The sequence below is a fragment of the Blastococcus sp. SYSU D00669 genome, assembly GCF_054050715.1.
In genome coordinates, this window is the sequence record NZ_JBJGZV010000009.1 from 1 (window position 1) to 57195 (window position 57195).

Sequence of the window (57195 nt, forward strand, 5' to 3'; positions counted from 1 at the left end):
CCCCCCCCCCCCCCCCCCCCCCCCCCCCCCCCCCCCCCCCCCCCCCCCCCCCCCCCCCCCCCCCCCCCCCCCCCCCCCCCCCCCCCCCCCCCCCCCCCCCCGCGGAGGGTGGTCACCCGAGCGGCACCGTCGCCGCGACCATCACCAGGTCGGAGCTGTGCTCGCCGGCGGCGTCCACACCCAGCGGCCGCGGGGTGTGGCCGGGCAGCCCGTCGAGCCCGTTGCTGCCGTCGACGACCCGCAGGGAGAGCGGGCCAGCGCCCTCGACGGTGACCGTGACGTCCAGGCCGTCGGCGGGCAGGGCGTGGAAGGTCAGCCACAGCGACGACTCCCCGAGCGACCCCTCGGGCACCGCGCGGCCCTCGGCCCGGGCGGCCACCACGGTGCCGCCGCCGGCGTCGAGGTCCAGGGTCACGAAGCGCACGCCGTCGCGCTGCGGCAGCACCCGCAGGGTGACCTCGCGGCGCGTGCCGTCGGCCCGGTCGCCGACGGTCTCCACGACGGGCGCCGGCAGGTCGGCCACCTCGGCCTCCCCCGACCAGAGGTCCTCCTCCGTGCGCAGGTAGGGGTACTCGGCGGGCAGCGGCTGGCGGACGTCCATGTACAGGTCGGTGTAGGCGCCGGGGTCCGACTCGGGCGAGGCCCACCACGCCTGCCCGGTGTCGGTGTCGAGCACGTAGACCAGCTGGCTGGGCACGGGGTGGCGCTCGTCGAAGCGGTCCACGACCAGCCCGGTCGCGGTGCAGGCCGCCGCGACGACGACGGCGACGAGCGGCACGGCCGCGGTGCGCAGCCGGCGGCCCTCGTCGCCGAGGAGCAGCTCGAACGCCGGGAGCAGGACGAGCGCGCCCATGGTCGTGAACACCGACGGCACCGCGGCCTGCGCCATGCCGAGCGCCGGCAGGAACAGGGCCACGGTCGGCGCGAGGACGAGCACGGCGGCCGCCCCGGCGACCAGCGCGGCGACCGGCCGCAGCGGCGGCGCGGTGACCAGGGCCGCCAGGGCGCCGACGAGCGCGGGCAGCGTGACCAGGTAGGAGCCGCCCGGCGCCAGGGCCGCCAGCACCGCGCCCGCGACGGCGAGCCAGACGAGCCCGCCGCTGACGAGGGCGGCCGCCCCGATCCGGCGGCGCAGCAGGACGTACCAGGTGAGCACCACGGCCAGCACCAGCGCGACCGTCGCGACCCGGTACCAGCCGGGCCGCCAGGGGTCCATCATCGACGAGTAGCCGGGCCGGACGACGGTCAGCAGCGTCCACAGCGCCTGCACGGCGAGCGGCGCCAGCGCCAGCGGCAGCAGGGCGAGCCCGGCTCCGGCGACCGTCCGGCCGAGCGGGCTGATCCCCCGCCGCGCGTTGACCGCCAGCAGCAGCGCGACCGCGGCCAGCGCGGCGACGGCCAGCGGCCAGACCAGCGCTCCCGGGTAGCGCACCAGCTCGCCGAGCACCGGGAAGTAGGTGGCGTCGCCGTCGGCCGGCTCGGCGAGGCTGCCGAGATCGCGGTCGCCGAGGTCGCGCGTAAGCGCGAGGGCGACCTCGCCGAGGCCCTGCAGGCTGGCGGGGTCCTGCCGGTCGGGGGTGTCCTGCGGGCCGTGGTAGGCGGCGGCGCCGTCGATGAAGGCGGTGTTCATCCCGGTGTAGCCGCCGTCGGCCAGGAACGGGCTGAAGTCGGTGTCGTTGGGCAGCGCCCGGTAGACCTCGACGGCGAAGCTGGTGGCCACCGGCTCCGGGACGGCGCCGGCGTACACGTCGGCCAGGTCGGCGTTGCCGACCGAGGTCTCGAACGTGATCGGCGGGCCGCCGGTGCCCCGGGCCTCGAAGTTGAGCACCACCCCGCCGCGGGCCAGCGGGTGCGAGGCGACGAACGCCTCGGCGCCGCACAGGCACGCCTCCTCGGAGTCGGTGAGGACGACGACGACGTCGTTGCGCAGCTGCGGACCGGAGGTCAGCGCGCGCACCGACTCCAGCAGCGCCGAGACGCCGGCGCCGTCGTCGCTGGCGCCGAGGCTGGCCTCGGCGGAGTCGTGGTGGGCGGTGAGGTACAGCGTCCCGGTGGGGGCGCTGCCCGGCAGGACGGCGACCACGTTGCGGACCGTCGCCATCCCGAGCCCGTGGGTGTCGGACTCCCACGCCCCCACGGAGTTCTGCACGCGGGTGTCGAGGCCGAGGCCGGTCAGCGTGTCGACCAGGTACCGGACGACCTCGGCACCGGCGGCGCTGCCGGCCACGTGGTTCTCCGCGCCGAGCCGCTGGACGTGGTCGAACGCGCGCACCGCGCTGAACTGCTCGGCGGGGGCGTCGCGCGGCGCGGGGTCCGGCGGTTGCAGGGAGACGACCGTCCAGGCGGCGAGCCCGAGCAGCAGCGCGACGACGACGAGCCCGGCGAGGGGCCGCCGTCCGGTGGGTGACCCCACGCGTGCCTCCAGGGTTGCCGGGACGCGATCGGCGTCACCCTAGGTGCACGTCGGGTTGCGGTCCGGCGTCAGCGCAGCGTGTCGAGCCAGTTCGTGAGCAGCTGCGCCCCGGCGTCCCCGCTCTTCTCGGGGTGGAACTGGGTGGCCGAGAGGGCGCCGTTCTCGACGCCGGCGACGAACCGGTCGCCGTGCTCGGCCCACGTGACCAGCGGGGGCTTGATCCTGCTCGGCGTCCCGTCGGCGCCCAGCGGGAAGTCGCGGACGCCGTAGGAGTGCACGAAGTAGAAGCGCTGGTCGGCCAGCCCGTCGAACAGGACGGTCCCCGCGGGCGCCTCGACGGTGTTCCAGCCCATGTGCGGCAGCACGGGGGCCTTGAGCTGCTCGACGGTGCCCGGCCACTCGCCGCAGCCGTCGGCGTCGTGGCCGTGCTCGACGCCGCGCTCGAAGAGGATCTGCATGCCGACGCAGATGCCGAGCACCGGGCGCCCGCCGGCCAGCCGGCGGCCGACGATCCGCGGCCCGTCGACGGCGCGCAGCCCGTCCATGCACGCGGCGAAGGCGCCCACACCGGGGACGACGAGACCGTCGGCGTCCAGTGCGGCCTGTGCGTCGGCGGTGACGGTGACGTCGGCGCCCACCCGCGCCAGCGCGCGCTCGGCGCTGCGCAGGTTGCCCGACCCGTAGTCGAGGACGACCACCTTCTTCACGCTGCCCACGGTACGTGCCAGCGGTTCAGCGACCGGCGGGATTCCCGGCGGCGGAGGTGTCGGGCATCGCAGGGGCCGGCGCCGCGAGATCGGCGAACACGCCGTAGTGGTCGCTGGGCTGCACGCCGCCGGCCGGCTCGTGCACGGCCAGGCCGGCGTCGAGGACGCGCAGCGTCGGGCCGTGGTCGCCGCACCGGACGAGGACGTGGTCGATCCGCCGCCCGCGGTCCAGGTGGGGTTCGTCGATCGCGGTCAGCGGGTTGCGGGGGTGGAACGTCCACCCGGGCGCCTCGGCGTGGACGCTCTCCCACGCGTCGCGGTAGGCGGTGGACACCCCGTCCAGCGACGTCCGCCCGGTGAGGAACCGCATGCTGCTGGCGTGCGGCTCGGCGTTGAAGTCGCCGCCGAGGACGACGTGCGCCGGCCCCTCCCCCACCAGTTCGTCGACGGCCCGCACGACGGCCACCGCCTGCAGCTCCCGCTCGCGCTCGGCCCACCACGCCCACGAGGCGCCGTGGCTGCCGACCACCAGCCGGCCGACCGGGCTGTCGACCTCGACCAGCACGGTGCCGCAGCTGTAGTCCCACGTGCGGTCGGTCAGGTGCAGGTCGATCTCGTGGACGGCGCAGACCGGCCAGCGGCTGGCGACCGAGGACCCGCGGTGGGTGCCGTCGCCGACGAGCCCCTGCTGCTGGTGGGCCAGGTGGTAACCGTCGCCGAGCAGCTCGCGGGCCGTGTCGCCGTCGTCGTCGACGACCGCCTCCTGCAGGGCGAGGACGTCGGCGTCGAGCTCGCACAGCGCCGCGGCGAGGGCGGGACGGCGGCGTTCCCAGTCGCCGTGCCGCGCGAAGAGGTTCACCGTCGCCACGCGGATGCTGCCCGGCGCCCGACCCTGGGTCATGCGCGCCACGCTAGCCCCGACGACGATCCGTGGACAACGCGCTGACCTGGGGATTCAGGAGGCGACCCGGGTCGTGCGGCGGCAGATTCCAACGCCTGGTCGAGCAGGCGGGTAGGTGATCGTGGACGGGTTGACGACGGCGCTCGATGCACTGGCCGCCGCCGATCTGCACGCCTTGACCGACTCCGAACTGACCGAGGCCGACGGCGACCTGGCCGGCATCGCGCAGCAGCTGGTGACCTTCGCGGTCGGCCACGGGCACGCCGAGCTCGACGACCTGGTGCACGCTTTCCTCGGCCGGGGCGCTGCCCGCGCCGGCTGAGCTGCTCCGCGGCGGTCGATCACGTCGGCGCGCCGGCGTCGTCCCAGGGCAGCACCGTCAGCTCGGGCCAGCACGCCCGCCAGCGGGCCGCCTTCTGCTCGTACACGTGCCGCGGGGCGAGCCGTGGACTGGGCCGGACGACCAGCTCGGAGAGGTCCGCGTAGCCGAACGGCGCGTAGACCTCGGGCACCCCGCCGTCCACCCTGATGCCGTACGCGCAGCAGACCGCGGCGAACGAGTCGATCGCGTCGGTGCAGCCGGTGAACGGGCGGGCCGGGACCCCGAACCGTTCCTCGTACCAGAGGTGCACCCGCGCCTCGTTGCGGATCTCGACCGGCACCGGTGCGCCGGCGAACAGGTGCGCGCCCCGGCGGATGACGGCGTCCTCGGCATCCCAGGACGTGTCCTCGTCGAAGTAGAAGAGGTCGGCGTCGCGGACGCCGTACCCCGGCGGGCGGCCGGTGAGGTGGTTCCACACCGCCTGGAAGAGCACCCCGGCGGTGAGCCACCAGTCGTCGACGCCGAGGCCCGGCGCCCGGTCGAGCACGGCGCGCACCACCGGGTCGGCCAGCACGATCCCGAGGAAGCGCTCCTCGTTCACACCAGGCGGAGGATGCCCGAGGCGGTCGCCAGCAGGGCCGCGACCAGGACGACCACCGCGAACACGGTCTGCGCCGTGGTGCGGGGGCGCTCGTCCGTGTTCAGCTTCCAGATGCTCCAGGAGGCACCGAGCAGGAAGCCGCCGAGGACGAGCAGGAGGGCGCCGGAATCCACCTGGCTACAGCGCGCCCTTGGTCGACGGGATGCCGCCGACGCGCGGGTCGAGCGCGACCGCGACGCGCAGCGCCCGGGCGAGCGCCTTGAACTGGCCCTCGACGATGTGGTGGGCGTCGCGGCCGGCGTAGAGCACGCGCACGTGCAGGCTGATCCGGGCGTTGAAGGCGAAGGACTCGAGGACGTGCTTGGTGAGCGACGTCGGGTAGTCCGGCCCGATCATCGGCGTCATGTTCTCCGGCTCGGCGTGCACGAAGTACGGCCGGCCGGAGAGGTCGACCGCCGCCTGGACGAGCACCTCGTCCATGGGGATCGTCGCGTCGCCGTAGCGGGTGATGCCCTTCTTGTCGCCGAGCGCCTCGGCGAAGGCCTGGCCGAGCGCGATCGCGACGTCCTCCACGGTGTGGTGGGCGTCGATGTGCAGGTCGCCGCCGGCGCGGACGGTGATGTCGATGCCGCTGTGCCGGGCCAGCGAGTTCAGCATGTGGTCGTAGAAGCCGACCCCCGTGCTGATGTCGCCGGCGCCGGTGCCGTCGAGGTCGATCTCGACGACGAGCTTGGTCTCGCTCGTCGCCCGTTCGATCCGTGCGGTGCGGGTCATGCCGGGGATTCTCCCAGAGAGGTCCGGTGGGCCGGCGCGACCTCACCCAACGCGGTGAGGAAGGCGTCGGTCTCCTCCGGCGTCCCGGCGGTCACCCGCAGCCAGCCGGGCAGGCCGACGTCGCGCACCAGCACGTCGTGGTCGAGCAGGGCCTGCCAGGCGGCGTGCGCGTCGGCGAACCGGCCGAACAGCACGAAGTTCGCGTCGCTCGGCACGCTGGTCAGCCCGAGCCCGGGCAGGGCGGCGACGATCCGGTCGCGCTCCGCCTTGACCGCCTCCACGGTCGCCAGCAGGGCCGGCGTGTGCGCCAGCGCCGTCCGCGCGGCGGCCTGGGTGAGCGAGGACAGGTGGTACGGCAGCCGCACCAGCTGGATCGCGTCGACGACGGCGGGGTCGGCCGCGAGGTAGCCCAGCCGCAGCCCGGCCATGCCGAACGCCTTGCTCATCGTCCGGCTGACCACCAGCCGCGGCCGGCCCGGCAGCAGGGTCAGCGCCGACGGCGTGCCGGCCCGCGCGAACTCGGCGTAGGCCTCGTCGACGATGAGCACGCCGTCGGTCGCCTCGTACAGCTCGGCGATCGTCTCCAGCGCCACCGCGGTGCCGGTCGGGTTGTTCGGGCTGGTCACGAACACGACGTCCGGCCGGACCTCGCGGACCTGCGCGGCGGCGGCCGCGGCGTCGATGGTGAAGTCGGCCCGCCGGTGCCCGTCGACCCACGCCGTCCCGGTGCCGGCCGAGATGATCGGGTGCATCGAGTACGACGGCGTGAAGCCCAGCGCTGTCCGCCCCGCCCCGCCGAAGGCCTGCAGCAGCTGCTGCAGCACCTCGTTCGACCCGTTCGCCGCCCAGACCTGGGCCCGCTCCACCCGCTCCCCCGACGTGCGGGTGAGGTAGGCGGCCAGGTCGGCGCGCAGCCCGACGGCGTCGCGGTCGGGGTAGCGGTTGAGCCCGGCCGACGCCTCGGCCAGGGCCGTCGCCAGGTCGGCGAGCAGCGCCGGCGGCAGCGGGTAGGGGTTCTCGTTCGTGTTGAGCCGGTGCTTCACGGCCAGCTGCGGGGCGCCGTAGGGCGTGCGGCCGCGCAGCTCCGGCCGCAGCGGGAGCTCGCCGAGGGCGCTCATGCGCGGGTGCGGGCCCGGACGGCGGCCGCGTGCGCGGGCAGGTCCTCCGCACCGGCGAGGGCGTCGATGTGCGGCGCGACCTCGGCCAGCGCCTGCTCGTCGTACTCCACCACGTGGATGCCGCGCAGGAACGACTGCACGGAGAGCCCGCTGGAGTGCCGGGCGCACCCGCCGGTGGGCAGCACGTGGTTGGACCCGGCGGCGTAGTCGCCGAGCGACACCGGCGACCACGGGCCGACGAAGATCGCGCCGGCGTTGCGCACCCGCAGGGCCACCTCGCGGGCGTCACGGGTCTGGATCTCCAGGTGCTCGGCCGCGTAGGCGTCGACCACCCGCAGGCCGGCGTCGAGGTCGTCGACGAGGACGATCCCGGACTGGGTGCCGTCGAGGGCGGTGAGGATCCGGTCGGAGTGCTTGGTCGCGGCCACCTGCCCCGGCACCAGCTCGAGGACGGCGTCGGCGAGCTGCTCGCTGGGGGTGACCAGGACCGCGCCGGCCAGCGGGTCGTGCTCGGCCTGGCTGATCAGGTCGGCGGCGACGTGCACCGGGTCGGCGGTCTCGTCGGCGAGGACGGCGACCTCGGTCGGCCCGGCCTCCGAGTCGATGCCGATCAGCCCGCGGAGCAGCCGCTTGGCCGCCGTCGTGTAGACGTTGCCCGGCCCGGTGACCATGTCGACCGGCTCGCAGGAGCCGGCGCCGTAGCCGAAGACCGCGATCGCCTGGGCGCCGCCGACCGCGTAGACCTCCGTGACACCGAGCAGCGCGCAGGCCGCGAGGACGCCCGGGTCGGGCAGGCCGCCGTGGTCGCGCTGCGGCGGCGAGGCCACCGCGATCGACTCGACCCCGGCGATCTGCGCGGGGACGACGTTCATGACGACGCTGGAGAGCAGCGGCGCGAGCCCGCCGGGCACGTAGAGCCCGACGCGGCGGACCGGCAGCCAGCGCTCGGTGACCGTGCCGCCGGGCACGACCTGGGTGGTGACGTCGGTGCGGCGCTGGTCGGCGTGGACCTTGCGGACCCGGGCGATCGCCTCCTCGAGCGCCGCCCGCAGCGTCGGGTCGCACTCGGCCAGCGCGCGGTCCAGCGCCTGCTGCGGGACGGCGAAGTCCTCGAGGTCGACGCCGTCGAGGCGGGCGGTGATCTCGCGGACCGCCTGGGCGCCCCGGATGCGCACGTCCTCGCAGAGCGGGCGGACGGTGGCCAGGACCGAGTCGATGTCGGTGGCCGCGCGCGGCAGCAGGCCGGCGAGCTCGCGGGCCCCTGGCAGCGCGGATCCACGCAGGTCGATGCGGGCGAGCACGGAGCACCTCCGGACGGGCGGACGCGGAACCTCCAGGGTAGCCAGCGCGCGAGGGGCTCCCCTCCCCCGGCCGGGCACCGGCGCCCGTAGGCTCGTGCCGTGGGCGAGCTGATCCCGCTGTTCCCGCTGGGCTCGCCCCTGTTCCCCGGCGTGGTGCTGCCGCTGAACATCTTCGAGCCCCGCTACCGCCGGCTGGTGCAGGACCTCATCGCGCTGCCCGCCGGCAGCGACCGCCGCTTCTTCGGCGTCGTCGCGATCCGGCAGGGCTGGGAGGTCGAGGAGGTCGCCCCGGCCGCCGCGCTGTACGACGTCGGCTGCACCGCCCGGCTGCAGTCGGTCCGGCCGCAGCCCGACGGCCGCTACCGCATCGTCGGGGTGGGCGGCGAGCGGTTCCGCCTGCTCGACGTGGTCGTCGGCGACGACCCGCCCTACCTGCAGGCGGAGGTCGAGTGGCTGGCCGAGGAGGAGGCGGCGGCCGAGCAGGCGGCCGACACCGAGGGCCTCTCCGGGCCGGCCGGCCGCGAGCTGACCGCCGACGTGGCGCGCACGTCGATGGCGGTGCTCGTGCGGGGCGTCCGCGACCTGTTCGCGCAGTACGTCGGCGAGGTGGCCGCCCTGCGCGGCGGCGGGTGGGCGCCCGGCGACGACGAGGACCTCGACCCCGACCTGACCGACCCCGCCGACGGGCCGGCCCGGCTGTCGGTGGGCGCGCAGACCGCGGCGCTGCTGCGGGACGTGGCCGACGACCCCCGCGCGCTGTCCTGGCTGGTGGCCTCGGCGGCGCTGCTGACCACCGAGGACCGGCAGGCCCTGCTGGCGGTGCCGGCCACCCGCCGGCGGCTGGCGGCCGAGTCGCGGCTGCTGCGGCGGGAGCTGACCCTGCTGCAGACCCTGGGCGCGGTGCCCGTGCCGCTGCAGGAGTTCGCGACGCCCATGACGGTCAACTAGGGGGATGAGTACCGGCGGCCGGCGCGGTCTGTCCTGACGTGACCGACGACGACCTGCCCCGCTCCATCGGCCGCCCGGCGACCGGCGCGCTGGCCGAGGCCGGCATCACCCGGCTCTCCCGGGTGGCGACGCTGCGCGAGGAGGAGCTGCTGGCCCTGCACGGCGTCGGCCCCAAGGCCGTCCGCCTGCTGCGCGAGGCGCTGGCCGAGCGCGGGCTCGGCTTCGCGGACGGCTGATCAGTCGGCCGGGCGGCCGGCCGGGGGGACGTCGACCAGGGCGGGGGCCGGGAACGGCTGGGGCGCCGCGGGCGCCGGGACCGGCCCGCCGTCGCGGCCGAGGTCGTCGCGGCGGGCGAACAGCGCGGCGACCAGGTAGACGAGGACGGCGCAGAACGGGCCGACCGCCAGCGCGGGCAGCGAGTTGAGCGTCAGGCTGGTGGTGACCGTGGCGCCGACGTCGGAGAGTTGGTCCTGGCTCGGCCCCGGGCCGAGGAGCTCGCCGAGCTGCCAGGCGAGGACGCCGCCGAGGCCGCTGCCGATCGTCACCGCGGCCAGCTGGGCGACGCCCCGGTGCCGGCGCAGCACCAGCCAGCCGACCAGCCCGGCGAGCAGCCCCAGCCCCGCGACGAGCAGCGTGAAGACGGCATCGTCGATCGCCAGCAGCTCCTGGCTGGGCCGGCCGACGACCACCGGGCCGTCGGAGGTGATCGTGAAGTCGGCCCGCGGCGCCAGCGCCCACCACAGCAGGCCGAGCGGCAGGCCGGCCAGCGCCAGCACCCCGGCCACGAGGACGGCGGGCCGCAGGTCCGCGCGGGCCTCCGCCCACGCCGACCAGGGCCGGCGGGCGGCGAGGGCCGGTGTGCCGTCCGGTGTCGTCAGCCCGCCGAGGGCCGCCGACCCGGCCGGGTCGGCCGGGCGCCACGCCTGCGCCCCCGAGGGCTCCGCCGCCCCACCGACCGGCGTGCGGGCGGCGGCCGTGGGGTCGTCGGGGGCGTCGCTCATGCCCACAGTGAACCCCGATCCGCCGGGAGACGGTGCGTGGGGCGCGCGGATACCGTGCGGCGTGGCCGACGGCGGGGGGATGGCGGCGGAGGAGGTCGTCGCGGTCGTGGACGCGCTCGAGGCGGCCGGCTGCCGGTGCTGGCTCGAGGGCGGCTGGGGCGTGGACGCGCTGGCGGGCCGTCGGACGCGGGCCCACCGGGACGTCGACCTGGCGATCGACGCCACCGAGGAGGCCGACGTCCTCGCGGCGCTGCACCGGCTGGGCTACGCGGTCGAGACCGACCAGCGACCGACGCGGGTCGAGCTCGTGGCGCCCGGCCGCGGCCGGGTGGACGTGCACCCGGTGGCCTTCGACGCCGCCGGCGACGGGATCCAGACCGGCCCGCGCGGAGAACGCTGGGTGTACCCGGCCTCCTGCTTCACCACCGGCCGGATCGCCGGGCGCGTGGTCGGGTGCATCTCCGCCGGGCAGCAGATCGCCTGGCGGGCGGGCTACCGGCTGCGCGACGTCGACCACCACGACCTCGCGGTGCTCCGCCGGCTGGTCACCGGCCGGTGAGGCACCGGCCCCGGCGCCCATCCCGCTCCCTCAGAGGAGGGCGACGCTCGTGGGGCCCAGCAGCGCCTTGATGTCGCCCATCAGCGCGGTGCTCGGCCGCACCCGCAGGCCCTGGTCGAGGCGCAGCACCGTCTCGCGGCCGCCGTTGACCAGCTTGAGGTGCACCTCCGTGGTCCCGGGGTGGCTGCCGAGCACCTCGCGCAGCCGCTCCACGACCGGCGGGGTGCAGCGGGCGGCCGGCATGGAGACCAGCACCGGCCCGCGCGGGCCCTCGGTGAGCTCGGGGACGCTCACCTCGGAGGCGAACAGCGAGGGCTGGTCGTCGCGCCGGCTGATCCGGCCCTTGACCACGACGATCTGGTCGCGGACGACCTTGTCGGAGTACTCGGCCCAGGTCTTCGGGAACAGCAGCACCTCGATGCCGGACTCGAGGTCCTCCAGCGTGGCGATCGCCCACGGCGCGCCCTGCTTGTTGGTGCGCGGCCCGACCGCGGTGAGGATGCCGGCGATGGTCACGTTCGCGCCGTCCTCGACGCCGCCGGCGTTGATCTCGGCGATCGGGGTGTCGGCGTGTGCGGCGAGCACGTGCTCGACGCCGTGCAGCGGGTGGTCGGAGACGTAGAGGCCGAGCATGTCGCGCTCGAACATCAGCCGCTCGGCCTTGGACCAGTCGGCGCTCGGGATCGCGATGTCCAGCGCCCCGCCGAACGGGTCGTCGGCGGCGTCGCCGTCCCCGCCGAAGCCGCCGAACAGGTCGAACTGCCCCTCGGCCTCCTTGCGCTTGAGCGACATCGCCATCTCGACGGCGTTGGCGTGCACCGCCACCAGGCCCTGCCGGGAGTGGCCGAGGGAGTCGAAGGCGCCGGCCTTGCAGAGGGACTCGATGACCTTCTTGTTGCAGACCACCGCGTCGACCTTGCGCAGGAAGTCGGTGAAGTCCTTGAACCGGCCCTGCTCCTCGCGGGCGCGGGCGATCGCCTCGACGACGTTGTGGCCCACGTTGCGGATCGAGGCCAGGCCGAAGCGGATGTCAGTGCCGACCGGGGTGAAGTCCGCCGCCGACTCGTTGACGTCGGGGGGCAGCACCTTGATGCCCATGCGGCGGCACTCGGCCAGGTACACCGGCCGCTTGTCCTTGTCGTCGCCGACGCTGGTGAGCAGGGCGGCCATGTACTCGGCCGGGTAGTTCGCCTTGAGGTACGCCGTCCAGTACGACACCAGGCCGTACGCGGCCGAGTGCGCCTTGTTGAACGCGTAGTCGGCGAACGGGACGAGGATGTCCCAGAGGGTCTTGATCGCCGCGGCGGAGTAGCCGCGCTCCTTCATGCCGGCCTCGAAGCCGACGAACTCGGCGTCGAGGACCGACTTCTTCTTCTTGCCCATCGCGCGGCGCAGCAGGTCGGCCTTGCCGAGCGAGTACCCGGCGACCTTCTGCGCGATCGCCATGACCTGCTCCTGGTACACGATCAGGCCGTACGTGCCGCCGAGGATGTCCTCCAGGGGCTCGGCGAGCTCCGGGTGGATCGGCGTGATCTCCTGCTGGCCGTTCTTGCGCAGCGCGTAGTTCGTGTGCGAGTTCGCGCCCATCGGCCCGGGCCGGTAGAGCGCGCCGACGGCGGAGATGTCCTCGAAGTTGTCCGGCCGCATGAGCCGCAGCAGCGAGCGCATCGGCCCGCCGTCGAACTGGAACACGCCGAGGGTGTCACCGCGGGCGAGCAGGTCGTAGGTCGCCTTGTCGGTGAGGTCCTTGCTGATCTCGTCGAGGTTGATCGGCTCCTTGCCGTTCGCGACGATGTTGCGCAGCGCGTCGTCGATGACCGTGAGGTTGCGCAGCCCCAGGAAGTCCATCTTCAGCAGGCCGAGCGTCTCGCAGGTCGGGTAGTCGAACTGCGTGATGACGGCGCCGTCGGCCTCCCGGCGCATGATGGGGATGGAGTCGATGAGCGCGTAGCGGCCGATGATGACGCCGGCGGCGTGCACGCCCCACTGCCGCTTCAGGCCCTCGAGCTTGCGCGCCTGGTCGACGACCTCGGCGGCCCCCGGGTCGGACTCGTAGCGCGCCCGGAACTCGGCGGCCTCCTTGTAGCGCGGGTGGGCCGGGTCGAAGACCCCCGACAGGGGGATGCCCTTGCCCATCACGTCCGGCGGCATCAGCTTGGTGAGCTCGTCACCGACCGAGTACGGCCGGTCGAGCACGCGGGCGGCGTCCTTGATCGCGGCCTTCGCCTTGATCGTGCCGTACGTGACGATCTGGCTGACCCGCTCCTCGCCGTACTTGCGCGAGACGTACTGGATGACCTCGCCCCGCCGGCGGTCGTCGAAGTCGATGTCGACGTCGGGCATGGAGACCCGCTCGGGGTTGAGGAACCGCTCGAAGATCAGCCCGTGCGCCAGCGGGTCGAGGTCGGTGATGCCCATGGCGTAGGCGGCCAGCGACCCCGCGGCGGAGCCGCGGCCCGGGCCCACGCGGATGCCGTTGTCCTTGGCCCAGTTGATGAAGTCGGCGACCACGAGGAAGTACCCCGGGAAGCCCATCTGGGTGATGATCCCGACCTCGTAGTCGGCCTGCTTGCGCACGTGGTCGGGGATGCCGTTCGGCCAGCGCTTGTGCAGCCCGCGCTCGACCTCCTTGACGAACCAGGAGGTCTCGTCCTCCCCCGGCGGCAGGGGGAAGCGCGGCATGAGGTCGGCGCCCTCGGTGAAGGCGACCTCGCACTGCTCGGCGACGAGCAGCGTGTTGTCGCACGCCGCGGCGAGCTCACCGGGGAACAGCGCCCGCATCTCGGCGGCGCTCTTGAGGTAGTAGCCGTCGCCGTTGAACTTGAAGCGGTTGGTCTCGTTGAGCCGCGAGCCGGTCTGGATGCACAGCAGGGCGTCGTGCGCCTCGGCGTCCTCCTTGTGCGTGTAGTGCAGGTCGTTGGTGGCCAGCAGCGGGACGCCGAGCTCCTTGGCGATCTGCAGCAGCTGCGGGCGGGTCTTCTTCTCGATGGACAGGCCGTGGTCCATCAGCTCGGCGTAGAAGTTCTCCTTGCCGAAGATGTCCTGGAAGTCGGCCGCGGCCTGGCGTGCGCGGTCCTCCTTGCCGGCCCGCAGCCACATGTTGACCTCGCCGGACGGGCAGCCGGTGGTGGCGATGAGGCCCTTGCCGTAGGTCTCGAGCAGCTCACGGTCGAAGCGCGGCTTGCGGTACTGCCCCTCGAGGCTGGCCAGCGAGGAGATGCGGAAGAGGTTGTGCATCCCCTCGGTGGTGCGGGCCAGCAGGGTCATGTGCGTGTAGGCGGCCTTGCCGCGCGACGAGCCGCCCTCGCCGTCCTCGTCGATCAGGTTGTCGCCGAAGTCGAACGGCGCCCGGTCGAACCGCGAGCCGGGCGTGTAGTAGCCCTCCATGCCGATGATCGGCTTCACGCCGGCCGCCTTGGCCTGCTTGTAGAAGTCGTAGGCGCCGAACACGTTGCCGTGGTCGGTCATGGCCAGCGCGGGCATGCCCTGCTCGGCGGCCGCCTTCGTCACCTCGGGCAGCTTGGCCGCCCCGTCGAGCATCGAGTACTCGGTGTGCACGTGCAGGTGGACGAAGGAATCGCTGCTCACGGGCGGTCGTGCTCCTCGGTGGTCGTGCGTGCCCGACCGTCGGCGGTCCGGCGGGCGACCGGTGGGGAAGACCGGCGGTGCGGGGTTCTCGGTGGGCGGTCTCTCTCGCCCGCCCACCCGCGATCCTCGCACTCGAGCAGGTCTACGCCGAGGGTCTGACAGAACGTGTCGGCCACAGGTGGACCGATCCGTCACAGCAGCCGCAGGTGCGGCCGCCGCCGCAGCGCGCGGGCCCGCGCCAGCACCGTCCCGACCGTGAGCAGGACCACGACCGCGGCCGCGTGCAGCAGCGCCCGCCGGACGTAGCCGCCGTCGGTGCCGTCGACGGTCCAGGTGCCCAGCTCGCGCACCGACCAGAACGGCACGAACCGGGCGGCGGTGCCGAAGGGGTCCAGGATCAGCTGCAGCCCCGAGACGATCAGCAGCAGCATCGCCGACTCCAGCGGCCGGCGCAGCAGCGCCGCGACCAGCAGTCCGAACGGGACGGCCACCAGCGCGGTGAGCAGCAGCCCGCCGATCACGCCGGGCCAGCGGGCCAGGCCGCCCTGGTCGACCAGGATCACCGCCGAGTACACCGCGATCAGCGGTGCGGCGATGCACCACAGGCCCAGCACCCGCCCGACCAGCAGCTCGCCGGTGCGGTAGCCGGACAGCCGCAGCCGCGGGTCCACCGCCTGCCCGGCCAGCCCGGCGAAGGCGGCCAGGGTGGACAGCGCCCACGCCAACCCGACGGTCGCCAGCCGGATCGACTGCCCGACCAGGTCGTGCCGGGCCAGGTAGAACGCCAGCGGCACGAGGAACAGCAGCGCCACCACGGCACGGCGGCGCAGCAGCTCGACGACGGTGGACCGCGCCACCACCCGCACCCGCCTCACCGGAGCACCCGCGCACGGCCGAGGTCGAGGACGGCGTCGACCCGCTTGAGCTGCTCGGGCCGGTGGGTGACGACGACGACGGCGCGCCCCTCGTCGCGCCAGTGCCAGACCTGCTCCCAGAAGTCGAGGTAGGACTCGCCGTCGAAGCCCTGGTACGGCTCGTCGAGCAGCAGCACCGCCGGGTCGCCCAGCGCGGCCAGGACGACGTTGAGCTTCTGCCGGGTGCCGCCGGACAGCTCGCCCACCGTGCGCCGGTCGGGCACCCAGTCCAGCCGGGCCGCCAGCTCCGCCCCCGCGCGGAGCGCCGCCGCGCGGGAGAGGCCGCGCCCGGCGCCGACCAGCTCGAAGTGCTCGTCGGCGCGCAGCAGGTCGACCAGCGCGGGCTGCTGCGGGCAGTACCCGAGGCCGCCGGTCACGGTGACGGTGCCGGCGTCGGGGCTCTCCAGCCCGGCGCAGATGCGCAGCAGGGTCGACTTGCCGGCGCCGTTGGGCCCGACGACGGCGGCCACCTCCCCCGCGGCCACGGCCAGGCCCACGCCGTCGAGCACGACCCGGCGCCGATAGCTCTTCGTGATCCCCTCGACGAGCAGCCGCGGCGGCGCCGCCGACGCCGGCGCCGCGGCCCCGGCCAGCTCGGCGGCGACCACCCGGGCGTACTGGTCGGCCGGGCCGAACGCGGAGAGCGGGTCCTCACCGCTCTCGGCGAGGTGCTGGCGGGTCTCGGCCAGCACCTGGTCGCAGTGCCAGGCCTCGACGTTCTCGCGGCGCAGGGACCGGCCGAGCTCGGCCAGCCACTCCGCGGCGCTCACCGTCCGGCCCCCACGGCCAGCGCCGCCCCGACCCGGCCGGCGAACGACGCCCACTCCCCCCGCTCGCGCTGGAGCAGGGCGACGCCGTCGGCCGTCACCGCGTAGTACCTGCGCGGTGGGCCGGCCGCGGAGTCCACCCACCGCGAGCGGATCAGCTCCGCCCGCTCGAGCCGGCCGAGCACGGGGTAGAGCGTGCCGCCGGGCACCGGCCCGAGCCCCAGCTCCTCCAGCGCCCGGGCCACGCCGTAGCCGTAGGACTCGCCCCGCTCCAGCTCGGCCAGCACGCACAGGTCGAGCACGCCGCGCAGCCACTGCGCCCGTCGGTCGTCCGCCATGCGCCAGAACGTAGCGCCGAGCTATACAGCGAAGCTATCTACTCCTCGGCGAGTCGCCGCCGCATCGTCACGTGCCGGATGCCCGCCTCCAGGTACTCCTCCCCCACGGCGGCGTAGCCGGCCCGCTCGTAGAAGCGGCGCGCCGTCACCTGCGCGTGCAGCTCGACCACGGCGCAGCCGAGCCGTGCGGCCTCGGCGTGCAGGACCGCGAGGACGGCGGCCCCGTGCCCCTGCCCGCGGACGGCCGGGTCGGCGGCCATCCGGCCGATCACCGCGGTCCCGCCGCGGTCCAGCAGCCGGCCGGTGGCGACCACCCGCCCGCCCGCGTCCCGGCTGACGGCGTGGACGGCGGTGGCGTCGGCGTCGTCCTGCTCGATCTCGGGCGGCACGCCCTGCTCGTCGACGAACACCCGGGTGCGCAGGGCGGCGATGGCCGGCCAGTCCGCCGGGCGGGCGACCTCGGCGGTCACGGGGCGCTCCGGGTCAGCGCGGGCAGCACCGACGCCGGGACCAGCAGGAACCGCAGGTCGATCGCGGCATGCAGGAGCACCGGCAGCAGCAACGACCCCGTCTCCAGGTACAGCGCGGCGAGCACCGCACCGAGCACCGCGGTGGTGAGGATGCCGGCCACACCCTGGTAGGCGTGCGCCAGCCCGAACGCGGCGGCGGCGACGAGCACCAGCACCCACGGCGGCGGGGCGCCGAGCAGCGCCGAGACGACGGCCAGGAAGAACGCGCGGTACAGCCACTCCTCGCAGATCCCGGCCGTCAGGCCCACCACGGTGAACAGCCGCCGCTCGCCCGTGGTGCGCGGCAGCAGCGCCAGGGTGGCGTGCACGCCCGGGTCGGCGTGCCGCCCGTCACCGCGCCGGCGGGGCAGCTGCTCGGAGGCCGCGCGCAGCGCACCCGATGCCATCGCCCGCAGGGAGTAGAGGAGGAACACCAGCACCAGGACGACGGCGGCCCCGGTGACCGGCCCCGGCCAGGACTGCGGCCAGCGCACCCCCACCGCCGCGAGGCCGACGCCGGGTGCCGCCGCCCAGACGATCGCGGCGATGACCGACAGCCCCCACTCGAGGACCAGCAGCCGCCGGTAGAAGGAGCGGCGGGCCGTCGGGTCGTGCTGCAGCCGCCCCTCGAAGCGCCGGTGCAGCACGTAGCCGGCCAGCGGCTCGCCCGCGACGAGGTAGCCGGCCAGCAGGACGGCGGCCAGCGCCGCCGGACCCCAGGCGTCGAGGGACTCGGGCAGCCAGTCCACGGCTCAGGCCCTCCCTCAGGACTCGGCGCGCAGGACGGCCAGCGCACCGGCCAGGTCGGCCGGGTACTCGCTGGTGAACTCCACCCAGCGCCCGTCGGCGGGGTGCGGGAACCCGAGCCGGACGGCGTGCAGCCACTGCCGGGCGACGCCCAGCCGCGCGGCCAGGGTCGGGTCGGCGCCGTAGGTGGTGTCGCCGACGCAGGGATGGCGCATGGCCGAGAAGTGCACCCGGATCTGGTGGGTGCGGCCGGTCTCCAGCCTGATGTCGACGAGGCTGGCGGCCGGGAACGCCTCGACCACCTCGTAGTGCGTGACCGAGGGCCGTCCGCCGCTGACGACGGCGAACTTCCAGTCGTGCCGCGGGTGGCGGTCGATCGGGGCGTCGATGGTGCCGCGCGAGGGGTCGGGGTGGCCCTGGACGAGGGCGTGGTAGCCCTTCTCGACCGTGCGCTCCTTGAACGCGGCCTTGAGCGCGGTGTAGGCGCGCTCGCTCTTGGCCACCACCATGACCCCGGTCGTGGCGGCGTCGAGCCGGTGGACGACGCCCTGCCGCTCGGCGGCGCCGGAGGTGGAGATGCGGTAGCCGGCCGCGGCCAGGCCGCCGATGACCGTGGGCCCCTCCCAGCCGGGGCTGGGGTGCGCGGCCACGCCGACGGGCTTGTCGACCACCACGAGGTCGTCGTCGTCGTACAGGACCGCGAGGCCCTCGACCGGCTCGGGCGGCGCGGGCTCGCCGGGCGGCGGCGGGAGCTCGACCTCCAGCCAGCTGCCGCCCGTGAGCCGGTCGCCCTTGCCGCGCACCCGGCCGTCGACCTGCACCCCGCCGGCGTCGGCCAGCTCGGCGGCCACCGTCCGGGACAGGCCGAAGAGCCGCGACAGCGCCTGGTCGACCCGCTGGCCCTCCAGCCCGTCCGGCACGGGGAGCGCGCGGTGGAGGCCGGAGGACGAGGTCACGCCCCCATTGTGACCGGCCGCGGCAGCGGCCCGGCCGCACGGCGTCAGCCGCGCGCGGCGCCGCCGTCCTCGTCGGTGCCGGCGTCGGCCTTCGTGCGCGTGCGGGTGCCGTCGAACTCGACGCCGAGCACGGCGAGCAGCGCGCCGAGGATGCCGCCGCAGACGATCGCGGAGTCCGCGACGTTGAAGACGGGGAAGAACTCGCCGTTCGGGGCGAACACCGAGACGAAGTCGACGACGCCGCCCTGCAGGAAGCCCGGTGCCCGGAAGACCCGGTCGACGAGGTTGCCCACCGCCCCGCCGAGCACCAGGCCCAGGGCGATCGCCCACGGGGTCGAGCGCATCCGCCGCGCGCTGCGCACGATGACCACCGCGACGGTGGCCGCGATCAGGGTGAACACCACCGTCATGCCCTCGGCGAAGGAGAACGCGGCCCCCGTGTTGCGCCACAGCGTGAGGTAGAGGGCGCCGCCGAGCAGGCGGATGTTCTCGCCCTCGTCGATGGTGGCGACGACGAGCAGCTTGGTGACCAGGTCGAGCACGAGCACGGTCGCGGCGAGGGTCAGCAGCAGCCCGGTGCGCGGTCGCCCGGCGGCCGCGACGGCGTCGTCCGGCACCGGCCGGGTGCCCGCCGCGTCGGGGTCGCTGTGCTCGGCCAGGGCGGTGCTCCAGACGTCCGGGCGGCCGGCGGCCGCGTGTGCGCCGACGACGATACGGCGCCCGCCGCCGGAGCCGGCCGCGGCGGGCGGCGTGCCGCCGCTCCCCCCACGGGGTGACGCGCGCCGCACCCGCCGACGGCGAATCGTCCGATCCCGGGCCGGAACGTGGCGAAGGTCATGGACCGGAGATTCCTCACAGCCCCGAAACCGCATGTCAGGGCCGCATCCGTCCGAGGATCAGAGGGAGCGTTCCACCGGGTGGCGAGGAAAGGCAGACGTGAGCTTCGAAGCGGGCGGCCCCGAGGCCGGCACCTCCGAGACTGGTGCAGTACTCCCCGACAGCGCGAACCCCGACGTCGTCCTCGTCGGTGGCGGCATCATGAGCGCGACCCTCGCGGCGCTGCTCGGGGTGGTCGCCCCGCAGTGGTCGGTCGCGGTGTTCGAGTCCGCGGCCGACGTCGCCGGTGAGAGCTCCGACGCCTGGAACAACGCCGGCACCGGGCACGCCGCCCTCTGCGAGCTCAACTACACGCCGGCGGGTCCGGACGGGCGGGTCGACCCGTCGAAGGCCGTGGCGATCAACGAGCAGTTCCAGGTCTCGCGGCAGTTCTGGTCCCACCTGGTCCGCGGGGGCATGTCCGAGGGCTCGCCCAAGGCGTTCATCACCCCGGTGCCGCACATCAGCTTCGTCACCGGCGAGGACGGCCGCGCCTACATGCGCGACCGGTTCGAGGCGCTGGCCCGCCAGCCGCTGTTCGCCGGCCTGGAGTACGCCGAGGGCCAGGCCGAGCTGGCCGCGTGGATCCCGCTGATGATGGCCGGCCGCGACCCGCGCGAGGTCGTGGCCGCCACCCGCGCGGTCGCGGGCACCGACGTCAACTTCGGCACCCTCACCCGGCTGATGCTCGAGGACGCCGAGCGCCGCGGGGTGCACGTCCACACCTGGCAGCGGGTGCACGACCTGCGCCGGGAGGACGACGGCCGCTGGCGGGTGACGGTGAAGGACGCCGTCACCGGCGAGGAGGTCGTGCTGCGCACGCGGTTCGTCTTCGTCGGCGCCGGCGGCGGCGCCCTGCCGCTGCTGCAGCGCGCCGGCATCCCTGAGATCAAGGGCTTCGGCGGCTTCCCCGTCAGCGGCAAGTTCCTGCGGACGACGTCGCCGGAGCTGGTCACGCAGCACCAGGCCAAGGTCTACGGCCAGGCCGCGGTGGGCGCGCCGCCCATGTCGGTGCCGCACCTGGACCTGCGGCTGATCGACGGCGACCACTCGCTGCTCTTCGGCCCCTACGCCGGCTTCTCCCCCAAGTTCCTCAAGGCCGGCTCGCTGGTCGACCTCCCGCGCAGCGTCCGGGCGGACAACATCGGCTCGATGCTCGGCGTCGCCCGCACCGAGCTGGCGCTCACCCGCTACCTGGTCTCGGAGCTGCTGCAGTCGCGGGACGCCCGGCACCGCACGCTCACCGACTTCGTGCCCGAGGCCGAGGCGCACGACTGGGACATGATCACCGCCGGCCAGCGGGTCCAGGTCATCAAGCGCGACCCGGCGACCGGCCGCGGCGTCCTCCAGTTCGGCACCGAGCTGGTGGTCGGCGCCGAGGGCACCATCGCCGGGCTGCTCGGCGCCTCGCCGGGTGCCTCGACGGCGGTCTCGGCGATGCTCACCCTGCTCGAGCGCTGCTTCCCCGACCGGATCCCGGCCTGGCGGCCGGCGCTGCGGGAGGCGATCCCGTCCTACGGCCGCTCGCTGGCCGACGACCCGGCCCTGCTGGAGCAGGTCCGCGCCGAGACGACGCAGACCCTCGAGCTCAACGGCTGAACGGCCCCGGCGTCAGCCGTCGGCCGGCACGGGCGGGGGCGTGACCAGGTCGTCGGGCACCTGGGGCAGCACGTTGCGGACGTAGTCCTGCGCCGCCGCCGTCGTCCCCACGTCCCGGCCGGCCGCCTCGGACAGGAACCACCGGTGCTCGAGGATCTCGTGGAAGATCTCCGCCTCGTCCAGCCGCGTGCGCAGGTCGTCGGGCACCATCGCCATGACGGGTAGGTAGATCTCGCGCAGCCACCGGCCGGCCGCCACGGCGAGCGGGACCTTGCGCTGCTGCTGCTGCTCCAGCCAGCCGCGGAAGCTGGCGATGTCGGCGAGCAGCCGGCGGGCCTGGTTCTCCCACACGTCCAGCCCGGTGAGCGCGAGCAGCTCGCGGCGGTGCCGCCCGGGCTCGGCGACGCGGGTGGTCATCCGCAGCCGGCTGCCGCCGCTGGGGTCGTCGATGATCTCGACCTGGTCGACGTCGAAACCCAGGTCGTTGAGCCGGCGGATCCGCTCGGCGATCCGGTACCGCTGCTCCTCGCGCTTCATCACCTCCTCGTCGGTGAGCTCGGACCAGAGGTGGTTGTAGCGGTGCACCAGCTCGTCGGCGACCTGCAGCGGGTCGACGTCCTCGCCGAGCAGCTCGCCGGCCTGCAGGTCCATGAGCTCGGCGGCCACCCGCTCGTGCGCCAGCTCCAGGTCGTACTCGCGCTGGCCGCGGGAGAGCCGCTCGTGCACCTCGGCGGTCTCGGCGTCGACGAGGTAGGCGGTGAGCGCCCCGGCGTCGAAGCGGAACAGTGTGTTCGACAGCGAGCAGTCGCCCCACATGAAGCCGGCCAGGTGCAGCCGGGCGAGGAGCTCGACCTGGGCGTCCATGAGCCGGTCGGTCATGTGCGCCCCGCGCGGGTTGCCGAACAGCGCCCGGAAGGACGACGAGTAGTCGAGGAACCGGGTGACCAGGATGGCCTCGAGGTCGTTCGGCCGCTCGACGACCACGCCGAGCACCTCCACGGCGGGGATGCCGAGGTCCTTGAGCCGGCGCAGCAGCGCGTACTCCTTGCGCGCCAGCCGCTCGTCGATCTCCTTGAGCGCGAACACCTCCCCGCTCTCGGCCACGAACCGGACGACGTGCCGCGAGATGCCGCGCTGCGGGATCTCGGTGAGCCGGTCGTCGGTCCAGTCGTCGAGCGGCTGGTCCCAGGGCAGGTCGAGCAGCCCGGCCGCCGCCTCGGCGGGTGGGCTGAAGACGAAGTGCACGGCGGCCTCCCGGGGAAGTCGGGCGGACGTCAGGGTACGAGCGGGTCGACCAGCCCCCGCTGCAGCAGCCGCCGGGTGACCTCGAGCCCCCACTCGTCGAGCCCGCGGAGCCGGTCGCTGCTGCTGCGCAGACCGCCGTAGGCCTCGACGACCGGGGCCCAGTCCTCGCGCCGCTCCACGTGCGGCCCGGCGACCAGGCAGTCGGTGTCGTTGACCCAGAACCGCCCCTGCTGCCAGGCCCGCCACCGGCTGTTCTGCGCCGCCGCGCGCTGCGAGGGCTGCGACAGGTCGCCGTCGAGCGGCTCGTAGTGGTGGGCGATGTCCGGTCCGACCCGCATGGCGTCGACCAACCCCACGCTGGGCAGGATCGGCGCGCCGCAGCCGAGCAGGTAGGACTCCGGGCCGATCGCCTCGCGGACGACCCGCAGCCCGTGCCGGTAGGCGTCGACCCCGGACACCGAGGGATCGGCCCGCCGGCCCTCGCGGGCACCCGCGTAGACGAAGTCGATCTTGAAGTAGTCGATGCCGGTCGCGCGCAGGGTGCCGAAGACCTCGCGCAGGTAGGCCTCGGCGCCGGGATGGGTGGTGTCCAGCGAGCGCAGTTCCTGGTCGCCCCACCCGCGGCCGGCGACGACGTCGCCGACCAGCCAGTCGGGGTGCTCGCGGGCGAGGGCCGAGCGCTCCCCCACCAGGAACGGCGCCACCCAGATCCCGGCGCGCCGGCCGGCGGCCCGGATCCGGCCGACGATGTCGTCGAGGGAGTCGAAGCGCTCGGACAGCGTCAGCCAGTCGCCGATCTCGGCCTGGTAGCCGTCGTCGATCTGCACGACGTCGACCTCGAGCCCCAGCTCGCCGATGGCCACGAGGTTCTCCTCGACGTCGTCCTGGGTGACCCGCTCGAAGTAGTGGTACCAGGAGCACCACGCCGTCGGCGGCGGCGCGAGCGCGCCGACACCGGCCGCCGCGGCGAAGCCCTCCCCCCAGCGGGCGAGGGCGGCGTCCAGCCCGCCCCCGCCGTCGTCCACGGTGTGGCCCAGCTCCGCGCCGCCGGTGACCACCACCTCGTCGCCGACCACCTCGGCGCGGACGGAGGGGATGTCGCCCTCGGTCCGGGACGTGGCGACGACGTGCACGCCCTCGCCGGTCCCGGGGTCGACGGCGAGCAGCCCCTCGCCCCAGAAGGCGTCGTGCGGGGCCGTCCGGTCGGGGTGGTAGTTGCCGATCCGCCGGTCGTCGCTGACCGGGCGGTACGGGCGCTGGTCGAGCCGGTAGGCGGTCGTGGGGCTCCACGACTGCCAGCCGTGCTCGTAGACCAGCGCCCGCTCCCGGTCCACGGCGATCCGCGCGATCTCCTCGCCGGTCATCGCACCGGGCCGTGCCGCGACGGTCCCTCCCCTGCTCTCAGCCCTTCACCGAACCGGCGGTGAGGCCGCGGACGAAGTACCGCTGCAGCGACAGGAACACGATGATCGGCACGATCATCGTGAACAGGCCGCCCGCGGTGAGCAGCTGCCAGCCCTGGCCCTGCTGCCCGAGCAGCTGCACCAGCGCGATGGTGAGCGGCTGGTTGCCACCCGGGCCGACGAAGACCAGCGCGTTGAGCAGGTCGTTCCACACCCACAGGAACTGGAAGATCGCGAACGACGCGAGCACGGGCGTGGACATCGGCAGGATGAGCCGCCAGAAGGTCTGGAAGTGGCTCGCCCCGTCGATCTTCGCCGACTCGATGACCTCCTTGGGCAGCGTCGCCATGTAGTTCCGGATGATGTACACCGCCAGCGGCATGCCGAAGCCGATGTGCGCCAGCCAGATGGCGAGGAACGTGCCGTTGATCCCCAGGTCGCCGTAGATCTTCAGCAGCGGCACCAGGGCCACCTGCGTCGGCACCACGAGCAGGCCCACGATGAGGATCATCAGGAAGTCCCGGCCCGGGAACTGCATGAAGGTGAACGCGTAGGCGGCGAACGCGGCGATCAGGATCGGGATGATCGTCGCCGGCACGGTGATCGCCAGGCTGTTGACGAACGCCGTCCCCATGTCGGCCCGGTCGAACACCTCGCCGTAGTTCTCGAGCGTCAGCCGCGTCAGGCTGGCCGGCGAGGTGAAGATGGTCCACCAGCCGGTCCGCGTGGCGTCGTCCTGCTCGCGGAACGAGGTGATCGCCAGGCCGAAGGTCGGGACGACCCACAGCAGGCAGATGATGACGATGGCGATCCGCACCCAGATCGACGCGCGGGTCGTCGGGTCGTGCTTGCGGCCACGCCCGGCACGGGACCCGACGGCCGTGGGTTCCTTGGGGACCTGGACCGGGGCGACGGTCTGGCTGCCGGTCATCGCGCGGCCTCCTCGGCACGGAACTGGCGGACCTGGAAGACCAGGATCGGGATCATCACGATCATCAGCATCACGACGATCGCGGCGGCCCGGCCCGCGTTGTTGTTCGTGAACAGCTGGTTGAAGAAGTCGACGGCGATGATGTTGGTGTTGAAGTTGCCGTTCGTCATCACGTAGACGATGTCGAAGGTCTTCAGCACCGTGATGAGCACGGTGATGAACACCGTGATGATCGTCGTCCGGATCTGCGGGATGATGATCCGGAAGAAGATGGCGAGCTCGCTGGCCCCGTCGAGGCGGGCGGCCTCCAGGGTCTCGGTCGGCACGCCCTTGATCGCCGCGGAGAGCAGCACCATCGCGAAGCCGGCCTGCAGCCACAGCAGCATGACCATGAGCAGGAAGCTGTTGAACCGCAGGGTCGAGATCTGCAGCCAGTTGACCGGCTCGCCGCCGAAGGCCGTCCAGATCCCGTTCAGCAGGCCGATCTGGTCCTGCGTGGGCGGGTTGGCCTGGTAGACGAACCGCCAGATCGCGCCGGCGCTGACCGCGCCGATCGCCATCGGCATGAAGATCAGGGTCTTGGAGAACTTCTCGCTGCGCGGCTTGAGCCGGTCGGCCAGGGTGGCGATCAGCAGGCCGAGCACGATGGTCCCCGCCGGGACGACGATGATCCAGAGCAGCGTGTTGAACAGGGTGTTCTGGAAGCCCGACGACCCGAGCAGCGACGTGTAGTTCTCCACGCCGACGAACTCCGTGCTCGCCGCGTTGGCGAAGCTGTACACGACGGTCTGGATGGTCGGGTAGATCAGGTACAGGCCGATCGCCGCCAGGACCGGCAGCAGGTACAGGTAGGGCTTGACCCGGTCCTCCCAGCGGCCGGGCAGCAGTTCCGCGATCTTGTTCAGCAGGTAGTACAGGACCACCGCGCCGACCACACCGCCGATGACGGCGATCAGCGCGTTCAAGATCTTGATGGTCACCGGGGACCTCCCGAGAGGGCAGGCGGGTCAGCGAGGGGGGGGGGGGGGGGGGGGGGGGGGGGGGGGGGGGCCGCCCCCCCCCCCCCCCCCCCCCCCCCCCGGCGCGGCGTCACGCCGGCCAGCTGGCCTCGATGTTGTCGAGGGTCGTCTGGGCGTCCTGCCCACCGCTGATCCAGGCGGTCATCTCCCGCCAGAAGGACCCGGAGCCGACCTCACCGGGCATCTGGTCGGAACCGTCGAAGGCGAACTCGGTGGACTCGTAGGCGATCGAGGAGATCGTCCGCCACGTCTCGCTCGGGTACAGGCTCACGTCGAAGTCGGTCCGCGGCGAGATCCAGTTGCCGCTCGCCCCGTACTCCGTCGTCCCGAACTCCGACGAGGCCAGGAACTGCACGAGCGCCTGGGCCGACTCGTTCTCCTTGCTGAAGATGCCGGCCAGGTCGCCACCACCCAGCACCGGGCGCTCCTCGGCCGACTGCCCGGGCATCGGGAAGACGCCGACGGTGTTGTCGATGTCGGCGAGGACCTCGTCGGGGAAGCCGCCCTCCTGCGCGACGAAGTTGCCCTGCCGGTACATGTAGCAGCCCGGCGGCTCGTCGAACATCGGGTTCGCGGCGGTGTTGAAGTTGTTGCTGGCGATCGACTGCCGGCCGCCGTTGGTCATGCCCTCGGCGAGCAGCAGGTCCTCGATCTGGTTGAGCACCTCGAGCACCCGCTCGTCGTTGAACGGGATCTCGTGGTTGACCCACTGGTTGTAGACGTCGATGCCGTAGTTGATCAGCATCAGGTTCTCCACCCAGTCGGTCGCCGGCCAGCCGGTGGCCGCCTCCGACTCGATGCCGAAGCACCAGGGCGAGGTGCCGGTGGCGGCGACCTGGTCGCTGAGCGCCTGGAGGTCCTCGAACGTCTCCGGCGGGGTGAGCCCGGCGGCCTGCGCCGGGCCCGACGGGTAGAACACGATGCTCTTGACGTTGATGCTCATCGGCACCGCGTAGAGCGTGCCGTCGACCTTCCCGATGTCCAGGAAGCCCTGGACCATCGCGTCCTGGTCGCCCTGGTCGACCACGTCGGACAGGTCGAGCAGCAGGTCCCGCTCGGCCATGTCGCGCATGATGCCCGGCTGCGGGAACAGCGCCACGTCGGGCGCGTCGTTGCCCTGCACCCGGGTGTTGATCAGCTGGTTGAAGTTGCCGGTCTGCTGGAACTCGACGTTGACGTCGTTCTCCTCGGCCCAGGCGTTCACCTCGGCCTGGAAGCCCTCCTCCTGACCACCGGAGAAGGCGTACATGACCGTGATGTTGTTGCTGGTGTTCTCGTTGCCCCCACCCCCGCCGCCCTCGCTCAGGCAGCCGGCGGTGAGGACCACGACGGCACCGGTCGTGGCCACCGCCCCGATGGTGGATCTGATGCGCATGTGCACTCCTTCGGACACTTGCCTGGGCTCAGCGGTACGGGGAAGCAGGGTCGGGTGAGGACGGCGCGGCGCGGGCGCCGGCCGTTCGAGGAGCGGGTGGTCAGACCGAGGAGGCGGTGGCGACCTCGCCGGAGACGCGCCGGCCGGACTCGGCGGAGAAGACGTGCAGCTCCTCCGGGTGGATGGCGATGTGGACGGTCTCGCCCTTCATGGGCGGGGTCTTCGCGGGCACGCGGATGGTGAGCAGCTTGTCGCCGCCCCCGGCGCCCTGGCCAGCGTGCAGCGTGCCGTAGGCGTAGGCGTCGGAGCCGAGCTCCTCGACCACGACCACCTCGAACGGGAAGCCCTCGCCGGCGCCGACCAGGTGCACCGCCTCCGGCCGGAACCCGACGGTCGCCGTCTGGGCGCTCTCGCCCGACAGCGCACCGAGCACCTCGCGCTGCAGCGGCAGGGTGCGGTCGCCGATGCAGGCACCCTCCTGCAGGAGGGGCAGGTCGACGATGTTCATGGCCGGCGAGCCGATGAACCCGGCCACGAACACGTTGTCCGGCCGGTCGTAGAGCTCGCGCGGGGTGCCGACCTGCTGCAGGTAGCCGTCCTTGAGCACGCACACCCGGTCGCCCATCGTCATGGCCTCGACCTGGTCGTGGGTGACGTAGACGGTGGTGACGCCGAGGCGGCGCTGCAACGCGGCGATCTGGGTGCGGGTCTGCACCCGCAGCTTGGCGTCGAGGTTGGACAGCGGCTCGTCCATCAGGAACGCCTGCGGGTGGCGGACGATCGCGCGGCCCATGGCGACGCGCTGGCGCTGGCCGCCGGAGAGCGCCTTGGGCTTGCGGTCGAGGTAGGGCTCGAGGTCGAGGATCTTGGCCGCGTCCTCGACGCGGGAGCGGATCTCCTCCTTCTTCATCCCGGCGATCTTGAGCGCGAAGCCCATGTTGTCGGCGACGGTCATGTGCGGGTAGAGCGCGTAGTTCTGGAACACCATCGCGATGTCGCGCTCCTTGGGCGGCAGGTGCGTGACGTCCTTGTCGCCGATCCGGATCGACCCCTCGCTCACCGCCTCCAGCCCGGCCAGCGCGCGCAGCGAGGTCGACTTGCCGCAGCCCGACGGGCCGACCAGGACGAGGAACTCGCCGTCGGCGATGTCGAGGTTGAGCGCGTTGACCGACGGCCGCTCCGCGCCGGGGTACTGGATGGTCGTGTGGTCGTACGTGATGGCGGCCATGCCGTGCGTCCTCTCCGCTCTGCCGTGCACCGGGCGGGCGGACCGCCGGCCGGGCCGGTCGCGCTGGTCCCCTGTGCGTTCACCGGAACCTTGGCATGCGCCTGTGGGCCACGCCACATGAGGTCGCCCAACTGATCACGACCGTTACCTGCCGGTGATCTCCCTCACCGCGTCTCCCCCGTCCCGGTGGCTCCGGTAGCGGGCGACGAGGTCCTCCGCGGCCGCGAACGGGTCGAGCTCCGGGCTCAGGAGACCCCCGGCCCGCAGGTCGAGCAGCTCCCCGGCCACCCGGCCGAGCGCCACCTCCAGGTCGTGCTCCCGCTGGCCCCGGGAGAGCCGCCCGTGCACCTCCGCGGTCTCCGCGTCGACCAGGTGCAGGACGGCGGTCCCGGCCTCGCGGCGCACCAGGGTGTTCGACAGCGAGCAGTCACCCCAGAGGACGCCCGCCCGGTGCAGGACCACCAGCAGCCGGGCGAGGGCGGCGAGGAGCTCGCCGGCCTCCGCCGCGGTCGCCGGCGCCGCGAGCACGGCGCGGAGGGACGACGAGCCGTCGAGGAACCGGGTGAGGAGGACGGCGTCGAGGTCGCCCGGCCGGTCGGCGACGACCCCGAGCCCCTCGACCGCGGGCAGACCCCGGTCGCCGATCTGCGCCAGCAGCCGCAGCTCGCGCCGGGCGACGCGCTCCGGGATCTCCTTGAGCGCGACGACGCCGTCCCCGCCGGCCGCGAAGCGGACCACGTGGCGGGACAGCCCGACCCCGGGCACCGCGACGAGCCGGTCCGCCGGCCACCGTTCCAGCGGGAGGTGCCAGGGCAGCTCCCCGAGGCCCGCGACGACCACGCCGGCTCAGGAGGTCTCGAGCCAGGCCGCGGTGTCGGCGGGGACGCGGTCCCCCACCGGCGCGCTCGACAGCAGGACGCGCGCCCCGGGCTCGAGCGGGACGGCCGGTCCGGAGAAGTTCACGACGCAGCGGAACGACGGGCCCCGCGCGAAGGCCAGCACGCCGTCCCCGTGCTCGAGCCAGCGCAGATCCGGGCCGTCCGGGGTCAGGTGACGGCGGCGGGCGGCCAGCGCCGCACGGTAGAGGTTCAGCGTGGACGCGGGATCGGCCCGCTGGGCGGAGACGGTGAGGTCCGCCCAGGTGGGCGGCTGCGGCAGCCAGGGCTCGACGCCGTCCGCGCTGAACCCGAACGGCGGGGAGTCGCCGTGCCACGGCAGCGGCACCCGGCAGCCGTCGCGCCCGCGCACCGTGCGACCCGAGCGCTCCCAGGTGGGGTCCTGCAGGGCCTCCACCGGCAGGTCCTCGACCTCGGGCAGGCCCAGCTCCTCCCCCTGGTAGAGGTAGGCGATCCCGGGCAGCGCGAGGACGAGCAGGGCCGCTGCCCGCGCGCGGCGCAGCCCCAGGGCGAGGTCGGACGCCGCACCGACAGTGTCGAACCCCATCACGCCCGCCCCGGTCGCCGTCCGGCCGAAGCGGGTGACGTGCCGGGTCTCGTCGTGGCTGGACAGCACCCAGGTGGCCGGCGCACCGACCGCGCGCAGGGCGGTCAGGCTGTCGTCGACGACCCGCCGCAGGGCCGCCGGCTCCCACGGGCACCGGAGGAAGTCGAAGTTGAACGCCGTGTGCAGCTCGCCCGGGCGGAGGTAGCGGGCGAGCCGCTCGGGCCCGTTGACCACGGCCTCGGCGACGAAGACCCGGTCGCCGTCGTACCCGTCGCCGATCCGGCGCCACCGCCGGAAGATCTCGTGCACCGCGTCGACGTCCCAGTGGGGGTTGCCGACCCACGCGGCGGACTCGAAGAGCGCGTCCGGGAGGTGCCCCGCGTCGGGCAGCCCGGCCACCTTCGCCAGCGCCGGCGCCGCGTCGACCCGGACGCCGTCCACCCCCCGGTCCAGCCAGAACCGCAGGACGTCGTCGAACTCCGCCCGGACGGCCTCGTCGTCCCAGTTCAGGTCGGGCTGCTCGGGAGCGAACAGGTGGAGGTACCACTGACCGGGACGGCCGTCGGGCTCGTCCACCCGGGTCCAGGCCGGCCCGCCGAACGCGCTGATCCAGTCGTTCGGCGGTGCCGCTCCGCCGGCCCGGCCGTCGCGGAAGACGTAGCGCTCGCGTTCGGGCGCCCCCGGTCCCCCGGCGAGCGCGGCGGTGAACCAGGGGTGCTCCCGGGAGGTGTGGTTGGCCACCAGGTCGATCACCACGCGCAGCCCGAGCCGGTGGGCCTCCCCGATCAGCCGGTCGGCGTCCTCTAGCGTGCCGAACGCGGGGTCGATGTCGCGGTGGTCGCGGACGTCGTACCCGCCGTCCGCCATGGGCGAGGGGTACCACGGCGTGACCCACAGGGCGTCGACGCCCAGGTCCACGAGGTGGGGCAGGCGGGCGCGCAGACCGCCGAGGTCACCGACGCCGTCGCCGCCCGAGTCGGCGAAGCTGCGCAGGTACACCTCGTACACGACGGCGGACCACCACCACGGGCGGTCCCGGCGCGGCGGCACGCTCAGGCGGCGCCCACGCTGCTCCGCCCGGCCTCGGTCCGGGCCTCCTCCACCTCCTCGACCCGGTCCTGCGCCGCCAGCCGGGTCAGCTCGGCGCCGGCCTCCGCGTCCCGGGTGAGGTTGTCGCCCGTCTGCGGGTCGAACACGTGCACCTTGCGGGTGTCCAGCCAGAACTCCGCCTCCCGGCCGGTCCGGATGCGGCTGGTGGAGTCGATGGACACGATCGCCTGGGTGCGCAGCTCCTCCGAGTCGAGCTCGCGGGAGAGCTCCCGCAGCTGCCGCTCCACCGCCTCGGGCGCCTCGTACGGGATGTAGGCGTACTGCGAGTCACCCAGCCACTCGGTCACGTCCACCCGGGCGCGGAAGACCGAGCCGAACGGGCGCTTGGCGTCGTCGACCAGCGAGGCGTCCTCGAAGTACTCCGGCCTGATCCCGACCAGCAGCAGGTCACGGCCCGTGACGGCGGCGGCGCGCTTCTCGTCGAGCTGGATGGCGCCGAACGGCGTCTGCAGCCGGTCACCCTCGAGCGTCGCCGGCAGGAAGTTCATCGGCGGGGACCCGATGAAGCCGGCCACGAAGAGGTTGACCGGCTGCTCGTACAGCTCGCGGGGCGAGGCCACCTGCTGGATCCGGCCCTTGCGGAGGACGCAGACCCGGTCCCCCAGGGTCATCGCCTCGGTCTGGTCGTGCGTCACGTAGACCGTGGTGATGCCCAGGCGGCGCTGCAGCCGGGCGATCTCGGTGCGCATCTGCCCGCGCAGCTTGGCGTCGAGGTTGGACAGGGGCTCGTCGAAGAGGAACGCCTCGGCGTGCCGGACGATCGCCCGGCCCATCGCCACCCGCTGCCGCTGGCCACCGGACAGGTTCGCCGGCTTGCGCTCGAGGTGCTCGTGCAGCTCCAGCACGTCGGCGGCCTCGGTGACCCGCCGGCGGACCTCGTCCTCCGGGGTCTTCGTCAGCCGCAGCGGGAAGGCGATGTTCTCGAACACGCTCAGGTGCGGGTAGAGCGCGTAGTTCTGGAAGACCATCGACAGGTTGCGCTCCCGCGGTGCCTTCTCGTTGACCCGCGTCCCGCCGATCAGCATCTCGCCGCTGGTGATGTCCTCCAGCCCGACGATCATCCGCAGCAGCGTCGACTTCCCGCAGCCGGACGGCCCGACGAGGATCATGAACTCCCCGTCGTCGATGTCCAGGCTGACGTCGTTGACCGCCGGGAAGCCGTCGCCGTACTGCTTGACGATGTTGCGCATCTCGATGGAAGCCACGGTGTCCTCGCAGGCTCGGTGGGGTGGGGACGGCCCTGCGGTCAGCCCTTGACCGCGCCGTTGGTCAGGCCGGCGACGATGCGCCGCTGGAAGAGCAGGACGAGCACGACGACCGGGATGGTGACGACGACGGCGGCGGCCGCGGTGACCCCGGTCGGGTCCTCGAACTGCGACGCCCCGGAGAACAGCCCGAGCGCGGCCGGCACCGGACGGGCCGCGCTCGTGGAGGTGAGCGAGATGCCGTAGGCGAAGTCGTTCCAGGCGATGAAGAACGCGATGATGGCCGTGGTGAACACGCCCGGCGCGGCCAGCGGGACGATCACCTTGCGGAAGGCCTGCCAGGTGGTGGCGCCGTCGACCTGCGCCGCCTGCTCCATCTCCCAGGGGATCTCGCGGAAGAAGGCCGACATCGTCCAGATGGAGATCGGCAGGGTCAGCGACAGGTACGGGATGATCAGCCCGAGCCAGGTGTCGTAGAGGCCGATCTGCCGCCACAGGTTGAACAGCGGGGTCACGATCGAGATCACCGGGAAGATCGCCACGGCCAGCGCGGCCGAGAGGATCAGGCGCTTGCCGGGGAAGTCCAGCCGGGCGATGGCGTACGCGGCGAACATCGACAGGATGCAGGAGACGAACGTCGCGATCAGGCAGATGCCGAACGAGTTGCGCAGCGCCGGCAGGAACAGGTCGCTGGCCGAGCCGGTGAAGATGTCCGAGTAGTTGCCCCACACGAACTCGGTCGGCAGGAACGAGGCGTTGGAGATGTCGCTGGGCGCCTTGAACGACAGCGACACGATCCAGGCGATCGGGAACAGGCAGTACAGGACGATCAGGACGCCGGCGACCCACCACCAGGTCCTCTCCCGCGCGGACATCAGCGTTCCCCCCTCGCCTGCGCCAGGTCGATCTTGAAGCCCTTGATGAAGCCGAAGGCGATGAGCACCACGCTCAGGAACAGCAGGACCGAGACCGCCGACCCGAGCCCGATCTCGACCCGGGTGATCGTCTGCCGGTAGGCGAGGAAGGACACCGTCTCGGTGCCGTTCGCGCCGGCGGTCATCACGAAGATGCTGTCGAAGATCCGGAAGGCGTCCAGCGTCCGGAACAGCACCGCGACCATGATCGCGGCCTTCATGTTCGGGATGGTCACCTTCCAGAGCCGCTGCCAGAAGGTCGCCCCGTCGACCTTGGCCGCCTCCTGCAAGACCTCGGGGACCTGCGCGAGGCCGGCGAGGAGCAGCAGCGAGATGAACGGCGTCGTCTTCCAGATCTCGGCCAGGCAGACGACGAGCAGCGACGAGCCCGTGCCGCCGAACCAGTCGGTGTCGGCGCCGACGCCCGGCAGCCAGGCGAACCAGCTGTTGACGAAGCCGGTCTGGATGTCGAAGGCGAACGCCCAGGCCAGCGCCGACACGACGGTGATCACCGCGTACGGGATGAGGATCGCCGCCCGCAGCGCCGGCCGGAGCGACCGCAGCGCCTTGGCCATCACGAACGCCAGCGCGAAACCGAGCACCAGCTCGACCGCGACCGTGATGACGGTGATGAGCACGGTCACGCCGATCGACTGCCACCACAGCGAGTCGGTGAGGATCACGCCGTAGTTGCTCAACCCGGTGAACGACCGGTTCTGCGGGTCGGTGAGCCGGTAGTTGAACAGCGAGTACCAGACCGCCTGCAGGATCGGGTACGCGGTGACCAGGAGCATCACCGCGAAGGCCGGGCCGGCGAGCATCCAGCCGAGCCTGCGCTCAGCCCGCGAGCGGTCGCTGATCTTCCTGGCGGGCGCCGAGACGGGGGTGGTCTTCTCGACGGGCGGGAGGGTCGTCTGGCTCACAGCAGCTGGTCCCCTCGGAGAACGGCGGCGATCAGGTCGGTCGCCTGCTGGGGTGTCGACTCCGGGTCCACCGCCGACGGCGGGTGGTACTCGCGCTGGATGCCGCCGGAGACCTCGCTGTAGTAGGGGGTCAGCGGGCGCGGGGCGGCCAGCTCGAGGGACTCCAGGATCACCGGGGCCTGGGGGAAGACCTCGAGCACCTCGGGGTCGTCGTACACGGCGCTCGACGAGGCCGGGTTGCCGTTGGTGGTGAAGTAGTAGGCCTGGTTCTCGTCGCTGGTGATGCACTCGGCGGCCTCGTACGCGAGGTCCGGGTGCTCGCCGAAGGCGCCGATGCCCAGGTTGATCCCGCCGTAGGGCGGCGCGGCGGGGGTGTCGGGGTCGACCCGGGGGTAGATCGTCCAGCCGTAGTCGTCGGGCACCGACTGCTCGAGCGTGCCGGCCTCCACCGCGGCCAGCGCCCGCCCCCAGACGAACGGCCAGTTGACCATGAAGCCGGCGTCCTCGCCCTCGAAGGCGGCGGCGTTGGTGTCCTCGTTCGCCGTGGAGAAGCCGGCGCCGACCTGGCCGGAGTTCGCCACGTCGCGCATGACCTCGGCCGCCCGGACGCCGGGCTCGGAGGTGAGGCCGAACACGTAGTCCTCGGGGTTCTCCGGCGCCTCCTCGATGATGGAGCCGCCGGCCGACTCGATGAGCGCGTTGAGCCAGACCGTCAGCGACTCCGAGCGGATGCCTTGGGCGCTGATCAGCACGTCCTCCGACTGCGCGGCCTCGATGAGCTGGTCCCAGGTCACCGGCTGCTCCATGTCGAGGCCGGCGGCCTCGACGACCGACTGCCGGTACCAGAGCAGCTGGGTGTTGGCCCAGAAGGGGATGGCGACCAGCTCGCCGTCCCACGTCGACCCCTCGAGGGCGGACTCGACCACGCCCTCCGACACGCGCTCGGCGACCTCCTCGGGAACCGGGGCCAGGAAGCCGGCCTGCGCGAACTCCGGGATGTACGGCGGGTCGAGGCTCACGATGTCGATGGAGGAGTCCTCGGCGGCCAGCCGCCGCACCAGCTGCTCGCGCTGGGAGGGCGAGTCGCGGGGCAGCTGGGAGACCTCGAGCGCGTACCGGCCGCCCGCCTCGTCGGTGCACCGGCCGGCGATCTCGGCCTGGCCGCCGGAGTCCGGGTTGATGTACCAGGTCAGGGTCGGCACACCGGAGTCCTCGCCACCGCCGCACGCCGTGAGCACCGACGCCAGCACCGCCACCGCGGCCGCGGGGACCAGCCCGCGCACGGTCGGGGAGCCGCGGCGGCCTTCGGGGGGTCGAGGGGCGTGCGGCACGGTCATCGCCTCCGCTCGGCGTCGTCTCGCCTGACCCCCGCGCCGCATCGAGGGTGATGCAGATCACAGGGGGTGTCAAACCTGCGACCCATCGGGCGTGTCAGTCGGCCTCGCCGGGGGCGCCGCGCTCCCCCCGCCAGCTGGCCAGCCGGCCGGCCCGGCTGACCGCCCGCAGCCGCCGCTCCGCCTCGGCCCGCGACCGGCGGGCCGCGACGAGCAGCGCCTGGTCGCCGCGCCGGAGCCGGGTGGTGTCGTTGGGCACGAACGAGCGGCCGTCGCGGACGATCAGCACGACGGCGGCGTCCTCGGGCAGCCGCAGCTCCGGCAGGTAGACCCCGTGCAGCCGGGAGCCCGCCGGGATCGTCATCTGCATCAGGTCGGCGTCGAGCTCCTCGAGGGGTGCCGACTCGACCTGCACCTCGCGCGGCGCGACCGGGCCGGTGATCCGCAGCTGCCGGGCCACCCACGGCAGCGACCGGCCCTGCAGCACCGTGAAGACCACGACGAGGACGAAGACGGTGTCGAAGATGCCGGTCGCGCCGGGCACCTCGGCGGTCAGCGGGATGGTCGCCACGACGATGGGGACGGCGCCGCGCAGCCCGGCCCAGGAGATGAACGCCTGCTGCGCCCACGGCATGCGGAACCAGACCAGGCTGGCCGCCACCGACAGCGGCCGGGCGACGAGCAGCAGCGCGAGCCCGACCACCAGCGCCGGCCCCACCGCGCCGTCCAGCCGGTCCGGCGACACGAGCAGGCCGAGCAGGACGAACAGGCCGATCTGCGCGAGCGAGGCCATGCCCTCGGCGAAGCCGATCGTCGCGGCGCGGTGCGGGAGCGTCACGTTGCCCAGCACCAGGCCGCACAGGTACACGGCCACGAAGCCGGACAGGTGCAGCAGCACGGCCGACGAGTACGCCAGGACGCACAGCGCGAGGGTCGCGAGCGGGTAGAAACCCGACAGCGGTAGCGCCGAGCGGCGCAGCAGCTCGGCGCCGGCGAACCCGATGAGCAGGCCGACCGCCGCGCCGCCGATGAGCTCGCCGACGATGAGCAGCCCGGTGAGCCACCACGGCTCCTCGGAGCCGCCGGTCAGCCCCTCGGCCAGGACGGCGACGAGCAGGATCACCGGCGCGTCGTTGAGCCCGCTCTCGACCTCCAGGGCGGCGACCATGCGCCGCGGCAGCGGCAGCCGGCGGAGGGTCGCGAAGACGGCGGCGGCGTCGGTGGAGCTCACCACGGCGGCCAGGAGCAGCGCGAACGCCCACGACAGGTCCAGCAGCCAGACCGCGATCGCGGCCGTGACGACGACGCTCACCGCCACGCCCACGGTGGACAGCGCCAACCCCGGCCCGATGCTGCGCCGGACGTCGGGCCACCGGGTGGTCAGGCCGCCCTCCGCCAGGATGACGACGAGGGCGGCGTACCCCAGGGTCAGGGTCAGCGAGAAGTCCTCGAACTGGACCCCGGCACCGGCCTCGCCCAGGGCGATCCCGAGCAGGAGGTACAGCAGCAGGCTGGGCAGGCCGAGCCGGTCGGCCAGGCGCAGGGCGACGGCCGCGGTCAGCACGACGAGCGCGCCGACGGCGAGCGCGACGGTGACCGTCGTGTTCACCGCGCCGCCCCGTCCACGTGCGCAGTCTCCCGTACGGATGTTCCGGGGCCGGGACGCTCAGCCGCGCAGCGCGCCCGCCCAGCGCCAGTCCCCCTCGGCGCCGAGGTACTCGACGCGCTGGACCTCGGCGTCCTCGTCGTCCCACTCGCCGGCGTCGACCCAGGCCAGCGCCTCCTCGTGGCTGCCGAACTCGCCCTCGGCGACGACGTCGCCCATCCCGTCCAGGAAGCGGTAGCGGGTCATGCCGGCAGGCTAGGGCGCCCGGCACCCGGCCTGCGCGAACCCGGTTGTCGGCTCGGGGACAATGGGCGGTGTGAGCGATCCACGCACGACCGGCCCCTTCGCGGCCCTGCCCCCGCAGGTCGACCTGCCCGCCCTCGAGCAGGAGATCCTGCAGCGCTGGGAGGCGGACAAGGTCTTCGCCCGCTCGCTGGAGGCCTCGGCCGGCCGGCCGCAGTGGAACTTCTACGAGGGCCCGCCGACGGCGAACGGCCGGCCGGGGACGCACCACATCGAGGCGCGCGCGTTCAAGGACATCTTCCCGCGGTTCAAGACCATGCAGGGCTGGCACGTGCCCCGCCGGGCGGGCTGGGACTGCCACGGCCTGCCGGTGGAGATCGCCGTCGAGCAGGAGCTCGGCTTCGCCGGCAAGCCGGACATCGAGCGCTACGGCATCGCCGAGTTCAACGCCCGCTGCCGGGAGTCGGTGGAGCGCCACGTCGACGCGTTCACCGAGCTGACCCGCCGCATGGGCTACTGGGTCGACCTGTCCACCGCCTACTGGACGATGGACCCGTCCTACATCGAGAGCGTCTGGTGGTCGCTCAAGCAGGTCTTCGAGAAGGGCCTGCTGGTGGAGGACCACCGGGTCGCCCCCTACTGCCCGCGGTGCGGCACCGGGCTCTCCGACCACGAGGTCGCCCAGGGCTACGAGTCGATCACCGACCCGTCGGTGTACGTGCGGCTGCCGGTCACCAGCGGCGAGTGGGCCGGCCGCGCCGACCTGCTCGTCTGGACGACGACGCCGTGGACGCTGCCGTCGAACACCGCCGTCGCCGTCCACCCCGACGTCACCTACGTCGTCGCACGATCGAAGGACCCCGACCACCCGGGCACCGTCGTCGTCGCCGAGCCGCTGCTGGGCGCCGTCTTCGGCGACCTCGACGACGTCGAGGTGCTGGCGCGCACGACCGGCCGCGACTGGGAGCGGGTGCGCTACCAGCGGCCGTTCGAGCTGGTCGAGTTCCCCGAGGGGGACGCGCACTACGTCGTCCTGGCCGACTACGTGACCACCGAGGACGGCACCGGGCTGGTGCACCAGGCGCCGGCGTTCGGCGCCGACGACCTCGCCGTCTGCCGCGCCTACGGGATGCCGGTGGTCAACCCGATCGACCCGTCCGGGCACTTCCTGCCCGAGGTGGGCCTGGTCGGCGGCCACTTCTTCAAGGCGGCCGACCCCGCGCTGGTCGAGGACCTGAAGAAGCGCGGCCTGCTGTGGCGGGAGCAGCGCTACGAGCACAGCTATCCGCACTGCTGGCGGTGCCACACGCCGCTGATGTACTACGCGCAGCCGTCCTGGTACATCCGGACCAGCGCGATCAAGGACGAGCTGCTCGCCGAGAACGAGCGGACGAACTGGTACCCCGAGACGATCAAGTGGGGCCGGTACGGGGACTGGCTGCGCAACAACGTCGACTGGGCGCTCTCCCGCGACCGCTACTGGGGCACGCCCCTGCCGATCTGGCGCAACGACGAGGACCCCTCCCGGATGCTCGCCGTCGGCTCGCTGGCCGAGCTGTCGGAGCTGACCGGCCGCGACCTGGCGGGCCTCGACCCGCACCGGCCGTTCATCGACGACGTCACCTTCACGGTGCCGGGCGAGCCGGGCACCTACCGGCGCGTGCCGCAGGTCATCGACGCCTGGTACGACTCCGGCTCGATGCCCTTCGCGCAGTGGGGCGCGCCGTACCGCGACGCCGAGGAGTTCGACCAGGCCTACCCGGCGCAGTTCATCTGCGAGGCGATCGACCAGACCCGCGGGTGGTTCTACTCGCTGATGGCGGTGGGCACGCTCGTCTTCGGGAGGAACTCGTACGAGAACGTGCTCGTGCTCGGCCACATCCTGGCCGAGGACGGCCGGAAGATGAGCAAGCACCTCGGCAACATCCTCGAGCCGATCCCGCTCATGGACCGGCACGGCGCCGACGCCGTGCGCTGGTTCATGCTGGCCGGCGGCTCGCCGTGGGGGGCCCGCCGGGTCGGGCACGAGACGCTCTCCGAGGTGGTCCGCAAGGTGCTGCTGACCTACTGGAACACCGCCTCGTTCTTCACGCTCTACGCGGAGACCAACGGCTGGGACCCGGCCTCGTCGCCGGCCCCGGCGGCGGCCGAGCGGCCGCTGCTGGACCGGTGGGCACTGGCCGAGCTGGCGCGCGTCACCGCCGGGGTCACCGACGCGCTGGAGGACTTCGACACCCAGGGCGCCGGGCGGCTGATCGCGCAGTTCGTCGACGACCTGTCCAACTGGTACGTCCGGCGGTCCCGGCGGCGGTTCTGGGACGGCGACCCGGCCGCGCTGGCCACGCTGCACGAGGTGCTGCACGTGCTCACCCGGTTGATGGCGCCGTTCACGCCGTTCGTGACCGAGGAGGTGTGGCAGCGGGCCGTGGTCCCCGGCCTCGGTGACGCGGCGGACTCGGTGCACCTGTCCGCGTGGCCGGCCGTCGACGAGTCGGCCCGCGACGACGCGCTGGTCGAGCAGGTCGCGCTGGTGCGGCGGCTGGTCGAGCTGGGCCGGTCGGCCCGCACGTCGGCGAAGGTGCGCACCCGGCAGCCGCTGGCGCGGGCGCTGGTCGCCGCGCCGGGCTGGCGCGAGCTGCCCCGCGACCTGGTGGCCGAGGTGGCCGACGAGCTGAACGTCGCCGAGCTGGTGGAGCTGTCCTCGGTCGAGGGCGGTCTGGTCGACGTCACCGTGAAGGTCGACTTCCGCGCCGTCGGCCGCCGGCTGGGCGGTCAGGTGCAGGCGGTGGCCAAGGCGGTCGCCGCGGCCGACGCGGCACCGCTCGTCGCCGCCTACCGGGCCGGCACCGCGTCGGTCGAGGTGGACGGCGCCGGCGTGCCGCTCGTCGAGGGCGACCTGGTGGTGACCGAGACGCCCCGCGAGGGCTGGACGGTGGCCAGCGGCGGCGGCCTGACGGTCGCGCTGGACCTCACGCTCACCCCCGAGCTGGAGCGCGCCGGGCTGGTCCGCGAGGTGGTGCGGCTGGTCCAGGAGGCGCGCAAGTCCAGCGGCCTGGAGGTCAGCGACCGGATCGAGCTCTGGTGGACCGCCGACACCGACCGCATGCGGACGGCGCTCGCCGAGCACGAGGCCTCCTGGACCGGTGAGGTGCTGGCGACGACCGTGCACGCCGGCGAGGAGGGTCCGGGCACGGCGGTCGAGGGCCCCGACGGCGCCCGCCTCTGGCTCGCCCGGGCCTGACCCGCGGGACCCGGGCGCGCGTCGTCCCGGGGGTGTGCGAGCGACGTCGCGGGCGTAGCCTCTGGCCGTCTCCTCCAAGCCCTGCACCGGACGGGCGGCATGGTCGGCGCTCTGCTCCACCTCGGGCTCGTCACGGCGGGCCTCGTGGCCGCGTTCGCCCTGCTCGACCTGCTGCTCCGGTGGTTCAGCGGGCAGCTGCGGATCCAGCGGTCGGCCCGCCTCCGGGACCGTCCGCCGGCCGAACCGCCCCGCCGGCCGATCGAGCTGGTCGCGGCCGACGTGCGCCGGCTCTCCCGGCAGCTCGACCGCATCCCGGCCGGTGCACCGCAGGCTCGGCGGCGCGGGCTGCAGGCCGCCTACGAGGACGTCCTCGTCGAGGCCGCGCGGCTGCTGGAGGTGCCGCACACGCTCCGCGTCCTGCCGGCGGGGCGCGCCCGCGACGCCGAGCGGCGCCGGCTCGAGATCGCCCTGGCCGCGGCCGGGTTGCGCACCGTCCTCTGACCCCCCGCCGGAACGCTCAGTCGCGCTCGGCGCCGCCGTAGTGGACGGCTGCCCAGCCCGGGTGGCCCACGTAGCCGGGGTCCTCGAGCAGGGACGAGTGCCGCGGGCACACGCCTTCGATCGAGTACCGGATCAGCAGGCCGTGGTCGTGCTGGGTCTCCTCGGTGGTGGGCGCGCCGCTCCACTGCCCGGCGAACGAGTCGAGGAGCTCGGCGATGGAGCGGTGCTCCAGCGACCGGCACATCCCCCGCATCTGCTCGACCGTCTGCGCGTCCGAGTACGGCCAGCCGGCGAGGGCGTGCTCCCGGATCGCCTCGACGGCACGCGCCTCCGGCGACCGCTCGGCGCAGGCGGCCGTCACGAGCACCCCCAGGACCACCGCGACCGACCGCCGCATCGCTCTCTCCGCACCGCCGCTGCTCCGTCGGCAACGTACCGCCCCGGCCGGTGCACGCACGGCTCCCGGAGCGGTTCAGGCCTTGCGGCGGGCCCGCTCGCGGTCGGCTGTGCGCCGGTCGGGCTCGCAGATCCCGCAGGGGGTGAAGCCGTCGGTGCGGGCCTCGTCCAGGGGCAGCGGGATGGCGGTCGCGCCGGCCAGCCGGGGGCAGTCGGCCAGGTGGTAGCGCGGGTGCTCGTCGACGACGAACACCTCGTCCTTGAGGTCGACGACCAGCAGCAGGTCGGTGACCTCGACGTCCTCGACGGGCGGCTCCCCGTCGTCGGCCGTCGGCCCGGTCGCCGCGTGGACACCGCTCGCGGCGTGGGCGCCGGTCGGCGGTCCGTCGAGGGCCGGCTCGACGGCGGGCGGCTCCGGGGCGGCCGGCTCCTCGGCGGCCTCCTCGCCGGCGGCCTCCGGCTCCCGCTCCGGTGCGGTGTCGTCCTCGGACCGGGGCGCGGCCGGCTCCCGGGCGGCGCGGGCCTCGCGGGCCGGCCGGTCCTCCGTGCCCGCGCGGGGCGGCGCGGCCGCTCGCGACGTCCCGGCCGACGCCGCCGACAGCCCGCGCCGGGACAGGACGAGCAGGACGGCGGCGAGGACGCAGACCGCGACCGTGGCCCAGTACAGCTCCGTGGTGCCGGTGGCCAGGCCCGCCACGAACAGCCCGAGACCGACCAGCACCAGCAGCCCCGCAGCCAAGATCACGCCCGCACCCTATCCGCGCCGCACGCCGACGGCCCTGCGGACACGGGGTCCGCAGGGCCGTCGGCGGGGTCCTTCTGTCAGGCGGGGGCGTGCTGGTTCTGCCTGCTGCCCAGCGCGGGCTCGGCGGAACCACGGCTGTCCAGGTCGCGCAGGTGCGACTCCAGGTAGGACCGCAGCCGGGTGCGGTACTCGCGCTCGAAGGTGCGCAGCTCCTCGATCTTGCGCTCGAGGCTGGTGCGCTTCTCCTCCAGCGTGCTGACCGACTCGGCGTGCCGGCGCTCGGCGTCCTGCTCGAGGGCGGCGGCCTTGGCGCGGGCCTCGCGCTCCATGGTCTCGGCGCGGGTGCGGGCGTCGCCGACCATCGAGTCGGCGCGGTGCTTGGCCTCGCTGACCATCTGCTCGCTCTTGGCGCGCGCGTCGGCCATCAGCCGCTCGCTGTTGGTCTTGGCGCTGACCAGCATCTGCTCGGCCTGGGTCTTGGCCTCGTTGACGTACCGGTCGGCGGTCTCGGTGGCGAGGGCCAGCATCCGCGAGGCGCGGGCGCTGTCGTCCTCGCGGGGGGCCTGCACCGGCGGCGGCGGGGGCGCCTGCACGACCGGGGCGGCCACCGGCTCGGGCCGCTCGGCGGGAGCACGGCCGCCGCTGGCGCGCAGCTCGTTGTTCTCCTCGATCAGGCGGGCGAGCTCGGCCTCGACGACGTCGAGGAAGGCGTCGACCTCGTCCTCGTCGTAGCCCCGCTTGCCGATCGGCGGCTTCTTGAAGACGACGTTGTGCACGTCGGCAGGCGTGAGTGGCATCGCAGGTCACCTCGGGTCGGACGGCGGGAACAGGATCGTTCTCGGACGGTCGGCGGCTGTTCGCGCCCGTCCGGAGACCCCGAACCCGGGGGGATCAACGGTCACGCCGTGATGGCGAGTCGGGTCGTGATGCCACGCAGGATGAACACGGCCAGCAACAGCACCATAAACCCGAGGTCCAACCGGATGGACCCCAGGTTCAGAGGCGGGATGACCTTGCGGATGGCCTTCAGCGGGGGGTCCGTGGTCGAGTACACGACCTCGAGACCCGCCGCGACCAGGCCCTGCGGGCGCCAGCTCCGGGCGAGCACCATCACCCAGTCGACCACGAACCGGGCGAAGAGCAGCACGAGGAAGACGAGCAGCACCGAGGAGACGATCTGCCAGAAGAGAGCCACGGTCCTCGCTCGTTCGGGGCACCTCGCGTGCCGTTTGCACCGGTCCTGCTACGCCGTCAGGACTGGTCGAAGAACCCGCCGTCGCGGATCCGCGCCTTGTCCTCGGCGGTCACGTCGACGTCCCTGGGGCTGAGAAGGAACACCTTGGCCGTGACGCGCTCGATACTACCGCGCAGACCGAAGATGAGTCCCGCGGCGAAGTCGACCAGTCGCTTCGCGTCGGCGTCGTCCAGCTCGGTGAGGTTCATGATGACCGCACCGCCCTCGCGGAAGCGCTCGCCGATCTGGCGGGCGTCGTTGTAGGTGCGCGGGTGCACGGTGGTGATCCGGTACGGCTCCTTGACGGCCGGCGCCGGCTCCGGCGCGGCCACCGGCTCGCGCACCGCGAGGCCCGCGGCCCCCGCGGTGGCGGTCGGGCCGCCGGCCATCGCGCTCACGCGCGTGGCGCCCGACGCGGGCGCGGCCGGGGTCGCGGGGGCCAGGCCGAGCGGCCGCGCGCCGACCGGGCGGCGGGAGCTCACCGGCTCCGGCTCGCGGGCCGCGGGCAGCTCCTCGGCCTCGAGCTCGTCGTCGGCGTAGCCCGCGGCGCGGTAGCGGTCGTCGGCGTAGCCGCGCTCGGCGTAGTCGTCGGCGTAGTCCGCGCCGCGGTAACGGGAGTCCTCGTAGCGGGAGTCCTCGTAGCGGGCGTAGCGACGGTCGTGGTCCGGGTGGTCGGACTGGCGGGCGTCGTACCGGCCGTACGCCCGGGCGTCGTCGTCCTCGACGAGCCCGAGATAGATCCCCATCCTCCGCATGGCTCCGGCCATCGGACCTCCCCCTCTACTGGTGTCCTCAGCGTCGCGGTCGTTCGTCAACTTCGTCCAACGAGGCATCACGCTTCTGGGTCGTCCGTGGCCCGTGTGACTGGTGTGACTCGTGTGGTTGGGATCCCCCGATCCTCCGAGGAGGGTAGAGCCCGCTCGCCGAAGATCGCGGTTCCGACACGCACGAGCGTGGCGCCGGCTGCGATCGCCTGCTCCAGGTCGCCGCTCATGCCCGCCGAGAGCTCGACCGCCCCGGGGTGGTCGGCCCGCACGCGCTCGGCGAGGGCGGCCAGGCGGGCGAACGCGGGGGCTGGATCGGCTCCCCGGGGGGCGACGGCCATGAGCCCCCGCAGCCGGAGGCCGGGCAGCCCGGCCACGGCGTCGGCCAGCCCGGGCAGGGCGGCCGGGTCGACGCCGCCGCGGGCCGCCTCCTCCCCCGCCGGCCCGCCGAGGTCGACCTGTAGGAGGACGTCCACCGGCCGGCCGGCCGCCTCCCCCGCGCGGGCCAGGGTCTCGGCCAGCGGGAGGCGGTCCACGGAGTGCACGACCGCGCCGAGCCGCGCGACGGCGGCGGCCTTGTTGCGCTGCAGCTGGCCGATGAAGTGCCACCGCAGCGGGAGGTCGGTCAGCGCGGCCGCCTTGCCGAGCAGCTCCTGGGCGCGGTTCTCCCCCACGTCGAGGTGGCCCAGCCCGGCGAGGGCCCGGACGTCCTCGGCGGGGCGGGTCTTGCTCACCGCGACCAGCCGGACGCCCGCGGGGTCCCGGCCGGCGGCGCGGGCGGCCGCGGCGATCCGCTCGGTGACGGCGCGCAGGTGCTGCTCGAGGGGGGACGCGGGCACGGCAGCGATCCTCGCAGCCGCGCGCGCGCCGCTGCTCATGCCCGGAACGTCACGAGAGGAACACCACCCCGGCCTGCCGGCCGGTGACGCCGTCGCGGCGGTGGGAGAAGAGGAAGCGGTCCTCGACGGTGCAGCGCGGGTCGTGCACCACCTGGCCGACGCCGGCCCGGCCGAGCTGCTCGGCCACGCCGGCGCGCAGGTCCAGACCCGGGGTGCCCCGCCGGGTGCGCACCGCCGCGCCGGGCACCACGCGGGCCACCTCGGCCTGCAGGGCGGCCGGCACTTCGTAGCAGGCGCCGCAGACCGACGGCCCGAGCAGGGCGGTGATCGCGCGCGCACGGGCGCCGAGCCGGCCCATGGCGGCCAGCGCGGCGGGCACCACCTTCTTCCGCACGCCCTCGCGGCCCGCGTGCACGGCGGCGACCACGCCGGCCTCGGCGTCGGAGAGCAGCACCGGCACGCAGTCGGCGACGAGGACGCAGAGCACCAGGCCCCGCTCGGCGGTGACGAGCGCGTCGGTGTCGGGCACCGGCGCGTCCTGCGGGCCGTCGACGACGGCGACGCCGGCACCGTGCACCTGGGTCATCCAGACCAGCTGCTCGCCGGGGACGCCGAGCTCGTGGGCGAGGCGCTCGCGGTTGGCCGCGACGGCGGCGGGGTCGTCGCCGACGTGCGCGCCCAGGTTGAACGAGTCGTACGGCGACGAGGACCGGCCGCCCCGCCGATCGGTGACGACCTTGCGGGGTCGCACCGCCGACGGGGCGGCCGGGGACGTGCCGGGGGGCTGCGTCATCAGTTGCGGAGGAACTCCGGGATGTCCAGCTCCTCCTCGAAGTCCTCGCTGGACAGCGGGCGGCGGCCGTTGACCGGCCCCGGGATCGGCGGCAGCGGCGGCACCGTCAGCGGCGCACCGCCGGTGGCCGTGCGCGGGGTGACCGGCGGGGCGGCGGCCGGCGGGGTCGCCGGCGCGACCGGCGCGGGGGCCGGCGGCGTCGCGGCCACCGGCGAGCCGACCAGCCGCTCGCCCGTGGTCAGCGGCGCCGGGGGCGCGGCCGGGGTGCGGTGCGGCAGGCCCGGGGTGAAGGCCCCCGCGGCCGACGTCCCGGCCGGGACGGTGGCGACGCCGGAGTCCTTGCGGTTGCTCGGCTTGCCGCCGTCGAAGCCGGCGGCGATGACGGTCACCCGCACCTCGTCACCCAGGGCGTCGTCGATGACGGCACCGAAGATGATGTTGGCGTCGGAGTGCGCGGCGTCGGAGACCAGCGAGGCCGCCTCGTTGATCTCGAACAGGCCGAGGTCGGAACCGCCGGAGATCGACAGCAGGACGCCGTGGGCGCCCTCCATGGAGGCCTCCAGCAGCGGGCTGGCGATCGCCTGCTCCGCGGCGAGCAGCGCGCGGTTGTCCCCGCGCGCGCTGCCGATGCCCATCAGCGCCGAGCCCGCCCCCGACATGACCGACTTCACGTCGGCGAAGTCGAGGTTGATCAGGCCGGGCGTGGTGATCAGGTCGGTGATGCCCTGGACACCGGAGAGCAGCACCTGGTCGGCGGTGCGGAAGGCGTCCATGACGCTGACGTTGCGGTCGCCGAGCTGGAGCAGCCGGTCGTTGGGGATGACGATCAGCGTGTCGCACTCGTTGCGCAGCTCCTCGATGCCGGCCTCGGCCTGCACCGCCCGCCGCTTGCCCTCGAAGGCGAACGGCCGGGTGACGACGCCGATGGTCAGCGCGCCGAGCTTGCGGGCGATCGAGGCCACGACGGGCGCGCCACCGGTGCCGGTGCCGCCGCCCTCCCCCGCGGTCACGAAGACCATGTCGGCGCCCTTGAGCACCTCCTCGATCTCCTCGCGGTGGTCCTCGGCGGCCTGGCGGCCCACGTCGGGCTGCGCGCCGGCGCCGAGACCCCGGGTCAGCTCCCGGCCGACGTCGAGCTTGACGTCGGCGTCGCTCATCAGCAGCGCCTGGGCGTCGGTGTTGATGGCGATGAACTCGACCCCCTTGAGGCCGACCTCGATCATCCGGTTGACCGCGTTCACCCCGCCGCCGCCGATGCCGACGACCTTGATGACCGCTAGATAGTTGTGCGGAGGTGTCATGCGGCGCTCCCCAACTGGACCCTCATCCTCAAGTACAGGCTTACAGTTATGTCAACTCGGTCGACGGAGAGGAAGTTAGGCAGGCGGTCGGGGCGGCACAAACACCCTCGCTCGGTCGGCGTGTCGGTGTCGTGCGATCTCACCGAACTCTCCCGACCCGTTCGTCACATGCGAATCACGAGGTGTGACGACCCGCCAGGGAAACGTCTCATGTCCGGCTCCATGCTGCGGCGCGCCGGGGACGGCCACCGCTGCAGATCTCTTCGCCGCCCCGGGCGTGTCGCGCGTGTCGCGCGTGTCGGCCGGGACGGGTGTGACGATCCCTCGAGTCAGGCTCGCGGGATGCGCCCGAGCAGGTAGAACTCGTCGTTCGGCGGGATCGCCGCCCAGTGCGCGAGCCGGTTGGAGTAGGCGAACAGGCCGACGATCGCGCCGACGTCCCAGACGTCGTCCTCGGTGAGGCCCTGCTCGCGCAGCCGGTCGAGGTCGGCGGCGGTCACGGCGGCCGGCTCGACGGCCAGCCGGACGGCTACCTCGAGGACGACGTGCATCCGCGGGGGCAGCGGCGCCTTGCGCCAGTCGACGGCGACCTGGTCGGCCAGGTGGGGGTCGCGGGTGCGGATGCGCGCGATCGCCCCGTGGGCGATGACGCAGTACAGGCAGTCGTTGGCCGCGCTCGTCGCGACGACGACCAGCTCCCGGTCGCCCTTGGACAGCGCCGGGGTGTCCTTGTCCATCAGCGCGTCGTGCAGCGCGAAGAACGCCGCCGCCTCGGCCGGGCGCCACGCCAGGGCGCCGAAGACGTTCGGCAGGAAGCCCGACCGTTCCTCGACGTCGGCGTAGCGCTCCTGCAGCTCGGGTGCGAGGTCGGACCGGGGCGGGACGGGGAACCGGCTGATCGGGACGCTCATGGCGCCATGGTCGACGGGTGGCCCGCGGAGCACCAGCGCGGCCCGGTGATGTGCTGCAGCGGGCCCTTCTACGGGCGGAGCACCACCGCGGACGGCGCGCTGACGTCGATCGTCGCCGCCGGCTCGAGCCTGCCGGCCTCCAACTGGTCGAGCAGGGCGGTGAGCACGCGGCCCTTCGCCTCGCTCTCCCCCGCCTCACCCCACAGCACGGTGGTGCCGTCGGTGAGCGTCAGCGTCACCTCGCCGTCGTCGTCGGCCGCGGCCTCGGCGAGCTGATCCCGGACGGCCGCCGGCAGCGCCGCCAGCGCCGCCAGGCCGGCCCGCGTCGCCGCGTCGTCCGGGCCGGGGGCGGCCACGTCGAGCGGCACCACGCCGTCGGGCGCCGGGCCCGTGATGGTGTCGAAGAGCACGCCCTCGGCGTCGACGAGCACCCGCTGCCCGTCGCTGCCGACGACGGCGAGCGGTACCCGCTCGACCACCGTGACGACGACGCTGGACGGCCAGCCGCGGGTGACCTGCACCGACGCGACCTGCGGCAGGCGGGCCACGCGGGCGCGGGCCGCGTCGAGGTCCACCCGCAGCAGCGGCGTGCCGGTCGCGACGCCGGCGGCGTCGCGGACCTCCTCGGCGGTCAGCGACCCGGCGCCGTCGACCTGCACCGTGCGGACGGCGAGCAGCGGGCTGGCCCAGACGACCCAGGCGACGGTGGCCAGCAGCGGCAGCACGAGCAGCACCCGCAGCCGGCGGGCGCGGCGGCTGCGCTCGCGGCGGGGCCGCTCCGGGCGCCGGTCGCGGGCCGGCGCCGGCCGCGCCGCGGGTGCCCCCCGGGCGGCGCGGTCGCGGGTGGTGGTCCCCGGGCGGCTCACGGGCCGTCCGCGGGGTCGGGGACACGCCGGAGCGCCTCGAGCACCTCCGGTCCCACCATCGAGACGTCGCCGGCGCCCATGGTCACGACGAGGTCGCCCGGGCGGGCGCGGGCGGCCAGCGCCGGCGCCGCGGCCGACCACGACGGCTCGAAGTGCACCCGCTCCGGCGGCAGCGGCACGGCGTCGGCGACCAGCGCCCCGGTGACGCCGGGGACGGGGTCCTCCCGGGCGCCGTACACGTCCATGACGACGACCTCGTCGGCCAGCCCCAGCGCGTCGCCGAAGCCGTCGGCGAACTCACGGGTGCGGCTGTACAGGTGCGGCTGGAAGGCCACCACCAGCCGACCGTCGCCGGCCACCGCGCGGGCGGCGGCCAGCTGCGCGCGCACCTCGGTCGGGTGGTGGGCGTAGTCGTCGTAGACCCGCACCCCGGCGACGACGCCCTTGAGCTCGAAGCGGCGGTGCACCCCGCCGAAGCGGCCCAGCCCCTCGACCAGGCCGTCGGCCGGCAGGCCGAGCTCCGTGCCGGCCAGGAGCGCGGCGGCGCTGTTGCGGGCCATGTGCGCACCGGGCACCTGGATGCGCACCCGCCCGAGCACCCGGCCGTCGAGCACCGCCGTCCAGCTGGTGCCGTCCGGCGCCACGGCGAGGTCGAGGATGCGCAGGTCGGCGTCCTCGGCCGTGCCGTAGGTGCGCACACGGGCCTTCCCGGGCACCCGGGCCAGCCGGGCGGCGCCCGGGTCGTCGGCGCAGACGACGACGAAGCCGTCGGGGTCGACGGTCTGCAGGAACCGGTCGAAGGCGGCCTCGACGGCGGCGAGGTCGCCGTAGTTGTCCAGGTGGTCGGCCTCGACGTTGGTGACGATCGCGGCGTGCGGGGACAGCAGGAGGAACGACCGGTCGCTCTCGTCGGCCTCGGCGACGAAGACGTCACCCTCCCCCGCGTGCGCGTTGCTCCCCGACTCGTTGAGGTTGCCGCCGATGGCGAACGAGGCGTCGACACCGCACGCCTGCACGGCGACGGTCAGCATCGAGGTGGTCGAGGTCTTGCCGTGGGTGCCGGCCACCGCGACGCTGCGCCGGCCGGCCATGACCGCGGCCAGCGCCACCGCCCGGGGCAGCACGCGCAGCCCCCGCGCGCGGGCCTCGGCCAGCTCCGGGTTGTCGTCGCGGATGGCGGTGGAGACGACGACGGTGTCGGCGTCCCCCAGGTGGGCCGGGTCGTGGCCGACCTCCACGCGGGCGCCGAGGGCGCGCAGCGCGAGCAGGGTGGGGGTGTCGCGCCGGTCGCTGCCGGAGACGCGCACGCCGCGGGCCAGCAGGATGCGGGCGATGCCGCTCATCCCGGCGCCGCCGATGCCGACGAAGTGGACGGCGCCGAGCTCCTCGAGGGAGGGCACGGGGTCCTTCCAGGCGGCGACGTCAGCGGCGGCCACGGGCAGCCACCTCCAGCACGATGTCGGCGAGCCGCTCGTCGGCGTCGGGCGACCCGGCCGCCTTCGCGCCGCGGGCGTACCCGGCCAGCGCGTCGGGGTCGGTGAGCAGCGGGACGAGCGTCCGCTCGATCCAGGCGGGGCCCAGCTCGGCGTCGTCGACCAGCAGGCCGCCGCCGGCGTCGACCAGCGGCAGGGCGTTGCGGCGCTGCTCGCCGTTGCCGATGGGCAGCGGCACGAAGGCGGCCGGCAGCCCGACGGCGGCCAGTTCGGCGACGGTGACGGCGCCCGCCCGGCACAGGGCGAGGTCGGCGGCGGCGTAGGCGAGGTCCATGCGTTCCAGGTAGTCGACCACGACGTAGGGCGGCGCGCCCGCCGGGCGGGCCGGGACCGTGACGTCGGTGTTCTTCGGGCCCCGGGCGTGCAGCACCTGCACACCGGCCGCGGTGAGCGCGTCGGCGGCGGCGACGGCGGCGCGGTTGAGCGAGGCGGCACCCTGCGAGCCGCCGAAGACCAGCAGCGTCGGCCGGTCGGCGTCCAGGCCGAACCCGGCGCGGGCCTCGGCCCGGCGGGCGGCCCGGTCGAGGCCGCTGATCGTGCGCCGCAGGGGCATGCCGAGGTGCTCGCCGCGGTGCAACGGGGTGCCGGGCACGGTGACCGCCACCCGCGCGGCCAGCCGGGCACCGATGCGGTTGGCCAGCCCGGGCAGGGCGTTCTGCTCGTGCACGACCACCGGTACCCCTGCCCGGCGCGCGGCCAGGTACGCCGGCAGCGCCACGTACCCGCCGAAGCCCACCACCACGTCGGCCCGCAGCTCGCGCAGCAGCGCCGTGGTCTCGCGGACGGCACCGACGACCCGGCCGGGCACCTTGAGCAGGTCGGGGGTGGGCTTGCGCGGCAGCGGGACCGGCGGGATCAGCCGCAGGTCGTAGCCGCGGGCCGGCACCAGCCGGGTCTCCATGCCCCGGGCGGTGCCGAGGCAGGTGATCCGCAGGTCGCCGTCCCCCCGCCCGCGCAGCGCGTCGGCCAGCGCCAGCATCGGCTCGATGTGCCCGCCGGTGCCGCCGCCGGCCAGCACGACGCTCGTCCCCGCGCTCACCGTGGCCTCCCCGGGCGGCGGGACGCGGCCGGCCCGGCCGCGGTGCCCGGTCCGGGCACCGGCCGCCGCGGCGCGCTGCGGGACCGTTCGTCCGCGGGCGGCCGGGGGCGGCCGCCGGTGCGCGGCGCCGTCCGGTCGCGCGGCTCCCCGCCGGGCACCCGGGTGAGCGTGCGCGCGCCGGCGACGGCCGGACGGCGGGCGGCCCGGCCCTCGGCGCCGGGAGCCGGACGGCGCCGCGGCGGCCGCACGGGGTCGACCGGCTGCGCCGGCACGGGCAGCAGCCAGCGGGACAGCCGGCCGCGCGCGTGGCGCTGGGCGGACTCGATCGCCGCCGGCTCGGAGCGGGCGAAGCGGACGAGCAGCCCGACGATGAACAGGGTGAGCACCAGCGAGGTGCCGCCGGCCGAGACCAGCGGCAGCGTGACGCCGGTGACCGGCAGCAGCCCGACCACGTAGCCCATGTTCATCGCCGCCTGCCCGACCAGCCACGTGGTGATGGCCACGCTGGCCAGCTGGACGAACCGGTCGGTCGAGCGGCGGGCGATCCGGAAGCCGGCGTAGGCGAGCACGCCGTACAGCGTGACGACCACCAGGCAGCCGAGGAAACCGAGCTCCTCGCCGATGATCGCGAAGATGTAGTCCGAGTCGCCGTAGGGCAGCAGGCCCCACTTCATCCGGCTGTTGCCGAGGCCGACCCCCCAGAAGCCGCCGGTGGCCAGCGCGTAGAGGCCGCGGACCGCCTGGTAGCCGGAGTCGGTCGGGTCGGCGAACGGGTCGAGGAACGAGGTCACGCGCGCCCACCGGTACGGCTCGCTGACCAGGTAGGCGATGCCGGCCAGGCCGACGCCGGCCAGCCCCAGCCAGACCTTCAGCCGGGCGCCGCCGGCCCACAGCAGCGCCACCAGGATGATCGCGAAGGTGATCACGCCGCCGAAGTCCGGCTCGGCCAGCAGCAGCAGGGAGACCAGCCCGAAGGCCGGCACCAGCGGCATGAGCAGCGAGCGCGTCGTCAGGTAGCGGTCGCGCTTGGCGAGCACGTTCGCACCCCACAGCGCGAAGGCCAGCTTGGCCGGCTCGGACGGCTGCAGGTGGGCGAAGCCGAGGTCGAACCACTGCCGGGCGCCGTTGAGCTTCACGCCGACGACCAGCACGAGGACCAGCGCGAGCAGCGCCCCGACCATCGCCCAGCCGGACCAGCGCCGCAGGAAGCGCACCGGCAGCCGCAGGGCGACCAGCAGCGCCACCCAGCCGATCGCCGCCCAGGTGAGCTGCTCGACCCCCGGGGTCCAGGCCGGCTTCTCGTCGAGGGCCGCGGTCACCGACGCGGCGGAGAACACCATGACCAGGCCGATCGCCAGCAGCAGCCCGGCCGCGCCGAGGACCAGGTGGCAGCTGGTCATCGGCCCGTCGAGCCACTCCGGCGGCTGCAGCCGGCGGACGCGGTACCGGCGCGCGGTGGGTGCGGCGGGCGGCGGGGCGGACCCGGGGCGGCGCACGGTGGCGGTCATCGCGGCCTCAGCCCAGCGCGCGCACCGCGTCGGCGAAGGCGCGGCCCCGGTGCGCGTAGTCGGTGAACACGTCCATGGAGGCCGCCGCCGGCGCCAGCAGCACGGTGTCGCCGGGCCTCGCCAGCCGCGCGGCCTCGGCCACGACCTGCCGCATCGTCGCCTCCGCGTCCATCCCCTCATCGTCGCCGCTGGGGACCTCGACGACGGGCAGCCCGGGGGCGTGTCGCGCCAGCGAGCGGGCGTACGCGGCCCGGTCGCGGCCCAGCAGCACCGCCCCGGCCAGCCGCGGCGCCACCTCGGCGACCAGCGGGTCGACGTCGGCACCCTTGAGCAGCCCGCCGGCGATCCACACGACGCGCGGGTAGGCGGCCAGCGAGGCGGCCGCGGCGTGCGGGTTGGTGGCCTTGCTGTCGTCGACGTAGTCCACGCCGCCGACCGTGCCCACCCGGACGTTGCGGTGGGCGCCGCCGCGGAAGCCCGCGAGCCCCCGCCCGACGGCCTCGGCCGGCACGCCGGCCGCGCGGCCGAGCGCGGCGGCAACGAGCGCGTTGACGACGTTGTGCGGGCCGCTGACCTGCAGCGCGTCGCGGGCGAGGAGCTCCTCCCCCGCCGGGTCGGCGGCGAACGCGCGGTCGACCAGGACGCCGTCGCGGACCCCCAACTGGCCCGGTGCCGGCGCGCCGAGGGTGACGGTCACCGGGTGCGGGTGGGCGGCGACGAGCCCGGCGGCCACCGGGTCGGCGGCGTCGGCGACGGCGACCGGGGCCCCGCGCAGGATGCGGGCCTTGGCGTCGCGGTAGGCGGCGAACGACCCGTGCCAGTCGACGTGGTCGTCGGCGACGTTGAGGATCGCGGCCGCGGCCGGGGCCAGCGACGACGACCAGTGCAGCTGGAAGCTGGAGAGCTCCACGGCGACGGCGTCGTAGGCCGGGGCGCCGTCCGCCCCCGTCTCGGTCACCACCTCGACCAGCGGCCGCCCGACGTTGCCGGCCGCCACCGCGTGCCGGCCGCCGGCGAGCAGCACCGCCTCGAGCATGGTCACCGTCGTCGTCTTGCCGTTGGTGCCGGTGACCGCCAGCCACGGCGCCGGTTCTCCCCCACCCACCCCGCGCGCGCGGAGGCGCCAGGCCAGCTCCGGCTCGCCGATCACCTCCACGCCGCGGCGGGCGGCGTCGGCCAGCAGGGGCGCGTCGGGCCGCCAGCCGGGCGAGGTGACCACCAGGTCGGTGCCCGGCGGCACCTCGGCGAGCGCGCCCAGCCACTCCGCGCCGCCCTCGAGCAGCGGGTCGACGGCGGCGGGGCGGGCGGCGTCGGCGAGCAGCACCCGCGCGCCGCGGGTCAGCAGCACCCGGGCCGCCGCGGCCCCGGAGACCCCGAGGCCAGCGACGAGCACCGTCCGGCCGGACAGCTCCGTCATAGCCCCACGAAGGCGAGCCAGTCGGCGTAGAAGAGGCCGATGCCGAACGCCACCGCCATGCCGGTGACCAGCCAGAACCGCACGATGACGGTGTTCTCGCTCCAGCCGGCGAGCTCGAAGTGGTGGTGCAGCGGCGCCATCCGGAACACCCGGCGCCGGGTGGCGCGGAAGAACGCCACCTGGATGACCACCGACAGCGTGACCGCCACGAACAGCCCGCCGAGGACGACGAGCAGCAGCTCGGTGCGGGTGACGACGGCCAGGCCCGAGAGCAGGCCGCCGAGGGCCAGCGAGCCGGTGTCGCCCATGAAGATCCGGGCCGGGCTGGTGTTCCACCACAGGAAGCCGAGGCAGGCACCGAGCGCAGCGGCCGCGACGAGCGTGATGTCGAGCGGGTCGCGGACGGCGTAGCAGCCGTCGATGAGCTCGTTCGTGCAGTCGTGGGTGAACTGCCAGAAGGAGATGAAGACGTAGGCGGCGAAGACCATCGCCGCGCAGCCCGAGGCCAGGCCGTCGAGGCCGTCGGTGAGGTTGACCGCGTTGGAGAACCCGGCGATGAACAGGTAGGCCAGGATCACGAAGCCGACCGCGCCCAGCTCCAGCTGCAGGATGTCCCGGACGAAGGAGACGCTGGTCGACGCCGGGGTCAGCCCGTCGCCGTCCTCGAAGTTCAGCGCCAGGACCGCGAAGCTGACGCCCACGACGAGCTGGCCGACCAGCTTGGCGGTCTTGTTCAGCCCGAGGCTGCGCCGGTGCCGGATCTTGAGGTAGTCGTCGAGGAAGCCGACGGTGCCCAGCCCGACCATGAGGTAGAGCAGCAGCCAGCCGGTGGTGGTGATCCCGCGGCCGGGCTGGCCCATGAGGAACAGGTGGGCGACCAGGTAGCCGCCGACCGTCGCCGCCACGATGACGGTGCCGCCCATGGTGGGCGTGCCCTTCTTGGACAGGTGGGTCTCCGGGCCGTCGTCCCGGATCTCCTGGCCCAGCCCGTGCTTGCGGAAGGCGCGGATGGCGAGCGGGGTCAGCAGGATCGAGAAGATCAGCCCGAAGCCGCTCGCGAAGAGGACTGACCTCACGCGCCCGCCCCGGTCGACGACAGCGCGGGCGCGGCTGGGTCGGGCACGTGCACTGACTCCTCTCCCGGCCGCACCCCGGCGGCTCGAGCCCCTGACGACACGGCCCCGCGGGACATGCCTACACCGTGGGCGGGGGCGGCGCCCCGGCGGGTTCGGCTCACGCCGTGGTCCCGGCGGCCAGCGGGGTGAGCGCGTCGCGCAGCACCTCGCGGTCGTCGAACGGGGTGACGACGCCGGCGACCTCCTGGCCGCTCTCGTGCCCCTTGCCGGCCACCAGCACCGTGTCGCCGGGCCGGGCCAGCCCGACGGCGGTGGCGATGGCGGTGCGCCGGTCGCCGACCTCGAGCACCTCGGCCCGCTCGGGGTCGGGCACCTCCCGGGTGCCGGCCAGCATCGCGGCGCGGATCGCGGCGGGGTCCTCCGAGCGCGGGTTGTCGTCGGTGACGACGAGGACGTCGCTGCCGGCCGCCGCGGCGGCGCCCATGCCGGCGCGCTTGCCGGGGTCGCGGTCGCCGCCGCAGCCGAGCACGGTGATCACCCGGCCGGTCGTCGAGCCGCGCAGCGCGTCCAGCGCCGTCCGGACGGCGTCGGGGGTGTGCGCGTAGTCGACCACGGCGACGAACGGCTGCCCGGCGTCGACCGGCTCCATCCGGCCCGGGACGACGGTGGTCGCGATGCCGGCCAGCGCGGTGGCCGGGTCGACGCCCACCGCGTCGAGCAGCGCCACGGCGAGGACGGCGTTGGCCACGTTGAACCGCCCCGGCAGGCGGACCCGGCCCGGCCAGCTGCGCCCGCCGGGGCCGTGCAGCGTGAAGGTGGAGCCGCCGTCGGGGGCCGCGGCGATGCCGGTCGCCGTCCAGTCGGCGTCGGCCCCCGAGCTCGACACGGTGACCGGGCGCGGCCGGCCCGGCCGGTTGAGGAGGCGGCGGCCGTAGGCGTCGTCGACGTCGACCACCTCGGCGTCGGCGCGGCCGTCGAAGAGCAGCGCCTTGGCGCGGAAGTACTCCTCGAGGTCGCCGTGGAAGTCGAGGTGGTCCTGGCTGAGGTTGGTGAAGCCCGCGACGGCGAACCGCAGCCCGCCGACCCGCCCCTGCACCAGCGCGTGGCTGGAGACCTCCATGACGACGGCCTCGACGCCGGACTCGGCCATGCCGGCCAGCAGCGCGTGCAGCACCGGGGCCTCGGGCGTGGTGCGGGCGCTTGGCACCGCGACGGGGACGCCGTCCCGGCCGCGGGTGCGGGTCTGCACGGTGCCGATCAGGCCGGTGGCCCGCCCGGCGGCGGCGAACCCCGCCTCGACCAGGTAGCTCGTCGTCGTCTTGCCGTTGGTGCCGGTGATGCCGACGACGGTCAGCCGGCTGCCCGGGTCGCCGTACACGCGGGCGGCGACGGCGCCGAGCACGGCGCGCGGGTCGTCGACCACGCACACGGGCAGCCCGCTCGCGGCGGCGTCGTCCCGGCCGGCGGGGTCGGTGAGGACGGCGACGGCCCCGCGCGCGACCGCGTCGGGCAGGTAGCGGACGCCGTGCGTGCGGGCGCCGGGGAGGGCGGCGTAGAGGTCGCCGGGCTGCACCTCGGTGGAGGCGAGGGTGACCCCGGTGACCGCCGTCGCGGGGTCGGGTCCGGCGACGGGCCGGCCGACGAGATCGGCCAGCTCGGCGAGCGGCAACGGCCGGGTACCCGCAGGTCGGGGCACCGACCCGGGGGCGGTCGGGATCACGGGGCTCCAATCTACCGGCGCGGGCGTCCACGGCCCGGCAACCGACCGGGGCGCGCGCGCCTCAGGGGCCGGTGAGCTGGAAGTCCGGCCGCGGCGTCCCCGACGGCACGATGCCGCCGGCGGTGAGCGCCTGCCGCATGATGTCGGCGAAGACCGGGGCGGCTACCTGGCCGCCCTCCTCCGAGCTGGTGGGGCGCTCGAGGTCGACCGCGACGACGTACTGGGGGTCGTCGGCCGGCGCGAAGCCGACGAACGTCGTCACGTACCCGCCGCCGGCGTAGCCGCCGGTGTCGGGGTTGGCGCGCTGGGCGGTGCCGGTCTTGCCGGCCACCCGGAAGCCCTCGACCGCCGCCAGGGGCGCGGTGCCGCCCTCGCCGACGACGGCCTCGAGCATGTAGGCCATGTCCTCGGCGGTGGCCTCGCTGATGACGCG

55 protein-coding genes (1 of these 55 only partly in view) are annotated in these 57195 nt (G+C 74.4%); 7 read left to right on the forward strand and 48 right to left on the reverse strand.

Features of this window, described 5'->3' with window-relative positions; all coding sequences use genetic code 11:
- Positions 1–112: 112 nt before the first annotated feature.
- From ACI8AF_RS08345 to ACI8AF_RS08355, 3 genes are all read right to left on the reverse strand, one after another.
- Positions 113–2413: a M28 family peptidase gene (locus ACI8AF_RS08345; RefSeq protein WP_456539223.1), complete on the reverse strand. Its 2301-nt coding sequence runs from the start codon at positions 2411–2413 to the stop codon at positions 113–115.
- A gap of 68 nt (positions 2414–2481) precedes the next feature.
- On the reverse strand, positions 2482–3120 hold the full coding sequence (hisH, locus tag ACI8AF_RS08350; protein WP_456539224.1) for an imidazole glycerol phosphate synthase subunit HisH: 639 nt from the start codon (positions 3118–3120) through the stop codon (positions 2482–2484).
- A gap of 25 nt (positions 3121–3145) precedes the next feature.
- Entirely contained in the window at positions 3146–4021 is an 876-nt protein-coding gene (locus ACI8AF_RS08355) for an endonuclease/exonuclease/phosphatase family protein (protein ID WP_456539225.1), read from the reverse strand.
- A gap of 115 nt (positions 4022–4136) precedes the next feature.
- Between ACI8AF_RS08355 and ACI8AF_RS08360 the strand changes: the two genes are divergently transcribed.
- Positions 4137–4343, forward strand: a complete 207-nt coding sequence (locus ACI8AF_RS08360; protein WP_456539226.1) for a hypothetical protein — start codon at positions 4137–4139, stop codon at positions 4341–4343.
- A gap of 19 nt (positions 4344–4362) precedes the next feature.
- On the opposite strand, the gene ACI8AF_RS08365 is transcribed toward ACI8AF_RS08360, so the two are convergent.
- From ACI8AF_RS08365 to hisD, 5 genes are read right to left on the reverse strand one after another with little or no spacing between them, the layout of a single operon-like run.
- Positions 4363–4944: a nucleotidyltransferase family protein gene (locus ACI8AF_RS08365; protein ID WP_456539227.1), complete on the reverse strand. Its 582-nt coding sequence runs from the start codon at positions 4942–4944 to the stop codon at positions 4363–4365.
- A complete protein-coding gene (locus ACI8AF_RS08370; protein WP_456539228.1) occupies positions 4941–5117 on the reverse strand; it encodes a hypothetical protein in 177 nt (58 codons plus the stop codon). Before ACI8AF_RS08370 ends, ACI8AF_RS08365 begins: the two co-directional genes overlap by 4 nt.
- A 4-nt stretch (positions 5118–5121) precedes the next feature.
- Entirely contained in the window at positions 5122–5718 is a 597-nt protein-coding gene (hisB, locus tag ACI8AF_RS08375) for an imidazoleglycerol-phosphate dehydratase HisB (RefSeq protein ID WP_456539229.1), read from the reverse strand.
- Positions 5715–6836, reverse strand: coding sequence for a histidinol-phosphate transaminase (locus ACI8AF_RS08380; protein ID WP_456539230.1), 1122 nt, complete (start codon positions 6834–6836; stop codon positions 5715–5717). Before ACI8AF_RS08380 ends, hisB begins: the two co-directional genes overlap by 4 nt.
- Positions 6833–8137 (reverse strand): histidinol dehydrogenase, encoded by a 1305-nt coding sequence (hisD, locus tag ACI8AF_RS08385; protein ID WP_456539231.1) that lies wholly within the window; start codon positions 8135–8137, stop codon positions 6833–6835. Before hisD ends, ACI8AF_RS08380 begins: the two co-directional genes overlap by 4 nt.
- Positions 8138–8236: 99 nt before the next feature.
- On the opposite strand from hisD, the gene ACI8AF_RS08390 reads away from it, so the two are divergent.
- Together ACI8AF_RS08390 and ACI8AF_RS08395 are read left to right on the forward strand one after the other, a co-directional pair.
- The gene (locus ACI8AF_RS08390) at positions 8237–9085 is read left to right on the forward strand and encodes an LON peptidase substrate-binding domain-containing protein (protein WP_456539232.1); all 849 of its coding nucleotides are present in this window, start codon (positions 8237–8239) and stop codon (positions 9083–9085) included.
- Between the two features lie 38 nt (positions 9086–9123).
- Positions 9124–9321 (forward strand): DNA-binding protein, encoded by a 198-nt coding sequence (locus ACI8AF_RS08395; RefSeq protein WP_456539233.1) that lies wholly within the window; start codon positions 9124–9126, stop codon positions 9319–9321.
- Here the strand turns inward: ACI8AF_RS08395 and ACI8AF_RS08400 are convergent, their stop codons facing one another.
- Positions 9322–10086 (reverse strand): hypothetical protein, encoded by a 765-nt coding sequence (locus tag ACI8AF_RS08400; protein WP_456539234.1) that lies wholly within the window; start codon positions 10084–10086, stop codon positions 9322–9324.
- A 61-nt stretch (positions 10087–10147) separates the two neighbouring features.
- Between ACI8AF_RS08400 and ACI8AF_RS08405 the strand changes: the two genes are divergently transcribed.
- On the forward strand, positions 10148–10645 hold the full coding sequence (locus ACI8AF_RS08405; RefSeq protein ID WP_456539235.1) for a nucleotidyltransferase domain-containing protein: 498 nt from the start codon (positions 10148–10150) through the stop codon (positions 10643–10645).
- Positions 10646–10675: 30 nt separating this feature from the next.
- Here ACI8AF_RS08405 and dnaE read toward each other — a convergent pair whose 3' ends face one another.
- The 8 genes from dnaE to lspA form a co-directional block, all read right to left on the reverse strand.
- Complete coding sequence (gene dnaE, locus ACI8AF_RS08410; RefSeq protein WP_456539236.1) at positions 10676–14233, reverse strand: DNA polymerase III subunit alpha; 3558 nt, start codon at positions 14231–14233, stop codon at positions 10676–10678.
- Between the two features lie 191 nt (positions 14234–14424).
- Complete coding sequence (locus tag ACI8AF_RS08415; RefSeq protein ID WP_456539237.1) at positions 14425–15108, reverse strand: hypothetical protein; 684 nt, start codon at positions 15106–15108, stop codon at positions 14425–14427.
- Positions 15105–15917: an ATP-binding cassette domain-containing protein gene (locus ACI8AF_RS08420; protein ID WP_456539238.1), complete on the reverse strand. Its 813-nt coding sequence runs from the start codon at positions 15915–15917 to the stop codon at positions 15105–15107. The genes ACI8AF_RS08415 and ACI8AF_RS08420 overlap by 4 nt, the downstream gene beginning before the upstream one ends.
- The gene (locus tag ACI8AF_RS08425) at positions 15914–16252 is read right to left on the reverse strand and encodes a PadR family transcriptional regulator (RefSeq protein ID WP_456539239.1); all 339 of its coding nucleotides are present in this window, start codon (positions 16250–16252) and stop codon (positions 15914–15916) included. Before ACI8AF_RS08425 ends, ACI8AF_RS08420 begins: the two co-directional genes overlap by 4 nt.
- Before the next feature lie 38 nt (positions 16253–16290).
- A complete protein-coding gene (locus tag ACI8AF_RS08430; RefSeq protein ID WP_456539240.1) occupies positions 16291–16722 on the reverse strand; it encodes a GNAT family N-acetyltransferase in 432 nt (143 codons plus the stop codon).
- A complete protein-coding gene (locus ACI8AF_RS08435; protein WP_456539241.1) occupies positions 16719–17510 on the reverse strand; it encodes a CPBP family intramembrane glutamic endopeptidase in 792 nt (263 codons plus the stop codon). The genes ACI8AF_RS08430 and ACI8AF_RS08435 overlap by 4 nt, the downstream gene beginning before the upstream one ends.
- 15 nt (positions 17511–17525) lie before the next feature.
- Positions 17526–18464 carry an RluA family pseudouridine synthase gene (locus ACI8AF_RS08440; protein WP_456539242.1) on the reverse strand — a complete coding sequence of 313 codons (939 nt, stop codon included), beginning with the start codon at positions 18462–18464 and terminating at the stop codon, positions 17526–17528.
- A gap of 44 nt (positions 18465–18508) precedes the next feature.
- Complete coding sequence (gene lspA, locus ACI8AF_RS08445; RefSeq protein ID WP_456539243.1) at positions 18509–19252, reverse strand: signal peptidase II; 744 nt, start codon at positions 19250–19252, stop codon at positions 18509–18511.
- Between the two features lie 148 nt (positions 19253–19400).
- On the opposite strand from lspA, the gene mqo reads away from it, so the two are divergent.
- The gene (mqo, locus tag ACI8AF_RS08450) at positions 19401–20939 is read left to right on the forward strand and encodes a malate dehydrogenase (quinone) (RefSeq protein WP_456539244.1); all 1539 of its coding nucleotides are present in this window, start codon (positions 19401–19403) and stop codon (positions 20937–20939) included.
- A 12-nt stretch (positions 20940–20951) separates the two neighbouring features.
- Here mqo and ACI8AF_RS08455 read toward each other — a convergent pair whose 3' ends face one another.
- From ACI8AF_RS08455 to ACI8AF_RS08520, 14 genes are all read right to left on the reverse strand, one after another.
- Positions 20952–22184, reverse strand: a complete 1233-nt coding sequence (locus ACI8AF_RS08455; RefSeq protein ID WP_456539245.1) for a DUF4032 domain-containing protein — start codon at positions 22182–22184, stop codon at positions 20952–20954.
- A 29-nt stretch (positions 22185–22213) separates the two neighbouring features.
- Positions 22214–23548, reverse strand: coding sequence for a glycoside hydrolase family 36 protein (locus ACI8AF_RS08460; RefSeq protein ID WP_456539246.1), 1335 nt, complete (start codon positions 23546–23548; stop codon positions 22214–22216).
- A 37-nt stretch (positions 23549–23585) separates the two neighbouring features.
- Positions 23586–24518, reverse strand: a complete 933-nt coding sequence (locus ACI8AF_RS08465) for a carbohydrate ABC transporter permease (protein WP_456539247.1) — start codon at positions 24516–24518, stop codon at positions 23586–23588.
- A complete protein-coding gene (locus ACI8AF_RS08470) occupies positions 24515–25498 on the reverse strand; it encodes a carbohydrate ABC transporter permease (protein WP_456539248.1) in 984 nt (327 codons plus the stop codon). The genes ACI8AF_RS08465 and ACI8AF_RS08470 overlap by 4 nt, the downstream gene beginning before the upstream one ends.
- A gap of 109 nt (positions 25499–25607) precedes the next feature.
- Positions 25608–26912 carry an ABC transporter substrate-binding protein gene (locus ACI8AF_RS08475; protein WP_456539249.1) on the reverse strand — a complete coding sequence of 435 codons (1305 nt, stop codon included), beginning with the start codon at positions 26910–26912 and terminating at the stop codon, positions 25608–25610.
- Between the two features lie 100 nt (positions 26913–27012).
- Positions 27013–28140 carry an ABC transporter ATP-binding protein gene (locus ACI8AF_RS08480; protein ID WP_456539250.1) on the reverse strand — a complete coding sequence of 376 codons (1128 nt, stop codon included), beginning with the start codon at positions 28138–28140 and terminating at the stop codon, positions 27013–27015.
- A gap of 144 nt (positions 28141–28284) precedes the next feature.
- Positions 28285–28980, reverse strand: coding sequence for a lipopolysaccharide kinase InaA family protein (locus tag ACI8AF_RS08485; RefSeq protein WP_456539251.1), 696 nt, complete (start codon positions 28978–28980; stop codon positions 28285–28287).
- A 6-nt stretch (positions 28981–28986) separates the two neighbouring features.
- Positions 28987–30591, reverse strand: coding sequence for a glycoside hydrolase family 13 protein (locus ACI8AF_RS08490; RefSeq protein ID WP_456539252.1), 1605 nt, complete (start codon positions 30589–30591; stop codon positions 28987–28989).
- 44 nt (positions 30592–30635) lie between these two features.
- A complete protein-coding gene (locus tag ACI8AF_RS08495; protein ID WP_456539253.1) occupies positions 30636–31898 on the reverse strand; it encodes an ABC transporter ATP-binding protein in 1263 nt (420 codons plus the stop codon).
- 41 nt (positions 31899–31939) lie between these two features.
- Positions 31940–32773, reverse strand: a complete 834-nt coding sequence (locus tag ACI8AF_RS08500) for a carbohydrate ABC transporter permease (RefSeq protein WP_456539254.1) — start codon at positions 32771–32773, stop codon at positions 31940–31942.
- A complete protein-coding gene (locus ACI8AF_RS08505; RefSeq protein WP_456539255.1) occupies positions 32773–33735 on the reverse strand; it encodes a carbohydrate ABC transporter permease in 963 nt (320 codons plus the stop codon). The genes ACI8AF_RS08500 and ACI8AF_RS08505 overlap by 1 nt, the downstream gene beginning before the upstream one ends.
- Positions 33732–35018: an extracellular solute-binding protein gene (locus ACI8AF_RS08510; protein WP_456539256.1), complete on the reverse strand. Its 1287-nt coding sequence runs from the start codon at positions 35016–35018 to the stop codon at positions 33732–33734. Before ACI8AF_RS08510 ends, ACI8AF_RS08505 begins: the two co-directional genes overlap by 4 nt.
- Positions 35019–35166: 148 nt before the next feature.
- Positions 35167–36678, reverse strand: coding sequence for a potassium/proton antiporter (locus ACI8AF_RS08515; RefSeq protein WP_456539257.1), 1512 nt, complete (start codon positions 36676–36678; stop codon positions 35167–35169).
- A 57-nt stretch (positions 36679–36735) separates the two neighbouring features.
- Entirely contained in the window at positions 36736–36921 is a 186-nt protein-coding gene (locus ACI8AF_RS08520; RefSeq protein WP_456539258.1) for a hypothetical protein, read from the reverse strand.
- A 70-nt stretch (positions 36922–36991) separates the two neighbouring features.
- Here ACI8AF_RS08520 and ileS point away from each other — a divergent pair, with 70 nt between their 5' ends.
- Both ileS and ACI8AF_RS08530 read left to right on the forward strand, forming a co-directional pair.
- Positions 36992–40159, forward strand: coding sequence for an isoleucine--tRNA ligase (ileS, locus tag ACI8AF_RS08525; protein ID WP_456539259.1), 3168 nt, complete (start codon positions 36992–36994; stop codon positions 40157–40159).
- A 99-nt stretch (positions 40160–40258) separates the two neighbouring features.
- Complete coding sequence (locus ACI8AF_RS08530) at positions 40259–40660, forward strand: hypothetical protein (RefSeq protein ID WP_456539260.1); 402 nt, start codon at positions 40259–40261, stop codon at positions 40658–40660.
- A 16-nt stretch (positions 40661–40676) separates the two neighbouring features.
- On the opposite strand, the gene ACI8AF_RS08535 is transcribed toward ACI8AF_RS08530, so the two are convergent.
- The 17 genes from ACI8AF_RS08535 to ACI8AF_RS08615 form a co-directional block, all read right to left on the reverse strand.
- Positions 40677–41057 (reverse strand): hypothetical protein, encoded by a 381-nt coding sequence (locus ACI8AF_RS08535; RefSeq protein WP_456539261.1) that lies wholly within the window; start codon positions 41055–41057, stop codon positions 40677–40679.
- Positions 41058–41132: 75 nt separating this feature from the next.
- On the reverse strand, positions 41133–41801 hold the full coding sequence (locus tag ACI8AF_RS08540) for a hypothetical protein (protein WP_456539262.1): 669 nt from the start codon (positions 41799–41801) through the stop codon (positions 41133–41135).
- A 77-nt stretch (positions 41802–41878) separates the two neighbouring features.
- Complete coding sequence (gene wag31, locus ACI8AF_RS08545; protein ID WP_456539263.1) at positions 41879–42598, reverse strand: DivIVA-like cell division protein Wag31; 720 nt, start codon at positions 42596–42598, stop codon at positions 41879–41881.
- Positions 42599–42699: 101 nt separating this feature from the next.
- The gene (locus ACI8AF_RS08550; protein ID WP_456539264.1) at positions 42700–42996 is read right to left on the reverse strand and encodes a YggT family protein; all 297 of its coding nucleotides are present in this window, start codon (positions 42994–42996) and stop codon (positions 42700–42702) included.
- Positions 42997–43052: 56 nt separating this feature from the next.
- A complete protein-coding gene (locus ACI8AF_RS08555) occupies positions 43053–43802 on the reverse strand; it encodes a cell division protein SepF (protein ID WP_456539265.1) in 750 nt (249 codons plus the stop codon).
- Between the two features lie 65 nt (positions 43803–43867).
- Positions 43868–44638 (reverse strand): YggS family pyridoxal phosphate-dependent enzyme, encoded by a 771-nt coding sequence (locus tag ACI8AF_RS08560; protein ID WP_456539266.1) that lies wholly within the window; start codon positions 44636–44638, stop codon positions 43868–43870.
- 49 nt (positions 44639–44687) lie between these two features.
- The gene (gene pgeF, locus ACI8AF_RS08565) at positions 44688–45431 is read right to left on the reverse strand and encodes a peptidoglycan editing factor PgeF (RefSeq protein ID WP_456539267.1); all 744 of its coding nucleotides are present in this window, start codon (positions 45429–45431) and stop codon (positions 44688–44690) included.
- The gene (gene ftsZ, locus ACI8AF_RS08570) at positions 45431–46732 is read right to left on the reverse strand and encodes a cell division protein FtsZ (RefSeq protein WP_456539268.1); all 1302 of its coding nucleotides are present in this window, start codon (positions 46730–46732) and stop codon (positions 45431–45433) included. The genes pgeF and ftsZ overlap by 1 nt, the downstream gene beginning before the upstream one ends.
- Before the next feature lie 329 nt (positions 46733–47061).
- Entirely contained in the window at positions 47062–47643 is a 582-nt protein-coding gene (locus ACI8AF_RS08575; RefSeq protein WP_456539269.1) for a peroxidase-related enzyme, read from the reverse strand.
- A gap of 68 nt (positions 47644–47711) precedes the next feature.
- Positions 47712–48509, reverse strand: coding sequence for a cell division protein FtsQ/DivIB (locus tag ACI8AF_RS08580; RefSeq protein ID WP_456539270.1), 798 nt, complete (start codon positions 48507–48509; stop codon positions 47712–47714).
- A complete protein-coding gene (gene murC / locus ACI8AF_RS08585) occupies positions 48506–49945 on the reverse strand; it encodes a UDP-N-acetylmuramate--L-alanine ligase (RefSeq protein ID WP_456539271.1) in 1440 nt (479 codons plus the stop codon). The genes ACI8AF_RS08580 and murC overlap by 4 nt, the downstream gene beginning before the upstream one ends.
- Positions 49932–51041 carry an undecaprenyldiphospho-muramoylpentapeptide beta-N-acetylglucosaminyltransferase gene (murG, locus tag ACI8AF_RS08590; RefSeq protein WP_456539272.1) on the reverse strand — a complete coding sequence of 370 codons (1110 nt, stop codon included), beginning with the start codon at positions 51039–51041 and terminating at the stop codon, positions 49932–49934. Before murG ends, murC begins: the two co-directional genes overlap by 14 nt.
- Positions 51038–52549 (reverse strand): putative lipid II flippase FtsW, encoded by a 1512-nt coding sequence (gene ftsW / locus ACI8AF_RS08595; RefSeq protein WP_456539273.1) that lies wholly within the window; start codon positions 52547–52549, stop codon positions 51038–51040. The genes murG and ftsW overlap by 4 nt, the downstream gene beginning before the upstream one ends.
- 7 nt (positions 52550–52556) lie before the next feature.
- Positions 52557–53966 carry a UDP-N-acetylmuramoyl-L-alanine--D-glutamate ligase gene (gene murD, locus ACI8AF_RS08600; RefSeq protein ID WP_456539274.1) on the reverse strand — a complete coding sequence of 470 codons (1410 nt, stop codon included), beginning with the start codon at positions 53964–53966 and terminating at the stop codon, positions 52557–52559.
- Complete coding sequence (gene mraY, locus ACI8AF_RS08605) at positions 53963–55042, reverse strand: phospho-N-acetylmuramoyl-pentapeptide-transferase (protein ID WP_456539275.1); 1080 nt, start codon at positions 55040–55042, stop codon at positions 53963–53965. Before mraY ends, murD begins: the two co-directional genes overlap by 4 nt.
- 157 nt (positions 55043–55199) lie before the next feature.
- A complete protein-coding gene (locus tag ACI8AF_RS08610; RefSeq protein WP_456539276.1) occupies positions 55200–56762 on the reverse strand; it encodes a UDP-N-acetylmuramoyl-L-alanyl-D-glutamate--2,6-diaminopimelate ligase in 1563 nt (520 codons plus the stop codon).
- A 61-nt stretch (positions 56763–56823) separates the two neighbouring features.
- Positions 56824–57195: the end of a peptidoglycan D,D-transpeptidase FtsI family protein gene (locus tag ACI8AF_RS08615; protein ID WP_456539277.1), read on the reverse strand. 1461 nt of this gene lie beyond the right edge of the window; the window shows 372 of its 1833 coding nt (coding positions 1462–1833); the start codon falls outside the window, past its right edge — the gene reads right to left on this strand; the stop codon is at positions 56824–56826.

Excerpts from the sequence above, each read along its gene's own strand:
- ACI8AF_RS08355 (WP_456539225.1), bottom strand. The coding sequence starts at position 4,021 with ATGACCCAGGGTCGGGCGCCGGGCAGCATCCGCGTGGCGACGGTGAAC.
- hisB (WP_456539229.1), bottom strand. The coding sequence starts at position 5,718 with ATGACCCGCACCGCACGGATCGAACGGGCGACGAGCGAGACCAAGCTC.
- ACI8AF_RS08380 (WP_456539230.1), bottom strand. The coding sequence starts at position 6,836 with ATGAGCGCCCTCGGCGAGCTCCCGCTGCGGCCGGAGCTGCGCGGCCGC.
- ACI8AF_RS08400 (WP_456539234.1), bottom strand. The coding sequence starts at position 10,086 with ATGAGCGACGCCCCCGACGACCCCACGGCCGCCGCCCGCACGCCGGTC.
- ACI8AF_RS08425 (WP_456539239.1), bottom strand. The coding sequence starts at position 16,252 with ATGGCGGACGACCGACGGGCGCAGTGGCTGCGCGGCGTGCTCGACCTG.
- ACI8AF_RS08460 (WP_456539246.1), bottom strand. The coding sequence starts at position 23,548 with ATGACCGGCGAGGAGATCGCGCGGATCGCCGTGGACCGGGAGCGGGCG.
- ACI8AF_RS08465 (WP_456539247.1), bottom strand. The coding sequence starts at position 24,518 with ATGACCGGCAGCCAGACCGTCGCCCCGGTCCAGGTCCCCAAGGAACCC.
- ACI8AF_RS08475 (WP_456539249.1), bottom strand. The coding sequence starts at position 26,912 with ATGCGCATCAGATCCACCATCGGGGCGGTGGCCACGACCGGTGCCGTC.
- ACI8AF_RS08480 (WP_456539250.1), bottom strand. The coding sequence starts at position 28,140 with ATGGCCGCCATCACGTACGACCACACGACCATCCAGTACCCCGGCGCG.
- ACI8AF_RS08500 (WP_456539254.1), bottom strand. The coding sequence starts at position 32,773 with ATGTCCGCGCGGGAGAGGACCTGGTGGTGGGTCGCCGGCGTCCTGATC.
- ACI8AF_RS08520 (WP_456539258.1), bottom strand. The coding sequence starts at position 36,921 with ATGACCCGCTACCGCTTCCTGGACGGGATGGGCGACGTCGTCGCCGAG.
- ACI8AF_RS08530 (WP_456539260.1), top strand. The coding sequence starts at position 40,259 with ATGGTCGGCGCTCTGCTCCACCTCGGGCTCGTCACGGCGGGCCTCGTG.
- ACI8AF_RS08535 (WP_456539261.1), bottom strand. The coding sequence starts at position 41,057 with ATGCGGCGGTCGGTCGCGGTGGTCCTGGGGGTGCTCGTGACGGCCGCC.
- wag31 (WP_456539263.1), bottom strand. The coding sequence starts at position 42,598 with ATGCCACTCACGCCTGCCGACGTGCACAACGTCGTCTTCAAGAAGCCG.
- ACI8AF_RS08555 (WP_456539265.1), bottom strand. The coding sequence starts at position 43,802 with ATGGCCGGAGCCATGCGGAGGATGGGGATCTATCTCGGGCTCGTCGAG.
- pgeF (WP_456539267.1), bottom strand. The coding sequence starts at position 45,431 with ATGACGCAGCCCCCCGGCACGTCCCCGGCCGCCCCGTCGGCGGTGCGA.
- ftsZ (WP_456539268.1), bottom strand. The coding sequence starts at position 46,732 with ATGACACCTCCGCACAACTATCTAGCGGTCATCAAGGTCGTCGGCATC.
- ACI8AF_RS08575 (WP_456539269.1), bottom strand. The coding sequence starts at position 47,643 with ATGAGCGTCCCGATCAGCCGGTTCCCCGTCCCGCCCCGGTCCGACCTC.
- ftsW (WP_456539273.1), bottom strand. The coding sequence starts at position 52,549 with ATGACCGCCACCGTGCGCCGCCCCGGGTCCGCCCCGCCGCCCGCCGCA.
- murD (WP_456539274.1), bottom strand. The coding sequence starts at position 53,966 with ATGACGGAGCTGTCCGGCCGGACGGTGCTCGTCGCTGGCCTCGGGGTC.